52 protein-coding genes and 2 tRNA genes (1 of these 54 running past the window's edge) are annotated in these 57,671 nt (G+C 63.9%); 33 read left to right on the forward strand and 21 right to left on the reverse strand.

The features are described 5' to 3' along the window. Nucleotides 1–54: 54 nt before the first annotated feature. Nucleotides 55–864, reverse strand: a complete 810-nt coding sequence (locus BJP05_RS02460; protein WP_070362025.1) for a hypothetical protein — start codon at nt 862–864, stop codon at nt 55–57. Nucleotides 865–1,016: 152 nt separating this feature from the next. On the opposite strand from BJP05_RS02460, the gene BJP05_RS02465 reads away from it, so the two are divergent. From BJP05_RS02465 to BJP05_RS02490, 6 genes are all read left to right on the forward strand, one after another. Continuing rightward, a tRNA-Gly gene (locus tag BJP05_RS02465) sits at nt 1,017–1,091 on the forward strand. A 150-nt stretch (nt 1,092–1,241) separates the two neighbouring features. Then, nucleotides 1,242–1,315: transfer RNA gene (locus BJP05_RS02470), tRNA-Pro, on the forward strand. Between the two features lie 77 nt (nt 1,316–1,392). Then, entirely contained in the window at nt 1,393–2,745 is a 1,353-nt protein-coding gene (tig, locus tag BJP05_RS02475; protein WP_070362026.1) for a trigger factor, read from the forward strand. Between the two features lie 191 nt (nt 2,746–2,936). Continuing rightward, nucleotides 2,937–3,518 carry an ATP-dependent Clp protease proteolytic subunit gene (locus BJP05_RS02480; protein ID WP_070362027.1) on the forward strand — a complete coding sequence of 194 codons (582 nt, stop codon included), beginning with the start codon at nt 2,937–2,939 and terminating at the stop codon, nt 3,516–3,518. 20 nt (nt 3,519–3,538) lie between these two features. Then, nucleotides 3,539–4,159, forward strand: a complete 621-nt coding sequence (locus BJP05_RS02485) for an ATP-dependent Clp protease proteolytic subunit (protein ID WP_070362028.1) — start codon at nt 3,539–3,541, stop codon at nt 4,157–4,159. A 157-nt stretch (nt 4,160–4,316) separates the two neighbouring features. Next, nucleotides 4,317–5,645 carry an MFS transporter gene (locus BJP05_RS02490; protein ID WP_070362029.1) on the forward strand — a complete coding sequence of 443 codons (1,329 nt, stop codon included), beginning with the start codon at nt 4,317–4,319 and terminating at the stop codon, nt 5,643–5,645. On the opposite strand, the gene BJP05_RS11375 is transcribed toward BJP05_RS02490, so the two are convergent. Both BJP05_RS11375 and BJP05_RS02500 read right to left on the reverse strand, forming a co-directional pair. Continuing rightward, nucleotides 5,642–6,229 carry a hypothetical protein gene (locus BJP05_RS11375; protein ID WP_176754779.1) on the reverse strand — a complete coding sequence of 196 codons (588 nt, stop codon included), beginning with the start codon at nt 6,227–6,229 and terminating at the stop codon, nt 5,642–5,644. The genes BJP05_RS02490 and BJP05_RS11375 overlap by 4 nt on opposite strands. A 49-nt stretch (nt 6,230–6,278) precedes the next feature. Next, a complete protein-coding gene (locus BJP05_RS02500) occupies nt 6,279–7,088 on the reverse strand; it encodes an alpha/beta fold hydrolase (RefSeq protein ID WP_240492790.1) in 810 nt (269 codons plus the stop codon). A gap of 87 nt (nt 7,089–7,175) precedes the next feature. On the opposite strand from BJP05_RS02500, the gene clpX reads away from it, so the two are divergent. Beyond that, nucleotides 7,176–8,453 (forward strand): ATP-dependent Clp protease ATP-binding subunit ClpX, encoded by a 1,278-nt coding sequence (gene clpX, locus BJP05_RS02505; RefSeq protein ID WP_070362031.1) that lies wholly within the window; start codon nt 7,176–7,178, stop codon nt 8,451–8,453. 16 nt (nt 8,454–8,469) lie between these two features. Here the strand turns inward: clpX and BJP05_RS02510 are convergent, their stop codons facing one another. Continuing rightward, complete coding sequence (locus BJP05_RS02510; protein ID WP_083290888.1) at nt 8,470–9,267, reverse strand: TetR/AcrR family transcriptional regulator; 798 nt, start codon at nt 9,265–9,267, stop codon at nt 8,470–8,472. 193 nt (nt 9,268–9,460) lie between these two features. Between BJP05_RS02510 and BJP05_RS02515 the strand changes: the two genes are divergently transcribed. From BJP05_RS02515 to BJP05_RS02530, 4 genes are read left to right on the forward strand one after another with little or no spacing between them, the layout of a single operon-like run. Next, entirely contained in the window at nt 9,461–10,447 is a 987-nt protein-coding gene (locus tag BJP05_RS02515) for a malate dehydrogenase (protein WP_070362033.1), read from the forward strand. Nucleotides 10,448–10,489: 42 nt separating this feature from the next. After that, the gene (locus BJP05_RS02520) at nt 10,490–13,198 is read left to right on the forward strand and encodes a valine--tRNA ligase (protein ID WP_070362034.1); all 2,709 of its coding nucleotides are present in this window, start codon (nt 10,490–10,492) and stop codon (nt 13,196–13,198) included. After that, on the forward strand, nt 13,199–14,695 hold the full coding sequence (locus tag BJP05_RS02525) for a folylpolyglutamate synthase/dihydrofolate synthase family protein (protein WP_070362035.1): 1,497 nt from the start codon (nt 13,199–13,201) through the stop codon (nt 14,693–14,695). It begins immediately after the preceding gene. Further along, complete coding sequence (locus tag BJP05_RS02530; protein WP_070362036.1) at nt 14,692–15,126, forward strand: DUF4233 domain-containing protein; 435 nt, start codon at nt 14,692–14,694, stop codon at nt 15,124–15,126. The genes BJP05_RS02525 and BJP05_RS02530 overlap by 4 nt, the downstream gene beginning before the upstream one ends. On the opposite strand, the gene BJP05_RS02535 is transcribed toward BJP05_RS02530, so the two are convergent. Next, entirely contained in the window at nt 15,123–16,589 is a 1,467-nt protein-coding gene (locus BJP05_RS02535; protein WP_070362037.1) for an AMP-binding protein, read from the reverse strand. The two genes, BJP05_RS02530 and BJP05_RS02535, sit on opposite strands and share 4 nt — an antisense overlap. A 72-nt stretch (nt 16,590–16,661) precedes the next feature. Here BJP05_RS02535 and ndk point away from each other — a divergent pair, with 72 nt between their 5' ends. The 19 genes from ndk to BJP05_RS02630 all read left to right on the forward strand — a co-directional run bounded on the left by ndk (nt 16,662) and on the right by BJP05_RS02630 (nt 34,481). Further along, complete coding sequence (gene ndk, locus BJP05_RS02540) at nt 16,662–17,072, forward strand: nucleoside-diphosphate kinase (RefSeq protein WP_070362038.1); 411 nt, start codon at nt 16,662–16,664, stop codon at nt 17,070–17,072. A gap of 328 nt (nt 17,073–17,400) precedes the next feature. After that, on the forward strand, nt 17,401–20,142 hold the full coding sequence (locus tag BJP05_RS02545) for a translation initiation factor IF-2 N-terminal domain-containing protein (protein ID WP_084028547.1): 2,742 nt from the start codon (nt 17,401–17,403) through the stop codon (nt 20,140–20,142). 200 nt (nt 20,143–20,342) lie between these two features. Next, complete coding sequence (gene rplU, locus BJP05_RS02550) at nt 20,343–20,648, forward strand: 50S ribosomal protein L21 (protein ID WP_070362040.1); 306 nt, start codon at nt 20,343–20,345, stop codon at nt 20,646–20,648. 25 nt (nt 20,649–20,673) lie between these two features. Further along, the gene (rpmA, locus tag BJP05_RS02555; protein ID WP_070362041.1) at nt 20,674–20,994 is read left to right on the forward strand and encodes a 50S ribosomal protein L27; all 321 of its coding nucleotides are present in this window, start codon (nt 20,674–20,676) and stop codon (nt 20,992–20,994) included. Between the two features lie 112 nt (nt 20,995–21,106). Continuing rightward, complete coding sequence (gene obgE / locus BJP05_RS02560; RefSeq protein WP_070362042.1) at nt 21,107–22,627, forward strand: GTPase ObgE; 1,521 nt, start codon at nt 21,107–21,109, stop codon at nt 22,625–22,627. A gap of 17 nt (nt 22,628–22,644) precedes the next feature. Then, on the forward strand, nt 22,645–23,781 hold the full coding sequence (gene proB / locus BJP05_RS02565) for a glutamate 5-kinase (protein ID WP_070362043.1): 1,137 nt from the start codon (nt 22,645–22,647) through the stop codon (nt 23,779–23,781). Nucleotides 23,782–23,802: 21 nt separating this feature from the next. Further along, complete coding sequence (locus tag BJP05_RS02570; RefSeq protein WP_070362044.1) at nt 23,803–24,711, forward strand: D-isomer specific 2-hydroxyacid dehydrogenase family protein; 909 nt, start codon at nt 23,803–23,805, stop codon at nt 24,709–24,711. After that, a complete protein-coding gene (locus tag BJP05_RS02575) occupies nt 24,711–25,976 on the forward strand; it encodes a glutamate-5-semialdehyde dehydrogenase (protein WP_070362045.1) in 1,266 nt (421 codons plus the stop codon). The genes BJP05_RS02570 and BJP05_RS02575 overlap by 1 nt, the downstream gene beginning before the upstream one ends. Nucleotides 25,977–26,074: 98 nt before the next feature. After that, nucleotides 26,075–27,004, forward strand: a complete 930-nt coding sequence (locus tag BJP05_RS02580; protein WP_070363449.1) for a cutinase family protein — start codon at nt 26,075–26,077, stop codon at nt 27,002–27,004. A gap of 28 nt (nt 27,005–27,032) precedes the next feature. Then, nucleotides 27,033–27,449, forward strand: a complete 417-nt coding sequence (locus BJP05_RS02585) for a hypothetical protein (RefSeq protein WP_070362046.1) — start codon at nt 27,033–27,035, stop codon at nt 27,447–27,449. 4 nt (nt 27,450–27,453) lie between these two features. Beyond that, nucleotides 27,454–28,095: a nicotinate-nucleotide adenylyltransferase gene (gene nadD, locus BJP05_RS02590; RefSeq protein WP_369822018.1), complete on the forward strand. Its 642-nt coding sequence runs from the start codon at nt 27,454–27,456 to the stop codon at nt 28,093–28,095. Between the two features lie 56 nt (nt 28,096–28,151). Then, a complete protein-coding gene (rsfS, locus tag BJP05_RS02595) occupies nt 28,152–28,622 on the forward strand; it encodes a ribosome silencing factor (RefSeq protein ID WP_070362048.1) in 471 nt (156 codons plus the stop codon). A 4-nt stretch (nt 28,623–28,626) separates the two neighbouring features. After that, complete coding sequence (locus BJP05_RS02600) at nt 28,627–29,265, forward strand: histidine phosphatase family protein (RefSeq protein WP_070478388.1); 639 nt, start codon at nt 28,627–28,629, stop codon at nt 29,263–29,265. Next, nucleotides 29,266–30,063 (forward strand): DegV family protein, encoded by a 798-nt coding sequence (locus BJP05_RS02605; protein ID WP_070362050.1) that lies wholly within the window; start codon nt 29,266–29,268, stop codon nt 30,061–30,063. Between the two features lie 127 nt (nt 30,064–30,190). Continuing rightward, nucleotides 30,191–30,847 (forward strand): ComEA family DNA-binding protein, encoded by a 657-nt coding sequence (locus BJP05_RS02610; RefSeq protein ID WP_070362051.1) that lies wholly within the window; start codon nt 30,191–30,193, stop codon nt 30,845–30,847. Between the two features lie 3 nt (nt 30,848–30,850). Continuing rightward, the gene (locus BJP05_RS02615) at nt 30,851–32,485 is read left to right on the forward strand and encodes a ComEC/Rec2 family competence protein (protein WP_070362052.1); all 1,635 of its coding nucleotides are present in this window, start codon (nt 30,851–30,853) and stop codon (nt 32,483–32,485) included. A 5-nt stretch (nt 32,486–32,490) separates the two neighbouring features. Continuing rightward, nucleotides 32,491–33,417 carry a DNA polymerase III subunit delta gene (gene holA, locus BJP05_RS02620; protein ID WP_070362053.1) on the forward strand — a complete coding sequence of 309 codons (927 nt, stop codon included), beginning with the start codon at nt 32,491–32,493 and terminating at the stop codon, nt 33,415–33,417. A gap of 15 nt (nt 33,418–33,432) precedes the next feature. Beyond that, entirely contained in the window at nt 33,433–33,837 is a 405-nt protein-coding gene (locus BJP05_RS02625) for an ankyrin repeat domain-containing protein (protein ID WP_070362054.1), read from the forward strand. Continuing rightward, on the forward strand, nt 33,837–34,481 hold the full coding sequence (locus BJP05_RS02630) for a LysE family translocator (RefSeq protein WP_070363450.1): 645 nt from the start codon (nt 33,837–33,839) through the stop codon (nt 34,479–34,481). Before BJP05_RS02625 ends, BJP05_RS02630 begins: the two co-directional genes overlap by 1 nt. Here the strand turns inward: BJP05_RS02630 and BJP05_RS02635 are convergent. The 3 genes from BJP05_RS02635 to BJP05_RS02645 form a co-directional block, all read right to left on the reverse strand. Continuing rightward, nucleotides 34,468–35,484, reverse strand: coding sequence for a PHB depolymerase family esterase (locus BJP05_RS02635; RefSeq protein ID WP_143110601.1), 1,017 nt, complete (start codon nt 35,482–35,484; stop codon nt 34,468–34,470). The genes BJP05_RS02630 and BJP05_RS02635 overlap by 14 nt on opposite strands. Nucleotides 35,485–35,582: 98 nt before the next feature. Then, nucleotides 35,583–35,846 (reverse strand): 30S ribosomal protein S20, encoded by a 264-nt coding sequence (gene rpsT / locus BJP05_RS02640; protein ID WP_070362056.1) that lies wholly within the window; start codon nt 35,844–35,846, stop codon nt 35,583–35,585. 190 nt (nt 35,847–36,036) lie between these two features. Further along, complete coding sequence (locus BJP05_RS02645) at nt 36,037–36,552, reverse strand: type II toxin-antitoxin system PemK/MazF family toxin (protein ID WP_070362057.1); 516 nt, start codon at nt 36,550–36,552, stop codon at nt 36,037–36,039. 81 nt (nt 36,553–36,633) lie between these two features. Between BJP05_RS02645 and lepA the strand changes: the two genes are divergently transcribed. Both lepA and BJP05_RS02655 read left to right on the forward strand, forming a co-directional pair. Further along, nucleotides 36,634–38,490, forward strand: coding sequence for a translation elongation factor 4 (gene lepA, locus BJP05_RS02650; RefSeq protein ID WP_070362058.1), 1,857 nt, complete (start codon nt 36,634–36,636; stop codon nt 38,488–38,490). 310 nt (nt 38,491–38,800) lie between these two features. After that, the gene (locus tag BJP05_RS02655) at nt 38,801–41,584 is read left to right on the forward strand and encodes a Rib/alpha-like domain-containing protein (RefSeq protein WP_070362059.1); all 2,784 of its coding nucleotides are present in this window, start codon (nt 38,801–38,803) and stop codon (nt 41,582–41,584) included. A gap of 148 nt (nt 41,585–41,732) precedes the next feature. Here the strand turns inward: BJP05_RS02655 and BJP05_RS02660 are convergent, their stop codons facing one another. The 3 genes from BJP05_RS02660 to BJP05_RS02670 are packed head-to-tail and all read right to left on the reverse strand — an operon-like array spanning nt 41,733 to nt 45,033. Next, nucleotides 41,733–43,589, reverse strand: a complete 1,857-nt coding sequence (locus BJP05_RS02660) for a BCCT family transporter (RefSeq protein ID WP_070362060.1) — start codon at nt 43,587–43,589, stop codon at nt 41,733–41,735. Between the two features lie 27 nt (nt 43,590–43,616). After that, on the reverse strand, nt 43,617–44,390 hold the full coding sequence (locus BJP05_RS02665) for a CPBP family intramembrane glutamic endopeptidase (RefSeq protein ID WP_070362061.1): 774 nt from the start codon (nt 44,388–44,390) through the stop codon (nt 43,617–43,619). Beyond that, nucleotides 44,374–45,033, reverse strand: a complete 660-nt coding sequence (locus tag BJP05_RS02670) for a hypothetical protein (RefSeq protein WP_168156167.1) — start codon at nt 45,031–45,033, stop codon at nt 44,374–44,376. The genes BJP05_RS02665 and BJP05_RS02670 overlap by 17 nt, the downstream gene beginning before the upstream one ends. Nucleotides 45,034–45,069: 36 nt before the next feature. On the opposite strand from BJP05_RS02670, the gene BJP05_RS02675 reads away from it, so the two are divergent. Further along, a complete protein-coding gene (locus BJP05_RS02675) occupies nt 45,070–46,284 on the forward strand; it encodes an alpha/beta fold hydrolase (RefSeq protein WP_145945236.1) in 1,215 nt (404 codons plus the stop codon). On the opposite strand, the gene BJP05_RS02680 is transcribed toward BJP05_RS02675, so the two are convergent. The 10 genes in view from BJP05_RS02680 to BJP05_RS11115 are tightly spaced (at most 59 nt apart) and all read right to left on the reverse strand, a layout consistent with a single transcriptional unit that may run on beyond the window. Further along, nucleotides 46,264–47,172, reverse strand: coding sequence for a ribokinase (locus BJP05_RS02680; RefSeq protein WP_070362064.1), 909 nt, complete (start codon nt 47,170–47,172; stop codon nt 46,264–46,266). The genes BJP05_RS02675 and BJP05_RS02680 overlap by 21 nt on opposite strands. Nucleotides 47,173–47,190: 18 nt before the next feature. Then, nucleotides 47,191–48,516 (reverse strand): ABC transporter ATP-binding protein, encoded by a 1,326-nt coding sequence (locus tag BJP05_RS02685; protein WP_070362065.1) that lies wholly within the window; start codon nt 48,514–48,516, stop codon nt 47,191–47,193. Continuing rightward, the gene (locus BJP05_RS02690) at nt 48,500–49,285 is read right to left on the reverse strand and encodes an ABC transporter permease (protein ID WP_070362066.1); all 786 of its coding nucleotides are present in this window, start codon (nt 49,283–49,285) and stop codon (nt 48,500–48,502) included. Before BJP05_RS02690 ends, BJP05_RS02685 begins: the two co-directional genes overlap by 17 nt. Further along, nucleotides 49,282–50,190 (reverse strand): ABC transporter permease, encoded by a 909-nt coding sequence (locus BJP05_RS02695; RefSeq protein WP_070362067.1) that lies wholly within the window; start codon nt 50,188–50,190, stop codon nt 49,282–49,284. Before BJP05_RS02695 ends, BJP05_RS02690 begins: the two co-directional genes overlap by 4 nt. Continuing rightward, nucleotides 50,187–51,632 (reverse strand): ABC transporter substrate-binding protein, encoded by a 1,446-nt coding sequence (locus BJP05_RS02700; RefSeq protein ID WP_070362068.1) that lies wholly within the window; start codon nt 51,630–51,632, stop codon nt 50,187–50,189. The genes BJP05_RS02695 and BJP05_RS02700 overlap by 4 nt, the downstream gene beginning before the upstream one ends. Nucleotides 51,633–51,643: 11 nt before the next feature. Beyond that, the gene (locus BJP05_RS02705) at nt 51,644–52,630 is read right to left on the reverse strand and encodes an LLM class flavin-dependent oxidoreductase (RefSeq protein ID WP_070362069.1); all 987 of its coding nucleotides are present in this window, start codon (nt 52,628–52,630) and stop codon (nt 51,644–51,646) included. Nucleotides 52,631–52,639: 9 nt separating this feature from the next. Continuing rightward, nucleotides 52,640–54,004 (reverse strand): branched-chain amino acid transport system II carrier protein, encoded by a 1,365-nt coding sequence (gene brnQ / locus BJP05_RS02710; RefSeq protein WP_070363451.1) that lies wholly within the window; start codon nt 54,002–54,004, stop codon nt 52,640–52,642. A 59-nt stretch (nt 54,005–54,063) separates the two neighbouring features. After that, complete coding sequence (locus tag BJP05_RS02715) at nt 54,064–55,194, reverse strand: phosphotransferase (RefSeq protein WP_070362070.1); 1,131 nt, start codon at nt 55,192–55,194, stop codon at nt 54,064–54,066. Nucleotides 55,195–55,204: 10 nt separating this feature from the next. Further along, nucleotides 55,205–56,914 carry a maltose alpha-D-glucosyltransferase gene (gene treS / locus BJP05_RS11110; RefSeq protein WP_070362071.1) on the reverse strand — a complete coding sequence of 570 codons (1,710 nt, stop codon included), beginning with the start codon at nt 56,912–56,914 and terminating at the stop codon, nt 55,205–55,207. A gap of 6 nt (nt 56,915–56,920) precedes the next feature. Beyond that, a protein-coding gene (locus BJP05_RS11115) for a MalY/PatB family protein (protein WP_070362072.1) crosses the window boundary here: on the reverse strand, nt 56,921–57,671 show its 3' portion. The gene runs 371 nt beyond the window's last position; 751 of the gene's 1,122 nt are visible here — the last part of the coding sequence; the start codon falls outside the window, past its right edge; the stop codon is at nt 56,921–56,923.

Genomic DNA, 57,671 nt, shown 5'->3' on the forward strand with positions numbered 1-57,671 from the left:
GCTCCTTCAGCGGTGGGGTGCTAAACGGTAGGCATTCTAGCGCACTGGCCTGGACTAAAAGTCAAATCCCCCGAAGTCGAAGCCACCACCATCCCCAAAGAGGCCGCCGTCACCGAACAGGCCCTCGCCGCCGGCGTCGCCCATGTCGCCCATCTCCCCGGCATCGCCGATGTCTCCAGCATCTCCCATATCGCCGAAGTCGCCTGCGCCGGCGTCCCCGAAGTCACCCGCTGCGAAGGCCTCTGGCGATGGCGTGCCGGCCATACCTGCGAACATCGCGGAGTAGAACATCATCGAACTTGCAGCCCACATGCCAGTCATCATCGCTGGCGCCCACCAGGCGGTGGAGTACCAGCCGGCCGGTACTGGGCGGCCGGCGACAACGCCGCCAGGGTAGTAGTTCGGGGTGCGCTCAGAAGCGTACGGGGATGCGGTGACGGTGGTGCCGTCTTCCTGGCGGATCGTTCGCTCCTCGGTCACCCGGCCCGCGCTACGCTGGCCTTCCAGTTCCGGAAGCTCTGGGCCCGCGGGCATGCCCATGATTTCGCGTGCTGCGTTGACATAGTGCAGCCCCTCCAGGGCAGATTCGCGAGCGAGCATGGCCTGCTTCGGTGTGGTCGCCTGGCCCAGCGCGCCACTTGCTGCGTTGTAGCGTTCAGAGGCGTCGGCCATCGCCTGGGTCGAAGCAGCGTCGGTACCGGAGATAGTAAGGACTTGGGAGCCAAGTCGCTCTGTCCAGCGGCGTGCGTCCGCAATCGCGTCCTCGAGCTGGAGCTGTTCGCGCTGGTTGGTCGCGCCATTCTGGCGACTCTTTATCAGGTACACCGCGGCGCCAACGATAGCGAGGATCAAAATGAGGTTCATAGTGAGGGAAAGCTCCTTCGGGATCGGCCACAAATTATCAGTACTTACAACGTGCAACGCACGTGGTTGGGAGAAAGTTCCACGCTAAGCGGGTGGTTTTGTCTCAAAGTCGGCGGTGGGTTACACTTGCGCCCATCACCTTTTGGTGAAGTGGGAATGTCGTATAGTGGCTAATACCTCAGCCTTCCAAGCTGAAGACGCGGGTTCGATTCCCGTCATTCCCTCCAAATGATAAAAGCGGAAGACGCGGTTGCACGAGATGTGTAGCCGCGTTTTTGTTTCTGTGAATATAGCCCAAAAGTAGTGTTGAACTGTCGATTTGCGTATTGCTCTGGGGCATGGTTATAGTTGCCAACGTCGCAATGAGCAATCATTCGCGGGGCGTGGCGCAGTTTGGTAGCGCACCTGCTTTGGGAGCAGGGGGTCGCAGGTTCAAATCCTGTCGCCCCGACATCAACAAGCCCGCTAGAAATAGCGGGCTTGTTTACATATCCGTACAATTTACCCGATTAATTACAGGAGTAATCCGTGAAGACTTCCGTCGACAAGCTCAGTGAGACTCGTGTCAAGTTGGACGTCAGCGTTCCTTTCGATGAGCTCGGCAAGGAAATCGACCAGGCGTACAAGTCAATTGCGCAGCAGGTCAACATTCCTGGCTTCCGTCGCGGTAAGGCTCCTCGCCAGCTGATCGACGCCCGCTTCGGCCGTGGCCCGATCCTGGAGCAGGTTGTCAACGACATGCTGCCAACCCGCTACGAGAAGGCTGTCCTGGAAAATGGCCTGAACCCGATCGGTCAGCCAGAGATCAACATCACCAAGATCGAGGACAACGACGTCGTCGAGTTCACCGCTGAGGTCGACGTTCGCCCAGAGATTACTGTCCCTGACTTCTCCAAGATTGACGTCACTGTTCCGGCCCTCGAGGTCAGCGACGAGGACGTCGACAAGGAGATCGACCAGCTCCGCGAGCGCTTCGGCGAGCTCAAGGACACCAAGCGCAAGATGAAGACCGACGACTTCGCAGTCATCGACCTGCACGCTGAGGTTGACGGCGAGAAGGTCGAGGAGGCTTCCACTGAGGGCCTGACCTACCAGATCGGCTCGGACGACCTGATCAAGGGCCTCGACACCGCGCTGCGCGGCATGAAGACCGGCGAGGACAACGAGTTCACAGCGACGATCGAGTTCGGCGAGCACAAGGGCAAGGAAGCCACCATCAAGGTACACGTCCAGCAGTCGAAGGAGCGCAAGCTTCCTGACTTTGACGACGAGTTCGCTCAGATGGCCTCCGAGTTCGACACCGCTGAGGAGCTGCGTGAATCCACCAAGGAGCAGCTCGCTGAGGACAAGAAGACCCAGCAGGCAGCTGACATCCGCGACGAGGTACTGAAGGCAGCGCTCGAGGAGACCAAGTTCGAGCTTCCGAAGTCCATCGTCGAGGAGCAGGAGCACAACATGCTCCACCAGATGCTCGGCCAGCTGGCACACGACGAGGCTGCTGTCGCACAGTTCCTCGAGGCACAGGGCATGACCCGCGAGGAGTTCGACAAGAAGAACCACGAGCAGGCTGAGTCCGCTGTCCGTACCCAGCTGTTCCTGGACGCTGTTGCTGACCAGGAGGAGCCTGAGGTTTCCCAGCAGGAGATGACCGACCACATCCTGTTCACCGCGCAGTCCTACGGCATGGACCCGAACCAGTTCGTGGCGCAGCTGCAGCAGGCAGGCCAGATCGGTAACCTCTTCGCAGACGTCCGCCGTGGCAAGGCACTCGCTACCGCGATCTGCCGCGTGTCCGTGAAGGACGACAAGGGCGAGACCGTCGACCCGAACGATTACTTCGGTGAGGTTGAAGAGGAAGAAGCAGAGGCTTCCGAAGACTAAATCTTGAGTTGAAACGCCCCGGCGATGCGCACGCGTTGCGCCTACGCCGGGGCGTTTCGCCATTCACTACGGGTTCACAACGTACGTGTACGCCATCAGCGAACAACCCCGTGCAAAGTGGACTATCGGAGTAGGGTGGTGGCATTGTTGACGCTACATAAAAGAGTTTGAACCACGAAGGAGCCATTTTTATGACATCCCCATCGCAGGGCATGAACTTGGGTGATTCTGTCTATGAGCGCCTGCTGCGCGAGCGCATTATTTTCTTGGGCCAGCAGGTTGACGACGAAATTGCGAACAAGCTGTGCGCGCAGATCTTGCTGCTGTCCGCGGAGGATCCAACTCGCGACATTTCGCTGTACATTAACTCCCCGGGTGGTTCCGTGACTGCCGGCATGGCGATTTATGACACGATGAAGTACTCGCCGTGCGATATTGCTACGTACGGCATGGGCTTGGCGGCGTCGATGGGGCAGTTCCTGCTTTCCGGCGGCACGAAGGGCAAGCGTTACGCGCTTCCGCACGCTCGGATTATGATGCACCAGCCGTCCGCAGGCGTTGGCGGTACTGCTGCCGACATTGCTATTCAGGCTGAGCAGTTCGCAGCGACGAAGCGCGAGATGGCCCAGCTTATCGCTGAGCATACCGGCCAGACTTTCGAGCAGATTACGAAGGATTCCGACCGTGACCGTTGGTTCACGGCCCAAGAGGCGATGGAGTACGGCATCGTGGACCACGTTATCGAGAGCGCTCAGGGCTCGATCAGCAACTAAGTAGACAGGAGAATTTACGTATGTCTTTCCAAATGCCTTCCTCCCGCTACGTGCTGCCACAGTTCTTGGAGGAGACTTCCTTCGGCACGAAGCAGATCGACCCATACGGCAAGCTTTTCGAGGAGCGCATCGTCTTCCTGGGCACCCAGGTCGATGACACTTCCGCGAATGACATCATGGCGCAGCTGCTGGTGCTGGAGTCTCAGGACCCGGACCGCGACATCACGATGTACATCAACTCCCCGGGTGGCTCGTTTACCGCGCTGATGGCGATTTACGACACGATGCAGTACGTCCGCCCGGACGTGCAAACGGTGTGCCTCGGCCAGGCTGCGTCCGCTGCGGCGGTCATCCTTGCCGCTGGTGCGCCGGGGAAGCGCGCTGCGCTGCCGAACTCGCGGGTGCTGATCCACCAGCCCGCGACGCAGGGTACCCAGGGCCAGGTTTCTGACCTCGAGATCCAGGCCAATGAGATCGAACGCATGCGCCGCCTGATGGAGGACACACTCGCGCACCACACCGGTCGCACTGCGGAGCAGGTCCGCATCGATACGGATCGCGATAAGATCCTTACCGCGCAGGAAGCTGTCGAGTACGGCATCATCGACCAGGTCTTTGATTACCGCAAGCTGAACGGCTAACTTCTGATCGCTTTTCGACGCCACCAAGGGTAACCGGGTGGCGTCTTTTTGTGTGCTTGACCAAGCGTGAATAAAAGGGCGCGAATAGACAGACCGTGCGGTACATTCTTCACACATCTGCGAAAACACGACACGTGAAGATAAAGGAAAGAGCGCGGTGGATATCAGAACTTCCATTAACACTCGGCCGATGAGTCCGTACCAGTGGCTGATCATTGCCGTCATTACCTATTTGAACGCCCTTGACGGCTATGATCTCGTCGCAACCGCATTTGCGGCGCCGCACCTGGCGGAGGAGTTCGCGATCGGCTCGTCCCTGCTGGGTTGGGTGCTGTCGGCAGCGCTGCTCGGCGTTGGTGTCGGCGCGGCGGTCTTCGGGCCGGCGGGGGATCGATGGGGGCGTCGAAACGTGATTCTTGTGGCGCTGCTGATTGATACCGTGGGCCTGCTCCTGTCGGGCTTCGCGGGGAGTACCGCGGCGTTTATCGCGTGGCGCTTCGTCACTGGTGTGGGCGTGGGCGGCGTGCTCGCGTGCGTGACCGTGCTGGTCAGTGAGTATTCTAACGACCGGTTCCGTGGGCTGGCGATGGCGGTCTACGCGTCGGGGTACGGCGTTGGCGCGACGCTGTGCGGCGTGCTGGCGTCCAAGGTTGTGGAGAGCCACGGCTGGCACTCGATCTTCTTCGTGGGCGCGGCTCTGTCTGCCGTGGCGCTGGTGCTTGCAACGGCGTTGCTGCCGGAGTCGGTGGACGTGCTCGCGAGTCGCGGGGATGCTGCGCGCGTTGAGCGTATCGCACGCCGCATTGGGCACGGGGGAGCAGTGGTTCCGGCCCAGACGAGCGCCCCGGCTTCCGCCTCGGGCGCACTGCGCGCAATCGTCTCCCCAGTATGGCTGTCGACGACTGTACGGATCTGGATTGCATTCTCGCTGATCAGCTTTGGTTTTGCCTTTGCTAATTCCTGGACGCCCAAGTTGCTCAACGAACTGGGACTGTCCGCGCAGCAGGGTATTTTCGGCGGCATCATGATCGCGTTCGGCGGCACGATCGGCTCGCTGATCTTCGGAGTGATTACCACGCGTGTTGACGCCCGCGTGCTGCTCATCGCCTTCGCCATCGGTGGCGCGGGCGCGTTGGTGGCCTTCATCTTCTCCGCGGGCGCGTCGTTCGTGGCGTTCCCGCTGGGCGTACTGGTTGGTATGTTGCTGAACGCGTGCGTTACTGGCATGTACACCGTGACTCCGGCGTCCTACCCGACGCACTTGCGGGCGACCGGCGTTGGAGTGGCGTTGGCTGTAGGGCGAGTTGGTTCGGTCTGCGGACCACTGCTCATCGGCTACCTCGCCGAGGCCGGGCTGGGGCCACGTGGACTCTACATCGTTGCAGCAGGCGTGTTCGTGTTGAGCGCGGTCGCCCTGGTAGGACTGCGTGCGCCGTCCGCGAAGCCGGTCGTCGTCAAGAAGCCAGCGGAGGTGCTGCAGGCTTAAGGGCAGTACGGGACCGCGTCGCGCACCGCGGCCGGTGCGGAGGTGAAGTCCTTACGGTCCCAGCAGGCGTTGCCTTCGTGCTCGCCGACGGGGTCAACGGATGCCCAAGAGTTGCCGTTGGAAGCCCAGAAGTACTCCTGGCCGTTCGGCATCACGGTGCGGGCCCAGTCGCCGTCGCAGAAGGTGCTGTATTCGTCGCTCGCTGACTGCTGGCCCTGCTTCGGCCACGCGCACGTCGCGCCGTTCTGTGGGGCGGGCTCGGCAGGCTGTACCGGCGCGGGCTCGTCGCTGTCATCATCGCTAGAGGAGGCAGAAGAGCTCGACTTTTTCGAAGAACTCGAGGAGCTAGACGAGCTTGAGCTCTTCTTCGACGTGCTCGTCGATGTCTTCGTCGAGGTGGACGTCTCGGTCTCGGTCGCGTCCTCGTCATCATCGTCGGGCGCCGGGCTTGTCGACGTCTCCTTCGCCGGGAACGAGATCTCAGGCTCCGCCAAACGATCCTCCGGCGACGAGTTACACCCGGCCAACAGCGTCGTGCACGTCAAGAGTGCGGCAAGCACAAGTTTGGGCCGGGTGTTCATCACTAGGGGATCCTTTCTGACAGACTTCTGCGTCTAGCGTAGCCGACAAATCTTAGCCCAAAAACTTCAGCAGCGCTTCATTGAACGGAGCAGGGTTCTCGATGGGCACCTGGTGCGAGCCCGGCTCAATGACCACAGACTCCACGGGGCCTGCGACGCCGTCGGCGATTTCGGCCAGTTTGTCCGGGCCGGTACCGGCGTCGCCGGTGGCCGCGATGGTCAGCACTGGGCAGGTGATCTGATCCAGGTGGGAAGCGAAGTCCCACTTTGCCAAGGCATCGCCGTTTTGGGCGTAACCCTCGGGGTCGATGGCGCTGACCATGTCGTGGATGCGCTCGACTTCCCCTGGGTGGGCGTCGATAAATGCTGGGGTGAACCAGTTAGGAATGAGCATGTCGGCGATGGGGCCCATGCCTTCCTCCCGTGCGATGCGCGTGCGCTCGTCCCACTGCTCATTGCCACCGAGGTAAGTCGCGGTGCAAGCGAAGACAGCCTTCTCCACGCGCCCGCTGTACGCCGCAAGATACTGCGCAATGGCGCCGCCGAGGGAGAGGCCGACAACGCTGAAGCGGTCGACCCCCTCGCGGTTGAGTGCGCTCAAGATATCCTGCGCAAGCAGCTTCACGGTTGCGGAGCTGGGAGCCACCTGGGCGACGTCGGAGCCGCCGTGCCCGCGATGATCGACCGCGATGACACGGTGGTGCTTCGCCAGTTCAGGAATCTGCTTCGACCAGGATTCGTGCGTCGTCGCGATGGAGGAGAGGAGCACCACGGTGCTGGTGTTGTCTTTATTGCCGTATTCCACAGTATGTATATGCGTCATGCGCTCCATTGTGCCCTTGATCGCCACGATGCGCGACAACGTGCGAGAGTGTGTGAGTTTGACGTACCCGCTAAGCTCTAAGGTCAACCCTTAGGCGAGACGAAGAAGCTGGAGTCCAACGCATCTATGGCAACATCCCAAAACACCTCAAACCTGTTGAAGTGCTCCTTTTGCGGCAAGACGCAGAAGCAGGTTCGCAAGCTTATTGCCGGTGGCGGAGTCTACATTTGTGATGAGTGCATCGAGCTGTGCAACGAAATCATCGAGGAAGAACTCGGCGGGGCGCAGGCTGAGCAGGATGAGGCTGCGGATCGGCTGCCGAAGCCAAGTGAGATCACCAAGTTTTTGGACCAGTACGTCATCGGGCAGGACTCGGCGAAGCGCACGCTCGCGGTGGCGGTGTACAACCACTACAAACGCATCCGGGCGGAGTCGGAGAATGTAACGAACCGCAAGCGTGATGAGGAAGTGGAAATCGCGAAGTCGAATATTTTGCTGCTGGGGCCGACGGGCTCCGGCAAGACGTACCTCGCGCAGTCGCTTGCCAGGATGCTCAACGTGCCATTCGCAATTGCCGACGCCACCAGTCTCACCGAGGCGGGGTACGTCGGAGAGGACGTCGAAAACATCTTGCTGAAGTTGCTGCAGGCCGCGGACTTCGACGTTAACCGGGCGCAGCACGGCATCATCTACGTCGACGAGGTAGACAAGATCTCCCGCAAGTCCGAGAATCCCTCGATTACCCGCGACGTGTCCGGCGAAGGCGTGCAGCAGGCACTGCTGAAAATCCTGGAGGGCACGGTCGCGTCCGTGCCGCCGCAGGGCGGGCGCAAGCACCCGAACCAGGAGTTCATCCAGATTGATACGACGAACATCCTGTTCATCGTCGCCGGTGCGTTCGCGGGCTTGGACAAGGTGATTGCGGAGCGCGTGGGCAAGAAGGGCATCGGCTTCGGGGCGGAGATTGACTCGAAGCAGGAGCGCGACGAAGCCAACATGCTGGCGCAGGTGCAGCCGGGTGACCTGGTGAAGTTCGGCCTCATCCCTGAGTTCATTGGGCGCCTGCCGATCATTGCGAACGTGGAGAACCTCGACCGCGACGCCATGGTGCGCGTACTCACCGAGCCTAAGAACTCACTGGTGAAGCAGTACAGCCGCCTCTTTTCGATGGACGGCGCCCAGCTCACGCTCACCGAGGACGCCCTCGAGGAGATCGCGGACCGCGCTGCCGAGCGCAACACTGGCGCCCGTGGCCTGCGCGCCATCATGGAGGAAGTGCTCGTGCCCATCATGTACGACCTGCCCGACCGCGAGAACGTCAGCGAAGTCGTCATCAACGGCGACGTGGTGCGGGGCGCTGCAGAGCCGCAGTTCGTGGAAGCGGAAGGGCAGCGCTCGGCGTAAGGCTGCCGAGTCGCAGCTAGTAGATGTCGTAGAGGTCGTCGCTGGCGCCGGTGCCTTCGCTGTCCGGCAGGGGAGTGGCCTCGAGGTAGCTTTCGTAGCCCGAAGGCGCGATGTTGGATGTCAAAAACGCCAGCACGGTATCAATAACCATGCGCCGCATCCCTTCGACGTTTCGCGGCTCGTCGAGGTCGAGGTGGCTCGTAATTATCGACGCCGCGTTGCCCGATACCCGCAGCGTGCTCAGCGCCGTGAGCAGCGCGAGTACGTCATCGGCGGAGATCCCCGGCCGGAAGGCGCCGGCGTCCTGGCCCACGAGCAGGAGGCGCTCGACGTGCAGCGTGATCTCGCTGCGGCCGTGCACAATGTCCGCTGAGGCGTCCTCGAGGACCGGCTCGAGCCGCTCACGAATGAGCAGCTGAACTGCCTCGGGGTTTTCCTGGAAGGAGTGGAACATGCTGTCTACGAAGCGGCGCATGCCGTCAACCGGGACTGCGTAGGAGCGCTGCAGGATCTCTTCGGGTGGAGCCAGGCGGTCGAGCGCGCGCCTGATCGTTTTTGCGTAGAGGCCCTTTTTGTCGCTGAAGTGGTAATGGATCATCCTTTTCGACATGCCGGTTTCCTTCGCGATGGCACCCAGCTTTGTTTGGGAGAAGCCACCGCGGGCGAACATGTCGAGGGCGATGTCAACAACACTGTCGATTTCTGCGTTGATATCTGGTTCAGGTGCTTTGATACTCGCCGAGGTGGGGTCGGTGGGGAAATCCATCGTTGTATCCGCTCCTGAATTACTACGCATGCGTGAATGTTGGCTCATTGGTGACATCTACTTTTCTCTATGATGCCCCCATTTGAGAATTTGCACCGTGCAAAACGGGAATTTGTCTGCCTTACTATGCCTTTTAGGCCTAAAGGGGGGAGGGTATGCACGATTTCGGGGGTAGTGCGTCGGTTGTACTACCTATACTTTGAATGTCAGGTACCGCACACTATTGACCCGAGGTTTTTCTATGTCACACCATTCTTCCACTCCCGTTAAAGTCGTTGTCACCGGCGCAGCAGGCAACATTGCGTACTCCCTGCTGTGGCGTATTGCCTCCGGCGACGTCTTCGGTGCGGATCAGCCGGTCGAGCTGACGCTGCTCGAGATCCCGGCAGCTGTCCGCGCGGCGGAGGGTACTGCGATGGAGCTGCACGACTCTGCCTTCCCACTGGTGACTGGCATCAACGTTTCCGATGACCAGTTCAAGGCATTCGAGGGCGCAAACGCCGCGTTCCTGGTTGGCGCGAAGCCACGCGGTAAGGGTGAGTCCCGCGCGGACATGCTCACCGCGAACGGCAAGATCTTCGTCGAGCAGGGTAAGGCCATCAACGCTGGCGCTGCGGACGATATCCGGGTGCTTGTCGTGGGCAACCCGGCGAACACCAACGCGCGCATCGCTGCGAAGGCCGCGGCGGATGTCCCTGCCGAGCGCTTCAATGCCTTGATGCGACTGGACCAGAATCGCGCACTGTCCATGCTGGGCCAGAAGCTGGAGGTGCCGTCGTCGACAATTGAAAAGATGGTGGTGTGGGGCAACCACTCGGATACTCAGTTCCCGGATGTGACCTTCGCTGAGGTCGGCGGCGAGAAGATTGCCGACAAGCTGGACCGCGATTGGTACGTCGACGAGTTCATCCCGCGCGTTGCCAAGCGCGGTGGTGAAATCATCGAGGTTCGCGGTAAGTCCTCGGCGGCGTCCGCTGCTTCCGCGGCGGTTGACCACATGCGTGACTGGGTCAATGGCACCGACGGCAAGTGGACGACGGCAGCGCTGCCTTCCACCGGCCAGTACGGCGTCGAGGAGGGGCTGCTCTTCGGTTTCCCGGTGATTGGCCGTGATGGCAAGTGGGAGGTCGTCGAGGGGCTGGAGATCAGCGACTTCCAGCGCGAGCGCATCGACAAGAACGTCGAAGCGATGCGCGGCGAGTGGGAGATTGCGTCCAAGCTTTTCTAACCGGTCGCGCCTACCGGAGGTTGATGGCTAAGATAGTCAACCGTGACTGACGCGACTGAACATTTGGTAGGCAAGAACCGAGCCGATGCGCTCCCGAAGTCTTGGGAGCCCGGCGAACACGAGCAGGCTTTGTACGAGGGCTGGGTGGAGAAGGGATACTTCACCGCCGACGCTTCCTCGGACAAGCCTGCTTATTCTGTGGTGCTGCCCCCGCCGAATGTGACGGGCCAGCTGCACATGGGCCACGCCCTGGACCACACGCTCATTGATGTTATGGTGCGCCGCAAGCGCATGCAGGGCTACGAGGTGTTGTGGTTGCCGGGCATGGACCACGCGGGCATCGCTACGCAGACGAAGGTCGAGGCGAAGCTGAAGGCCGAGGAGGGCAAGGACCGCTACGACTATGGCCGCGAAGAGTTCGTGGACAAGGTATGGGAGTGGAAGCACCAGTACGGCGGCACCATCACCACGCAGATGCGGGCTATCGGTGACTCCGTGGATTGGTCGCGCGAGCGCTTCACGCTTGACGACGGCCTCTCGCGCGCAGTGCAGACGATCTTTAAGCAGCTGTACGACGCCGGAATGATCTACCGCGACTACCGCCTGGTGAACTGGTCGCCGGTGCTGGAGACCGCGGTGTCCGACATTGAGGTCGTTTATAAGGACGTTGAGGGCGAGTTCGTCTCCATCCGTTACGGCTCGCTCAACGACGACGAGCCACACCTGGTCGTTGCCACGACCCGTGTTGAGACCATGCTGGGCGACGTCGCCATTGCCGTCCACCCAGACGACGAGCGCTACACGGACCTGGTTGGCCAGGAGTTCGACCACCCGTTCCGCGATGACCTGAAGATTCAGGTGATCGCCGACGATTACGTCGATATGGAACTGGGCACCGGCGCGGTGAAGATCACGCCTGCACACGACCCGAACGACTACGAGATGGGCCTGCGCCACAACCTGGACATGCCGATCATCATGGACGAGACCGGCCACATCGCCGACACCGGCACCAAGTTCGATGGCATGAGCCGCGAAGAGGCTCGCGTCGCGGTGCGTGAGGCGCTGGCGGAGCAAGGGCGCATCGTCAAGGAGGTGCGCCCGTACGTGCACTCGGTGGGCCACTCGGAGCGCTCCGGTGAACCGATTGAGCCACGCCTGAGCCTGCAGTGGTTCGTCAAGGTTGAAGAGCTGGCGAAGATGTCCGGCGATGCGATCCGCAACGGCGATACGAAGATTCACCCGGCATCGATGGAGAAGCGCTACTTCGACTGGGTGGACAACATGCATGACTGGACGATTTCGCGCCAGCTGTGGTGGGGCCACCGCATCCCGATCTGGTACGGACCGAATGACGAAGTGGTCTGCGTCGGCCCTGACGAGGAGCCGCCGGCTGGCTACACCCAGGACCCGGACGTGTTGGATACCTGGTTCTCCTCTGCGCTGTGGCCGTTCTCGACGCTCGGCTGGCCTGAGAAGACGCCGGATCTGGAGAAGTTCTACCCGACGTCCGTGTTGGTCACCGCGTATGACATTTTGTTCTTCTGGGTTGCCCGCATGATGATGTTCGGCACCTTTGCTGGAAAGAACACCCCTGAGATCCTCGGCGAGGGGGTTGACGGCCGCCCGATCATCCCGTTCACGGACCTGTACCTGCACGGCCTGGTGCGCGACGAGAAGGGGCGCAAGATGTCGAAGTCCCTGGGCAACGGCATCGACCCAATGGATTGGGTCGAGCGCTACGGCGCTGACGCGCTGCGCTTCGCCCTTGCGCGCGGCGCGAACCCGGGCGTGGACTTGCCGATCGGTGAGGACAACGCCACGTCCGCGCGTAACTTTGCCACCAAGCTGTACAACGCGACCCGCTTCGCTCTGATGAACGGCGCAGCGGTTGGTCCGCTGCCGGCCCGCGAGGAGCTGACGGACGCCGACCGTTGGAGCCTGGACCGTGCCGAGGAAGTCCGCGCGAAGGTCGACGCCTACTTGGACGACTACCAGTTCGCGAAGGCGAACGAGGATCTCTACCACTTCGCGTGGGATGAGCTGTGTGACTGGTACCTGGAGATCGCAAAGACCCAGATCCCGCGTGAGGGCGAGACCGCGCAGGGCCGTAACACGCAGATCGTGCTCGGCCGCGTGCTCGACGTGGTGCTGCGCCTGCTGCACCCGACGATGCCGTTCATCACCGAGGCCCTGTGGACCGCGTTGACGCAGCAGCCTTCGGTGACGCAGGCGCCGTGGCCGACTGCGGAGGACACCAATGGTGGCGTCGAAACGGATGATGTAGCGCGCCGCAGGATCCAGGATGCGATCAAGCTGATTACCGAGCTGCGTCGCTTCCGCGCTGACCAGGGTGTGAAGCCGAACCAGAAGGTGCCGGCGAAGCTTGACTTTGCCAAGGCGGACCTGGCTGGGCTGGAAAACGTTATCCGCGATATCGCGCGGGTGGAGACGCCTGCTGAGGGCTTTGCGGCGTCGGCAAGCATTGAGATGCGCCTGAGCCAGGCGACGCTCGACGTGGCGCTGGACACCTCCGGCACCGTCGACGTTGCGGCCGAGCGCAAGCGCCTGGAGAAGGAACTCGCGGCGGCGGAGAAGGAGCTCGATACCACTGGCCGTCAGCTTGGCAACGAGCAGTTCCTGGCGAACGCGCCGGAGCAGGTCGTTGAGAAGATCAAGGTGCGCCAGCAGGTTGCGAAGGAAGAGTTCGCACGTGTGACCGCGCGCCTGGCGCAGCTGCCGGAGGCGTAGATGGCCGACAATGCTGACCTGCCGGAACTTCCGGAGCTACCCGAGCAGTTCGATATCTCCGTCGAGGAGTCCGGGCTACGCCTGAACCTCGGTGCGCCGCAGGCGGAGGAGGCGGAAGACGTCGTCGCGCGCGAGGTCACGCCTGAAGACCTTGCAGCGTTGCGCGAAGTCCAGCAGCAGCTCGAGGAGCGCTGGGGCGAAACGCAGATCGATCCGACGCTCGAGCGCGTCGAGTACGTCATGGATCTGCTGGGTTCCCCGCAGCGTTCGTTCAAAGCGATTCACGTCGCGGGGACGAACGGGAAGACGTCGACAACCCGGATGATCGAGTCGCTGCTGCGTAGCCTCGGGCACCGGGTGGGGCGCACGACGAGCCCGCATCTGCAGTTGATCACCGAGCGCATCGGGATCGACGGCCAACCAATCCACCCCGCGGACTTTGTGCGCATTTACGAGGAAATTCAGCCGTACCTCGCGATGGCTGACGACCACTTCGGCCAGCCGCTGAGCTTCTTCGAAGCCATGGTGTGCATCGCCTACGCCGCGTTTGCCGACGCCCCGGTGGACATCGCCGTGGTGGAAGTCGGCATGGGTGGCCGCTGGGACGCAACCAACGTGATCGACGCGGACGTCAACGTGATCATGCCGATCGGCATCGACCACACGCAGTACCTCGGCGACACCATCGAGCAGATCGCGGGCGAGAAGGCCGGCATCATCACGAATCCGGACTCCGTCACGGTCATCGCCGACCAGCAGCCGGAGGCCATGCGCGTAGTGCTGGAGCAGACCGTCCAGGTCGGTAGCGCCGTCGCGCGCCTCGGCTCCGAGTTCGGCGTTGAGGAAGCCGGGGTGGCCGTCGGAGGCCAGCAGCTACGGCTGCGCGGGCTCGCCGGCAGCTACGACGACATCTTCCTGCCGCTGTCCGGCCCACACCAGGCCCGCAACGCGGCCGTCGCGCTCGCGGCGGTCGAGGCATTCCACGGTGCACACGCCGAGCACCCGCTCAACATCGAGGCGGTGCGGGAAGGCTTTGCGGCGGTCCGCTCTCCGGGCAGGCTCGAGCGAGTGCGCGCCACACCCACCACGTTTATCGACGCCACCCACAACCCACACGGCGCAACCGCCCTCGCGGAGGCGCTGCAGCACGACTTCGACTTCACCCGACTCATTGGCGTGCTGGGCATCCTCGGTGACAAGGACGCCGCTGGCATTTTCCAGGCGCTAGAGCCGGCGCTCACGGAAGTCGTGATTACGCAGAACTCCTCGCCACGCGCGATGGAGGCCGAAGACCTTGCCGAGATCGCCCGCTCCATCTTCGGCGATGAGCGCGTGCACGTGCAGCCGCACCTGCCGTCCGCCTACGAGCTGGCCGTTGAGCTTGCCGAGGACGCCCTTGCGGAAGTCGGCGTGCAGTCCGGCTCCGGTGTGATCATCACCGGCTCTGTCGTGACCGCGGGGGAGGCCCGCACCATGTTTGGAAAGGACCCAGAGTGAGCAGAGAAAAACGCCAACCGCCGATCAGCCCGCTCGGGCTCGGGCACGAGCCGGTCAAGGACCCAATCGCAGGACTGCGCGGAGTGCTCTCCGGCACGCTGATCATGGAATCGATCACCGTGCTGCTCATCCTGCTCGTGATTCTTAAAGTCGACGGTGGCGCCTACTGGACCACGTTCAACTGGGTGTACATCGTGGTCATCGGCGTCGCCCACGCGGTGATGGCGTTCGCGCAGAAGATTCCGGGCGCGATGTGGATTAACTTGGCCCTGCAGGTGCCGCTCATCTTTGGGTTCTTCGTGCACTGGTCGGTCACGGTGGTTGGCCTGATGTTCGGCCTGGTGTGGTTCTTCATCGTGAAGCTGCGCTCCGACATTGTGCAGCGCATGCGTGGCGGCTACCTGACCACGCAGCACCTGGACGCCGACTAGAGTTCGCGCCGCAGAATTTTCCCCGCCGCGTTGCGGGGGATGTGATCCGTGAAGGTGACTTCACGGATCTTTTTGTATCCGGCCACGCGCTCGGCAACCCACTCCATGATTTCCTCGCGGCTCAACGTAGCGCCGTCGGCGACGACGATGCAGGCGCGCGGGACCTCGCAATCGACACCGTGGGTGCGCACGATATGGCGGACGACGGCGGCGTCGGCAACCGCGGGGTGGGTGCGCAGCAGTGCCTCGAGCTCAGCGGGGGCGACGTGGAAGCCCTTGTACTTAATCACTTCTTTTGCCCGGTCGACGATGTAGACGGTGCCGTCCTCAGCCAGCGTGACGATATCCCCGGTGTGCAGCCACCCACCAGTGATCGTTGCCTGGGTTGCCTCAGGGTCGTTGCGGTAGCCCCGCATCACCTGCGGGCCCCGGATGAGCATCTCACCGGGTTCGCCGGGGGCGACGTCGTGGCCGTCGCGAAGGTCGATGATGCGGAACTGCGTGTTCGGCACCGCGAACCCAATCGAGCCCGGCTTCGACCTCCCAGCGATGCCCACGTGGGTCACCGGGGACGTCTCCGTGGTGCCGTAGCCCTGCAGGATCACCGTGCCGAGCCGCTGCTCAACGCTGTCCGCCAACGCAGCATCCAGCGGGGCGGCACCGCACACCATGAACCGGGAGTCCGCGAACGCCTCCGCGGTCGCCTCCGGGTGTCGTGAGAGCGCAAGCGCGATGGGTGGCGCAATAAAGCCCAACTCAATACGGTGCTTGCGCTGCGCCTCAATAAACGCTCCCAGGTCGAAGCCTGCCATCGTGTGAATATGGTGGTGCGCGTAGAGCGACGACAGCAGCAGTGTGTTCAGTCCGTAGATGTGGGCGAACGGCAGCGGCGCCAGTGTCGGGGTGCCCGCGCCGATACCGCTTGCGCGCAGCGCGGCCGAAAACTGCAGCATGTTCGCGCACAGGTTGCGGTGGGTCAGCTCGACGGCCTTCGGCAAACCGGTGGTACCGGAGGAAAAGGCAACCGCGGCGATATCTTCCGGCCCGGCTGGGGAGGCGCTGCGCTCGGGTGGTTCGGTGGGGGCGATGGGGGCGTCGAGAAGAACTTTGGCCTCGGCGAGCGCGCAGAGGTGGTCACGTTCGGTCGCGGTGAGACTCGTCCCCAACAAGCTTGCCGACGCCCCCACCTGCACCAACGCGAGGAAAGTGACGGCGAAGTCGATGCCGTTGGGCAGCTGCACTGCGACGCAATCCCCGGGACCGATGCCGCGGCTGCGCAACGTGGCGGCGAGCGCCAGCACCTCCTGGTGAAGCTGCGCATAGGTCACGCTTCGCCCCGTCTCGACCTCCGTGAGCGCCGGCGCCGACGCGTGCTCGCCGAGGTTGCCGAAGAGCAGATCGGTGATGGAGCGCGCTCGCGTGCCGACGTCCGGAATTGGCGGCAGGGGACTCTCATATGTCATGGAGCAAACTTTAATCACCCCCACATCAAGATGTTCGCACCCGGTGGTTGTTGTTTAGTAGGGTAGGGAGACATGACTGAACGTACACTGATTTTGATTAAGCCAGACGGCGTTGCAAACGGCCACGTCGGAGAGATCATCTCCCGCATTGAGCGTAAGGGTCTCAAGCTGGTCGAGATGGACCTGCGCACCGCAGACCGTGAGACCGCTGAGAAGCACTACGCAGAGCACAAGGACAAGCCGTTCTTCGGTGAACTCGTTAACTTCATCACCTCTGCTCCGCTGGTAGCGGGCATCGTTGAGGGCGAGCGCGCTATCGAGGCTTGGCGCCAGCTCGCCGGCGGCACCGACCCGGTTGCCAAGGCAACCCCTGGCACCATCCGCGGCGACTTCGCCCTGACCGTTGGCGAGAACGTCGTCCACGGTTCCGACTCCCCAGAGTCCGCCGAGCGCGAGATCGCAATCTGGTTCCCGAATAAGTAAGAACCACGCTTCAACCGCCCATCCTGCTGTACATGGCAGGGTGGGCGGTTTTGTTGTGTTGGCGGCGGTTTCAGCTTTGAGCATATTGCTCGTGTGGAGGTATTAAAAGAGTGCGATGCTGGTCGTTGGAAACAGATCAGGGTAGGTCAAAAGACGCGACCTGCATCGCACGCTTCTAATCGCACGCTTTGAGTGGTGGCGTTGGAATAGGCGCAGTCGGCGTCGTGTGCCACAATGGGGGCAAGCTTTTTACAACTTTCTGTAGGAACGTGTGTCAGCCGTGTGGCAGCGGGCAGAATGCTTCGCGCCCGGTTGACGCAGCTTGCAGATGCAAAAATATAGGAGCACGTACGTGGCGAAAAAATCTCATACCGAAATTCAGGACTTTGATCGATCAACCCTGAAAGACAAAATGCGGGTGTTCCAGCTCGCGAAGGCGTTGGGGGTGGCGTCGAAAGACGTTGTGGTGGCGCTGACCGAGTTGGGAATTACAAAGGTTGCGCAGTCCTCGATTACTCGGGAGGAAGCCGAGAAGGTCATCGATGCGCTGCAGCAGCCCGCGGACAAGGCTGAGGCGAAGAAGTCGAAGGATAGCAGCGACGAAAAGATCCGCGAGCGGGTGCGCAAGGACGTAGAAAACGAAATCCACCAGATCGAGGAGAAGGTGGATGCCACCTTCGAGGTCGCCGACGAGCCGGAGCAGGAACCAACACCAGAGCCTGAACCGGAGTCTGCACAAGAGCCGGAGCCCGAACCTGAAGAGGAAGCAACGGTCGAATACGCGCCGATCTTCAAGGCGCCGACGCGTCCAAAGCGCCGCCGAGCAGTGCGCACCTCCGAACCGAAGGAAGCGGATGAGGATGCCGCACCGAAGGGTGAAGTTGAGGAGCCCAAGGAGGAAGAACCTAAGGTCGAGGTTATTGACGAGCCGAAGGGGATCAGCGGTTCCGCCCGTCTGGAGGCGCAGCGTCGTCGGCGGAGTGAGCGTCGAGAAGCGGAGCGCCAGCGCTCCCGTATTGTTTCTGAGGCGGAATTCCTTGCGCGGCGCGAGTCGGTGCACCGCACGATGGTGGTGCGCGAGCGCGACCGCAACGACGGCCCAGGCCGCATCACGCAGGTAGCGGTCCTGGAAGACGGGCTGCTTGCGGAGCACTTTGTGTCCATGGACGATAACGCGTCGATCATCGGCAATATTTACATGGGCCGTGTCCAGAACGTGCTGCCGGGCATGGAAGCGGCGTTCATCGACATCGGAACCGGGCGCAACGCGGTGCTCTACGCCAGCGAGGTTGACTGGAAGGCTGCGAAGCTTGGCGGAAAGAAGCGCAGGATTGAGCACGCACTGAAGTCCGGCGACCAGGTGATGGTGCAGGTCTCGAAGGATATTAACGGGCACAAGGGTGCTCGCCTGACAACGCACATTTCGCTGGCCGGACGTTTCCTCGTGTACGTGCCGGGTGGCCGTAACGCTGGGATCTCCCGCAAGCTGCCCGTCACCGAACGCAAGCGCCTCAAGGGCATCCTCAACGAGGTTGTGCCTGGCAAGGGTGGGGCGATTATTCGTACGGCTGCCGAGGGCATGTCGAAGGAAGCGATTGCTGAGGACGTCCAGCGCCTGCACAAACAGTGGGAAATGGTGCAGGAAAAGGCAGAAGCCGCGAAGAACGGGAAGGGCTCGCGCCCGGTGCTGCTCTACGAAGAGCCGCGCCTGATCGTCCGCGTCGTCCGCGACGTCTTCAACGAGGACTTCTCTGAGTTGATCATCGACGGCAAGAAGTCCTACAACATTGCGCACGCTTACCTGCAGTCCGTCGCGCCTGACCTGTTGGACCGCGTGACCAAGTTTGACCGCTCCGAACACGACGGTGCCGACGCCTTTGCGGAGCATCGCATCGACGAGCAGGTCCAGAAGGCGCTTGCCCGCGTGGTGTGGCTGCCGTCGGGCGGCACGCTCGTTATTGAGCGCACCGAGGCCATGACGGTGATTGACGTCAACACCGGCAAATTCACTGGCTCCGGCGGCAACCTCGAGGAGACGGTCACCGCGAACAATTTGGAGGCCGCGGAGGAAGTCGTCCGCCAGCTGCGCCTGCGCGACATCGGCGGCATGGTGGTCATCGACTTCATTGACATGATCCTGGATGAAAACAAGGAGCTGGTGCTGCGTCGCCTGAAGGAAACGCTGGGCCGTGATCGCTCCCGCCACCAGGTCTCCGAGGTCACCTCGCTCGGCCTGGTGCAGCTGACCCGCAAGAAGCTCGGCGATGGTCTGCTTGAGACCTACTCCAAGCCGTGCGAGTGCTGTGGTGGCCGCGGTGTGATCATCACCGAGGAGCCTGTAGAGCACGCGACGTACAACCCGGAGGAAGACGACCTGCAGCACCGCGGTGGCCGCGGCAAGCGTCGCGGGAAGTCGAACGGCGAGCGTTCCAACAAGAAAGCGGAGGAGAAGCGCCGCAGCAAGCTGGACGAAAAGGCTATCGACGAGCTGGTCGGCTCGGTTGTGTCCGAAGACAATGAAGCACACGAGGACAACGACGAGCCGAAGCCGCCTACAGTAGGTGAATCCTCCAAGCGCGAGTCCGGTTCGCGCCGCCGTGGACGTCGAGGCACGAGCCGCGGGCGTGGGCGCGCGCAGGAACAGGACAAGCCACAGGACAAACCGCAGGAGCAGGCTCAGGAGAAAGGCAAGTCCGAGCAGACGTACGAGGAGGCCGTCGACGCCTTCGAGCGCTCCCCGCGCCGGAAGCGAGCGACCCGCGGTAACTCCCGTTCGGACCACAAGCCAAAGCGCGAAGATTTCGAACGCCAGGAGCACGTTAAGGAACCTGTGAAGGAAGCTCCACGCGAGGAAGCGCAAGAGCAGCCGAAGGCGAAGGTGACGGAGTCTCCTCGCCGGCGCGGGCGTCGGCGCGCAGTGCGCAAGACGTCCCAGCCGCAGCAGCAGGAGCAGCCGAAGGCGAAGGAAACGAAGCAGAAGGCAACCAAGCCTGCGACGAAGAAACAGGAGTCGAAGGCGAGTGCGCGGCGCAGGCGGCGACGCGCGACACGCCGAACCTCTTCCAAATAGAGGAGCAGTGGGGTGCGGTTTGATAATCGCACCCGCTTCTGTGTAGTATTTGACAGTCGCTGTTTTGGGCTGTGAAGCCGCGCCGTTTACGCATGCAGGCACGGTGGAACGCGAAAGGCCACAAAGCGCTAGAGAACTGTACCAACTGTCTTCTGTGCATGCGGGGAGACACAACGAGTTTAGATAAGGGGTAACCCTCTATGTACGCGATCGTCAAGACTGGCGGCAAGCAGTACAAGGTTGCCGAAGGCGACCTAGTCAAGGTCGAGAAGATCGAGGGTGAAGCGGGCGACAAGGTTGCCCTCACCCCGGTTCTGCTCGTCGATGGCGCGGATGTCACCGCAGGCCCTGATGCTTTGTCCAAGGTTTCTGTTGAGGCTGAGATTGTCGAGCACGGCAAAGGCAAGAAGGTCGACATTCTGAAGTACAAGAACAAGACCGGCTACAAGGTCCGCCAGGGCCACCGTCAGCCACAGACAACCATCAAGATCACTGGTATCAAGTAAGACTTCCATCTAAGGAGATTCAGACATGGCACACAAGAAGGGTGCATCCAGCTCCACGAACGGTCGTGACTCAGAGTCGAAGCGCCTCGGTGTGAAGCGTTTCGGTGGTCAGCAGGTAAAGGCGGGCGAGATCCTCGTTCGTCAGCGCGGCACCAAGTTCCACCCAGGCGACAACGTCGGCCGCGGTGGCGACGACACGCTGTTCGCACTGGCAGCTGGCGCAGTCCAGTTCGGCATTAAGCGCAACCGTCGCATCGTCAACATCGTCCCAGCGGACGGCGAAGGCGTTTCGGCAGAGGTGCTCGAGGCTGCAGAGGCAGCTGGCGTCGCACAGGAAACTGCGTAACCCGTAGCAATACTTGAAACACCGCACACCCCGACCGGGTGCGCGGTGTTTTTCTTTCCCACAACCCGGTACCCTCCACTACTAGAACTCTTTTGCAAGGAAGGCGGAACTAATGGCCCAATTTGTTGACCGCGCGGTGCTGCACCTCCAGGCCGGTGACGGCGGACATGGCTGTGTCTCTGTCCACCGCGAAAAATTCAAACCCCTCGGCGGGCCGGATGGTGGCAACGGCGGCCACGGCGGCGATATCGTGCTGGAGGTATCCAACCAGGTGCACACGCTGTTGGACTTCCAGTACCGCCCGCACGTTAAGGCGAAGCGCGGCGGCAATGGCGAGGGTGATCACCGAAACGGCGCCCGCGGAGAGGACCTTATCTTGGAGGTCCCAGTTGGAACCGTTGTGCGTAGTGAGGACGGGGAAATCCTCGCCGACCTGACGGTGCCGGGTACTCGTTTCCTTGCGGCTGAAGGCGGCTTCGGTGGGTTGGGCAACGCGGCTCTTGCCACCGCGAAGCGGAAGGCCCCGGGCTTCGCGCTCAAGGGTGAGCCTGGCGAAGCACACGACTTGATCCTCGAGCTGAAGTCCATGGCGGATGTGGGGCTAGTGGGGTTCCCGTCGGCGGGGAAGTCCTCGCTGATTTCGGTGCTTTCGGCCGCGAAGCCGAAGATCGCGGATTACCCCTTTACGACGCTCGCTCCGAACCTTGGCGTGGTCAACGTCGGCGACGATACGTACACTATCGCGGACGTGCCCGGCCTGATCCCTGGCGCGAGCCAGGGCAAGGGCCTGGGTCTGGACTTCCTGCGCCACATCGAGCGCACCGCGGTGCTCGCGCACATCGTGGACGTGGCCACGATGGAGCCGGGGCGCGATCCGATCTCTGACATTGAGGCGCTCGAGCACGAGCTTGACTCCTACGCCGACCAGCTTGACCTGGACTCTGGTCTCGGTGACCTGCGTGAGCGCCCTCGCATCGTTGTGCTGAACAAGATGGACGTGCCGGAGGCCCGGGAGCTCGCGGAGTTCTTGGAGGACGACATCAAGGAAAAGTTCGGCTGGGATGTATACATGATCTCCACCGCGACCCGCGAGGGCCTTGACCCGCTGAAGTGGGCGCTGTGGAACATCGTGGAGCGTGCCAGGAAGCGTCGCGTGAAAGCCGAGAAGGCAACTCCTACGGAGGTGCTGCGACCGAAGGCGGTTGCGCCAAGGCGCCGTGGGCACGCGCAGGAGGGCGGCATCGAAGTTGTTCCTGACCCGATGTGGCCGGGCGGCTGGCTGGTCACTGGCGAGAAGGCGGAGCGCTGGATTCGCCAGACCGACTTCGAAAACGACGAGGCGGTCGGCTACCTCTCGGACCGCCTGAACAAGGCCGGCGTGGAGGACCAGTTGCGCAAGATCGGCGCGAAGGAGGGTGACACCGTCACCATCGGCGAGATCTCGTTTGATTGGGAGCCATCGCGAGCGGGTGACCCAACCATGGCGGGACGTGGCCAGGACGCCCGACTCTACGACACCACGCGCGCGTCCGCATCGGAGCGCAAGCGCGCGTCCCAGGCGCGCCGCGGCCTTATCGACGAGTTCGATTTCGGCGACGGGGAGACAGCCGACCGGGAACGTTGGCAGGGTTAGCGCTACACTGAGCTGCTATGAACGCAGCAACAACTATGGAGGCGCAGCTTCGCGAGCACATTGCTGGTGCGAAGCGGGTCGTCGTCAAGCTTGGTACCTCCTCACTGGTCAATGAGGATTCCTCGGTGAGCAGGGTCAAGATTGACCGCCTCGTTGATGCGCTGGTGGACCGCATGGATGCGGGCACCGACGTCGTGGTGGTGTCCTCCGGCGCGATCGCGGCGGGCATGAGCCCTCTGGGGCTGCGAACGCGCCCGCGCGACCTTGCGACGAAGCAGGCCGCCGCGGCCGTGGGGCAGGTGCACCTCGCGCAGGAGTGGGGTGCTTCCTTTGCTCGGCATGGCCGCACGGTGGGCCAGGTGCTGCTGACGCAGGCCGATGCCGGCGTGCGGGAGCGCGCGCGGAACGCCCAGCGCACGATCGACAGGCTGCGGCAGCTGGGCACTGTGCCGATCGTGAACGAGAACGACACGGTGGCGACCTCCGAGATGCGCTTCGGCGATAACGACAGGCTCTCGGCGATTGTGGCGACGCTCATCGGAGCCGATGCGCTCGTGTTGCTTTCAGACGTCGACGGCCTCTACGACCGCAACCCGGCCGACCCGAGCGCGCGCTTTGTCTCTGAGGTCCGCACCGGCGCTGACCTCGAGGGCGTCGTGGCCGGTGACGGTGGTGCGCTCGGGACCGGGGGGATGGCGGCGAAGGTGTCGGCGGCGCGGCTCGCAGCCCGCGGCGGAGTGCCAGTGCTGCTGACCAGCGCGACCAAAATCTCGCAGGCGCTGCAGGACGCAAGCTGCGGAACCGTATTCCACACCCGTGAGCAGTCAACGCTTAGGGCATGGAAATTCTGGGCGCTCTACGCCGCGGACGCTGAAGGCGTGCTGCGCCTGGATAAAGGCGCCGTGCAGGCCGTCACCAGTGGGGGCACGAGCTTACTCGCGGTGGGTATCACCGACATCGAGGGGGACTTCCACGCCGGTGACATCGTGGAGATCCTGGGGCCCGATTCGGAAGCCGTCGGGCGCGGCGAGGTTGCGTATGATGCCGCGGAGCTTGCCGGCATGCTGGGCAAGCACACGGATGAGCTGCCGGAAGGGCAGCGCAAACCCGTCGTGCACGCCGACTATTTATCAAATTTCGCCACCCGTCTGTAAATACACGCTAGGTTGGGGTGCATGAAATTTGCATTCTTACCGAAACCTTGGGACGCAGTCGTCGATGACCTGACAGATCACGGCCACACGTTTGTGGACCTCGACGAGTCTCCAGACGTGTTGGTGTTTCGCGGGAATCCGGAAGATTTCCCAGAGGAATTACCGCCGAGCGTGAAGCTTGTGCAGGTGGCGTATGCGGGCGTCGAAAAGCTGGTAGAGGCAGGGGTGCTCGATGTCGATGTGCCGGTGGCTAATGCCGCCGGGATATACGACGACACTGTGGCCGAGGCGGCACTGGCGCTGCTGTTGGGGGTGCTGCACCGGCACAAGGCGGTGACGCCGCAGTGGAACGACAGGCAGCTCAACGAGGAGACGGACTACCTGTTCGACAACAAGAAGGTCGCGGTGATTGGGGCGGGTGGCATCGGTAAGATGCTGATCCGCTTCCTCGAGCCGTTCGGGCCGGAGATTATTGCGGTGAACCGCTCCGGCAACCCGGTGCCGGGGGCCAAACGCACCGTGGCGATGTCCGAGGCGCAGGATGTGTGGTCGGAGGCGGACTACTTCGTGCTCATCGCGCCACTGACGAAGCAGACGCACCACCTCGTCAACGCGGAGGTGCTGCGCGCGATGAAGCCGAACGCGGTGGTGGTCAACGTTGGCCGTGGCCCACTGATTGATACGGAGGCGCTGACCACGGCCCTGCAGGATGGCACGATTGCTGGCGCTGGCCTGGACGTGACGGACCCTGAGCCGCTGCCGGAGGATCACCCGCTGTGGCAGATGGACCGCTGCCTGATTACCCCGCACACCGCGAACATCCCGCGCTACATGCAAGCGCGCGTGGGTGAACTGACACGCCGAAACTGGGAGGCACTGCAAGAGGGCCGCCCGTTGCCGACGCAGATTGATGTGGAGGAAGGATACTAATGACGACTATCGAAGCTCAGGTACTGCAGTTGACGAAGGCTGCGAAGCAGGTGGCGCCGGTGATCGCGACGCTACCGACCGTCCGCAAAAACGCTGTGCTGCAGCACGCGGCGCGGGCGCTGGAAGCACGTACTGCGGAGATTCTGCAGGCCAATGCCCGCGACATCGAGGAAGGCCGCGCGGCTGGCATGGACGAAGCGTTGGTAGACAGGCTCGCGCTGGATGAGCAACGCATCGCGGGCATCGCGGACGGACTGCGTCAGGTCGCGAGCCTCCACGACCCAGTTGGGGATGTGGTGCGCGGCGGCACGATGTACAACGGGATCCGGATGCGCCAGGTTCGCGTGCCGCTCGGCGTGATGGGCATGGTCTACGAGGCCCGCCCGAACGTCACGGTCGATGCGTTTGGCCTGGCGCTGAAGTCAGGCAACGTGGCACTGCTGCGTGGTTCGAAGTCGGCGGCGCATTCGAACGCGGCGCTGGTCGCGGTGCTGCAGGACGTGCTGGCGAAGGAGGGGCTGCCAACCGAGGCGGTCCAGCTGCTGCCGAGCGACTCGCACGACTCCGTCACCGCGCTCATCACGGCACGCGGCCTCGTCGATGTGGTCATTCCGCGCGGCAGCGCCCGGCTTATCGACGCCGTCGTTACCCAAGCAACCGTGCCAACCATCGAGACCGGCACCGGCAACTGCCACGTATACGTGGATGCTTCAGCGGACATTCAGCAGGCGATCGACATTGTCGTCAATGGCAAGACGCGCCGGGTGTCGGTGTGCAACGCGACCGAAACGGTGCTGCTTGACGCGGCGTTGCCGGATGCGGACAAGCTGGCCGTCGTAAAGGCACTGCAGGACGCCGACGTGACCGTCCACGGGGACCCGACAGCACTTAGTGCGTTCGGGGCTTGCGACGTAGTCGAGGCCGACGAGCACGATTGGGCGGAGGAGTACCTTTCGATGGACGTTGCCGTCGGTGTCGTCGACGGCGTTGAGGGGGCCGCGAAGCACATCGCACGCTACTCCTCGGGGCACACGGAAGCCGTGGTCGCCACTGATGCGCGCGTGCTGCAGTACTTCGCGGACCACGTGGATTCGGCAGCCATCATGCTCAATGCCTCGACCGCGTTTACGGATGGCGAGCAATACGGCATGGGTGCAGAGATCGGGATCTCTACCCAGAAACTGCACGCACGTGGACCAATGGCGCTGCCTGAACTGACAAGCACGAAGTGGATCCTGGAGGGCAGCGGGCAGACTCGAAGTTAGGAAAATGGTGTGGGCGGGCTACACTAATGCGCAGTTTCTTCACACCCGGAGTCCAAGGTGTGACTCATCCATAGAGAAGGTGCATAGTGTTCCGCAAAATGCGTACGTTTTTCCGTCGTCGGCTACCCGTGACTGCAGTTGCGTTCGTCGCAGCAGCAGCTGCGGTGGTTACCCCCGTGCTGCCGACGGAGGAAGCGACCGCCCAGCAGCGGTGCCCTTCGGTCGCGGTAATCGCTGCACGCGGCTCCGGTCAGAATAACCAGATTTACCGAACACGCTATGCCGGGGAAGCCCCGTGGACCTCGAATGGTTGGGAGGGGGAGACCATTCGCGCTTTCCTTCGCTATTCGGAGTCGCGCTACCGTGCCACTCACGGCGGGAACTCCCTGATGAAGGACGTGGAAGTCCTCGGTATGGAGCCGCGCTACTACCCAGCGATTTACCCGGATTATGATGTCCCTTCCGTCGCAGCACCCGCGACGCTGCTGCAGGCGCTGGGTTTGGCTATCCAGTACGCGGTGCCGTTGTTTACGATGGCGCGACAGGCTGGCACGGACTTTATGGACTCCGTCAACATTGGGCGCACTGGCGTGATGGCGCTGGTGAACGACTACGAACGCGCGAGCGGGTGCCACCCGAAGTACGTGCTGTCCGGTTACTCACAGGGCGCGATGATCCTGCTGGAGCACGAGCGTGAGCTGGCACGCCGCGGCAAGCTAGCGGGCGTTGTCTACTTTGGCAACCCGATGACTGCCGCGCGTGATGCTGGCACGGTGGGCGTGGCAAACGGCGGTGCAGGCGGCATGCTTGGTTTCCTGCCGTTTAACACCCGCACCGCGGGTGCGACCCGCAACAAGGTCAACTACTGCTTGCCGCTGGATGCAGTGTGCGATCTTTCCGTCCAGGTCCTGCGGGCCGCTGCCCCGACGGGCGGTACCCACGGCCAGTACTTCCTGCGGTGGAACCGTTGGGATGACCAGGTGGCAGACTCTTTTGGTCGCTTTGTTGATCAGGTTCGGTACCGCTAAGAGTTGACGGAAGGACAAGGATACAGTCATGGTTTCGTGGAAGCGGGCAGCGTGTAGCGCTCTTGTAACAGCGACGCTGTTGACCAGTGGGGTGTCGGTTGCGCAGGCTCAGGAGACTGAAGCAGGCGTGGCGGTGCCGACGCCCTCACGCGGGGTATACATCCAGTCGCAGAAGTGCCAGTTCCGGACGGATGGCAAGGGCAACGTACTTGTCGATGCCAACGGGCAGCGCATCCCAGTGCTTGACGAGCATGGCAAGCCGGTGTGTGAAGACCTCAACGCCAGCTCGATGTCATCGAAGAAGCAGCGCCCAGATTCATCCGCAGAAGGCAAGGAGAAGTTGCCGTGGTGGGGCATCCTGCTCATTGTGCTTGGCTCAATTGTTGGCGTGGGGCTTACAGCGTTCTGGCTCGCTTTCGAGCAGGCGAACGTCTGGATCGGGTAAGCACGTGGCAGAGGCCGTAGCAGCATCATTGCGCGACGCCCGACGAGTGGGCGTCATGGGTGGTACTTTCGACCCGATCCACAACGGCCACCTCGTGGCCGCGAGCGAGGTCGCCGACCGTTTTGACCTTGACGAGGTCGTGTTTGTGCCGACGGGTCAGCCCTGGCAGAAGGCGGATCGGCAGATCACCGACTCTGAAGATCGCTACCTCATGACGGTCATCGCGACTGCCTCGAATCCGAGGTTCTCGGTCTCTCGGGTAGACATTGACAGAGAGGGGCCGACCTACACCCTGGACACGCTGCGGGATTTGCGCGCCCTGTTGCCGCAGGCGGAACTGTTCTTTATCACGGGTGCGGATGCGTTGGCGTCGATAATGTCGTGGCGCGACTGGGACCTGATGTTTGACCTGGCGCAGTTTGTCGGCGTGACGCGCCCCGGCTACGAGCTGAGCGAATCCTTCCTGCCCGAAGACGTGCAGGAGCAGGTGCATTTGATTGAGATTCCTGCGATGGCGATCTCGTCCACGGGGTGCCGCGAGCGCGCCAAAGAAGGCCGCCCGGTGTGGTACCTGGTGCCAGATGGCGTGGTGCAGTACATTGCGAAAAACGACCTATATCGTTCAAGTGGCGAACAGCGCCCTTAGCGTGGGACAATAGGCGCGTTACTGCTATTTTTCATTACTGACGAAGGACTGAGTACTTGACTGCTCTGCAGATCTCTCTTGATCAGGCCGCGATCGCCGCGAAGGCCGCCGACGAAAAGCTCGGCGAGAACATCGGCGTCATCGATGTGTCGAACGTGATCGGCATTACCGATATTTTTGTGATTGTCTCCGCGGACAACGAACGCAAGGTAAACGCGATCGTCCAGGAGATTGAGGACGACATGACCGACGCCGGCTTCGAGCCGAAGCGCCGCGAGGGCGTTCGCGAAAACCGCTGGGTGCTGCTGGACTACGGCAACATCGTGGTGCACGTGCAGCGCAGCCCGGAGCGGGATTTCTACGGCCTGGACCGCCTGTACGCAGACTGCCCGGCAATTAGCGTGGAGGGCCTACCAGCCTACGAACGCCCGGGTGCGTTTGCGGACGGCGAGAGTGTGCGTTCGGTGCAGCAGATTGAAGACCTTCCGTTGGCGGGCGATGCCCCTGAGGACGAGGACGAGTTCTAACACCATGGCGCGACGACTCATCTTGCTGCGACACGGCCAAACCACGTATAACGCCACGTCGAGGATGCAGGGGCAACTCGACACGGAGTTGTCGGAAGAGGGGAGGCAGCAGGCGCGAAACATTGCGCCGGTGTTGACGGAAATGGGCGTCGCCAAGATTGTGGCTTCGGACCTGAGCAGGGCTGCAGTCACGGCACAGATCGTCGCGGAGCACCTCGAGCTGCCGGTGACGTATGATGCGCGCCTGCGCGAGACGCACCTCGGGCAGTGGCAGGGCAAGACACACGCCGAGGTTGATGGTGCCGACGGCAGCGTTCGCGCCCACTGGCGCAATACCCCAACGTGGGCGCCGCCCGAAGGTGAGAGCCGGATTGACGTCGCGCAACGGGCGCGCCCGGTTGTTGACGAGTTGATGGAGCACTTCGACGAGTGGGATGACGCGGCGGTGCTGCTTGTCGCCCACGGAGGTACGATCGCGGCGCTGACGTCGAGCCTGCTGGACCTGGAGATTTCGCAGTACCCGATGATGAAGAGCCTGCGTAACGCGAACTTTGCGCAGCTGCAGGCGTTGCCGCGCTACGGCGAGCCGGACACTGGCGTGCAGTGGTACCTCGAGGCGTGGAACCAGGGGTTGACGGTCTAGATGGCGGTACGGGTTGTTGTTGATTCCTCGGCGGGTTTGCCAGCTGATATTGCCAGTGAGCTCGACATTACGGTGCTCCCGCTGCACGTCATGGAACAGTCTGAGGACGACGAGGTGTCGACGAGCGGGCTGTCCGCAGTCGAGCTCGCCGCCGCGTACGGGCGCCAGATCGAGCGCTCTGGGGACGATGGCGTGGTAGCCCTACACCTGTCGAAGCACTTTTCTTCCACCTGGTCCGCGGCGGTTTCTGCTTCGGGGGTGTTTCCGGGGAACGTGCGGGTGCTCGACACCAGTACCGTTGGTATGGCGGTCGGGGCGGCAGCGATGGCGGCGGCCACCGTGGCGCGTGAGGGCGCGAGCCTCTGCGAGGTAGAAGCGATGGCCTCGTCCACGTTGAAGCGCTCGGAGACATGGTGCTACCTGCACCAGCTGGACTGGCTACGCAAGTCTGGCAGGATTTCCACGGGGACTGCGGTGTTGTCGGCGGCGTTGCTGGCAACGAAGCCGATTCTGCGGATGCACAACGGAAAGCTCGAGTTAGCAGGTAAGACTCGCACCCAAACGAAGGCGTTTTCCAAGCTCACGGAGCTTGTTTTGGAGCGTGCGGATTCCCAGCCGGTGTTTGCTGCGGTGCAGCATGCGGACGCGGAAGAGTCCGCGCAGCAGCTGGCGGGCATGCTTGATGAGGTGCTGCCGCGGCACTCACGAGTGCTGGTGGAGCCAATGGTCGATGTGCTTGCCGCGCACACCGGGCCTGGCGCGATCGGGCTGTCGGTGGTGTTTGGTTCACGCACGTAGCGGCGCTGTCAAGGGGGTTGGCTGCGGCTGTGGAGAAGTAGCCTGCACGGGGTGTGCGGTTTGGGGGTTGTCCACAGCGGGTTTGCTTGGTCTGTTGGGGCGAGGACGCCGGTTTTAGCCTGTGGTTATGCAGGTCAGTGAACGGATTCAAGAGCTTACGCGCCCGACTGGTGAGGAGGCGCTGCTGCAGGTGAAGTACCCGACTCCTCGCGTGCACGTTCCGGTGAAACCGGCGGCCGCGGTGATGGGGGTTGTGATGAGCCTACTGGTGCTGTGGGCGGTGGTGCAGGTCCGCGGCCCGGACGTTGCGGAGGAGGACGCACCTGTTTGGGAAAACGTTGCTACTGCAACCGATGTGCCGGAGCGCGTGGTGGTTGCGGTGGTGGGGGAGGTGGCAAATCCTGGGCTGGTGACGCTGAACCAGGGTTCCCGCGTGGCGGATGCGCTGGATATTGCGCAGCCGCTCGACCACGCGGACTTGCTGCAGTTGAACCTCGCTCAAGTGCTTGTCGACGGCCAACAGCTCCACGTCGTCGCAATCGGTGAAGGGCCCGCCGCACCGACTGGGGATGGCGCACCTGCGGGGGCGAGCGGCCAGCTTTCACTCAACGGGGCGTCGGCCGCGGAGCTGGTCACGCTGCCCGGGGTGGGGGAGGCGACGGCGGCGGCGATTATCGCGCACAGGGAGGCGAACGGTCCGTTCCAGAAGGTCGAGGACCTGATGCAGGTCAAGGGGATCGGCCCTGCGAAGTTTGAGGCGATTGCGCCGTTGGTGGGGCTGTAAGCGGTGCAGGAGCTTCGGCTGGTGCCCACGGCGCTGTGCGTCTGGATAGCGACGATCGTGGCTGTTGCGCTCGCGCCGTGGGCCGGGTTCGCGGTAGTTGCCGTAGCGGTGGTGCTGTGCGGTTGTGCGCGTGCGGTGGGCCAGGCGGTGCTGGCCGGTTCCGGTGGTGTGGCGGCCGTCGTGGTGGCCTGGGTCCGCATCACGGTGGCGCGGGCGGGGACGCTGCGCCTGCCGGTGGAGGCCACCGTGACCGCTGCCCCAAAGGAGCTTGCCGCTGGCGGGATGCTGGTACGCGTGCGCGCCGGGAGCGGTGGCGCCGAGCTGCCGGTGTTCGTCCGTGGCGGCGTCCCCGATGGGGTGGTCAGTGGTGCGACGGTGCGGGTGGACGGCACCGTGTCGGAGTCTTCGCGGGCGGGCGTGAACCCGTGGGCGGTAAATGGCACGGTCGAGCCGTTGGCCGGGCCGACGGGTGCATCCGGGTGGGCGCAGCACGTGCGGGCAACGTTCGCCGATGCGGTGCGCGAGCACGTCGGGGAACACTCGCAGGGCCTCATCCCGGGCATGGTGCTGGGCGACACCTCGATGCAGGGGGCGTCGGAGCAGCAGGCGTACATCGCTACCGGGCTGTCGCACCTCTCGGCGGTATCGGGTTCGAACGTTGCCATTGTGACGACGTTCGCCGTGGTAGTAGCTGCAGCGCTGCGCATCGGGCTCTATGGCAGGCTCGTTGCAGCGGGTGCTGCGTTGGCGGTGTTCGCCTTGCTCGTTGGGCCGGAGCCGAGCGTGCTGCGGGCATCGGTGATGGGGTTGGTGGGGCTCGTTGCGGTGGTGGCGTCGAGTCAAACGGAGGTCATTCACGCGTTGTGTCTGGCGGTGATCGCGCTCATCTTCTTCGATACCGACCTGGCGCTGCACTACGGGTTTGCGCTGTCGGTGGCTGCGACCGTCGGCATCGTGGTGCTCTTCCCGCTGTTCTACAGGGCGCTCGCACCGACGGCGTTGCCGGACATCCTCGTACGCGCCGTAGCGGTCGCCATCGCCGCAGACGTTGCGACGATGCCGCTCGTGGCCGCGATGGCGGGCCAGGTCTCGCTGGTCTCTGTTGGCGCGAACGTGCTGGTGGCTCCCGTCACGCCCCTGGTGACGGTGCTCGGGCTGTGCGCGGTGGTGCTGGCGGTGCTGCCGGGAGGTCTTGAGGCGATCGTGCTGTGGTTGATCTCCCCGCTGACCTGGTGGGTCCACACTGTGGCTGAACATGGAGCGGCGCTGCCCGCCGCGACAGTCGCTGCGAACCCGGTGACGGTGCTTATCGGCTACGGGTGGGTGGTCGCCGTGCTGTTGCTTGTGCCGTGGCGCCGCCGGACATTGGCGCTGTGCCTGACCTGCGCGGTGGTAGCAAGCGTTTGTATCGCGTGGCCACGAGGCACCGTTGTGGATCCCGCGACGCTCCGCAGCCACGTCGTGGCCACCAAAGACGACATCCTTCCCATCCCGTCAGGCACCGAGCTCGTCGTGGTACTCGAGGAAGGCAGCGCACCCAAGCGCCCGGCAGCAACCCCGGACGGCATCCCCGTCATCTTCCCCAACCGGGGAGCGGTGCCCGTCCTCTACGCAGATGGGAGGCAACAGCTACGCTAAGAAGCATGCTCAACCCAGTGCACCTGGTCCTCGGGGAAGACGAGTTCCTCGCCGAACGCGCCACCAAAGCCATCATTGCTCAGCTCAGCCCAGCTGCGGAGCGCACCACCCTGCGCGCAGGCGACGTCACCGAAGGCGAACTTGCCATGGCGACCAGCCCGTCACTGTTCGCCGAGGAACGCATCGTACTGATCAAAAACACCGAGCTGGCAGGCAAGGAACCGCTCGAGATCCTGCTGCGCGCCTGCGTGGACCCGGCGCCAGGTATGACGCTGATCATCGAGCACTCCGGAGGTGGGCGTCAAAAAGCCTATGTGAAGAAGTTCGAAAAGATCGCCGAGGTCCACCGCGCGAACCCGCTGCGCGACCGCGACCGGCACTCGTGGCTCACCCAGGAGTTTAGGCGCTACGGGCAGCGCCCAACCCCGGACACTGTCGCTGCGCTGCTCGAATCCGTCGGCTCTGACCTGCGGGAACTCGCCAGTGCGGTGAGCCAGCTCGTGGCGGACACCGACGGGGAAGTCGACGTAAACGCTGTGCGCAACTACTACACGGGCGTGGCGGAAGTCGCGGGCTTCGACATCGCGGAGCAGGCCATCGCCGGGCGCGCCGACCGCGCGCTCGCCTCCACACGCCGGGCACTGCAGCTCGGCACGAGTCCGGTGGCGATCGCGGCGGCGCTCGCGCACAAGGTCGGGGACATCGCCAAGCTGTACGGGGTGCGCGGTAACCCGGACCAGCTCGCGCGAACGGTCGGGATGCACCCCTTTGTGGTGAAGAAGACCATGAACGTTGCCCGTCAGTGGTCGGGTGATGCGGTGTCGCAGGCCGTCATCATTGTCGCTGAGCTGGAGTCTACGGTGAAGGGCAATGGCGGGGAGCCGGAGTACGCGGTGGAAGAAGCAGTCCGCAGGATTGCCCAACTCGCGTGATAGCGTAGGAAAACTATGACGCAGCAACCAAACGAGATCCCCGAAGACGTGCAAGCCTTCGCCACCCGCCTCTTCCAGATGGCGCGTGATGGCGAGGTAACCCTGCTCGATTACGTTGACCGGGGCGTCGACGTCAATCTGGCGAACCAGGACGGAAACTCGTTGTTGATGCTCGCCAGCTACTCCGGGCACCTCGCCCTGACCGAAGGGCTCATCGCGCGTGGCGCGGACGTCAACGCCCTGAACGCTCGCGGGCAAAGCCCGCTGGCTGGGGCGATCTTCAAGAAGGAAGACGATATCGCCCGAGTGCTCATCAGCGCGGGTGCCGACGCCACCATCGGTACTCCAAACGCCATCGACACGGCGAGCATGTTCGGCCGTGAGGACCTCATCGACCTGCTCAAGGGCACGCAGCGGTGATCGCGCCGGCAGATCTCGCGGTCATTGTCGGTCTGAACTTGGTTGGTGCGGCCGCCCCGGGGCCCGACGTCATCCTGGTGACCCGTACCGCGACGCGCTCGCGGCCGCACGCGTGGGCAACGACGTGCGGAATCCAGCTGGGTGTGCTGTGGTGGTGCTCGCTGACCGTGTTCGGTGCGGCGGCGCTATTGACCGCCATGCCGCGCGCGCTGCAGGTAGTGCAGGTGATCGGTGGAGCGTACCTGGTATGGATGGGCATCAATGCGGTGCGCCAGGGTTGGCGCGACCGGCGCAACCCACCGCTTTCCCTCGAGGAAGCAGAGCAGAGGCTCGGTAGCCTGCGAGCCAGCTTTGTTCGGGGACTTTCGACGAACCTGGCGAACCCGAAAATCGTGCTGGCGTTGTCCGCCATGATTGCGCCACTGCTGCCAGCCAGTCCGTCGTGGGCAACGCAGATTGTGGTGATCCTGTCGCTGTGGGCCAGCTCGTTCATCCTGTTCGGCGTGCTCACGCAGGTGGTGTCTACGAACCGGGTGCGGCGCAAATTACTAGCCGCCGGGCCCGCAATCGATATGGGCTCCGGCGGCTTCTTCTGCGTTGTTGGCGCGCTCCTCGTGGTGCGTGGTCTGCTTAGCGCAGGCTGAGCAGGAAGTCCACGGTGGCGGTACTTGCAGATGGATCCGTGAACCACGTGTGGCCACCACCTTCGACGCGCTGCAGCTCAGTTCGGGCGCCACAGGCAGGGCTCAACGTGGTGACGTTGCCCAGGCGGGTCTCGGTGGCGGAGCCCGCGATGCAGCCGTTCTTGTCCATGAACAGGTTGAACACGTCGTTGACGGAACGGAACGGCTTGCCGTGGCGGGTGCCGCCGTCGTAGCCGACGACGTTGTCGTTGGTGCCGTGCATGATGAGCGTCGGCACGGAACCGCTCTTGCAGCCCTCGACGGTCGGGTTGTAATAGGCGCCCGCCACAGAGGCGATACCGTTGACAAGCTCAGGGGCGTGGCAGGCAAGCGAGGCCACCATGCCACCGCCGTTGGAAAGTCCGACGGCGCTCACGCGGTTGCGGTCGGCACCGAAGTTCTCGACGAGGTCGTCGATAATCGCGCGGGTGTATGCAATGTCCTCGCGCGTCGACGTACGTGCGTACGGTGCACCCGCCCAAGCCTGGGACTCGCCCTCGGCGTAGACGACGATGGCGCGGCCCGCAGCAGCGGACTCGAGGTGGGCGTAGCCCTGCATCTGGTCGGCGGTGTGCTGCCACCCGCCGTAGCCGATGATGACGGGGTAGGACTTTCCTTCCTCATAGCCCGAAGGCAACACCACATTGTAGGAGCGCGACAGGCCATCAGCGTTGACGGTGCGGCGCTCCTGGGAACCGCGGCGGCCCGGCTCGTGCGAGGAGCCGATCGTGCCGGTGACCGGGCCCAAAATCACAATGGCCGCGACAAGGCCGACGAGCAGCGCCAGCCGGTCCAACCGAATGTTTTGCGGGTTCAACATCTTCTGGAGCTGACGTAGGTCAGGCATCTGCTGTGCCTGCGCTGTAGGGGTGACGGCGGACTGCTCAGGGGCCACCGCTACGGCGCCCAACGTCAGAGTTGTAGCTGTTACTGCTGCGCAAAGCGCACGACGATAGTTCTTCACAAATTCAGTATCGTAGAGCAGATCCAGCAATGTTACGAATGCAAAAAATCCTGCGCACCGGACGGAGCCGGGGCACAGGATTGCTCTGCGCGAAAAACTTAAGCCATCTTGTTCAGAGCGCGAGCCATGTTCGACTTCTTGTTCGCCGCGTTGTTGCGGTGGAACACGCCCTTGGACACAGCCTTGTCCAGCTTGCGGGAAGCGAAACGCAGCTGCTTCTCAGCGGCAGCCTTGTCGCCGGACTCAACAGCCTCACGGAACTTACGGATCTCCGTGCGGACAGCGGAACGGACGGACTTGTTGCGAACGCGACGCTTCTCGTTGGTGAGAACGCGCTTCTTCTGCTGCTTGATGTTAGCCATAATGTGCACCTCTTAAATAAGTTGGTATCGATTGCAATGTCGAAGATTCGGCAACGGGCTGTTGCTGCGTAATGCTTTGAACTTGACGCGAACCCAAGGTCCTGCCCGCGTAGATCACGCACCCGAAACCGGATACAAACAACTCGACTAAGATACCCCACCACGAGAAACGGGGCAAGTGGCAGGCTTACTAGGTCCAGTGGTAGGTGTCGCGCAGCCGGTTCGCCACGCGATCGAAGCGCCGAGCGGGGAGGGTGGCGCCTCGCCGGTGGATACTTGCCTCCGGCACGACAAGCAGCAGGTCCAGGCGCAGCCAGCCGGGTTGGCCGGAGGCGTCCCAGTCCCCGGTGCCGATGCCGAGCCACTCCTCAGTGGCAGACGCAGGGTCCGACACCGGCTCCTCGCCGCAGTGGATGAGCAGGGCAAGAACATCGTGGTGGTCGCGTCCGACGACGAGCATCGCGCGTTCCTCCGGGGGAGTCGACGGCACGAGCGCCCACACGACCTCGCCGGGCTCGGCGTTGCCGTCCATGTCCGGACCGTAATACAGGTTCCGGGCGTGCTGTTCCGTAGGTTGGACGTCTATACGCGTGGCGGTGGTGCGGGTCTTGGTGCCGGGGGTGAGCCCGAGGCGCTCGTTGAGCAGCGCGAGCCCCTCCTCGAGGGAGGCACGTCGTTGCTGTTGAAGCTTGCGCCAGAAAACCATGGTGCAAACTTTAAGTGTTTTGCCTGGCCTGGGCAAGGTTGTGTTTCGAAATGGGGCACTGCGAGGTAGAGTGGCACAATTATGGCTGCCCAAAAACGAAATTTCGCGGAAACCACGTTCACGGACCCGGAGCGGATCCGTAACTTCTGCATTATTGCCCACATTGACCACGGAAAATCCACGCTCGCGGACCGCATTTTGCAGCTGTCTGATGTCGTCGAGGCCCGTGAGATGCGTGATCAGTACCTGGACAATATGGATATTGAGCGCGAGCGCGGCATTACTATTAAGGCCCAGAACGTGCGCCTGCCATGGACGCCACGCTCCGGCGAGTACGAGGGCCAGGAGATGGTCCTGCAGATGATTGACACGCCGGGCCACGTCGACTTCTCCTACGAGGTCTCGCGCGCTCTCGAGGCGTGTGAGGGCGCAATCTTGCTTGTCGACGCCGCCCAGGGCATCGAAGCCCAGACCCTGGCGAATCTATACATGGCCATGGACAACGACCTGGAAATCATCCCGGTCCTCAACAAAATCGACCTGCCGGCAGCCGACCCGGAGAAGTACGCGCTGGAGATCGCCAACATTATCGGCTGCGAGCCGGAGGACGTGCTGCGCGTGTCCGGCAAGACAGGTGAGGGCGTCCCGGAGCTTCTGGATAAGGTCGTCGAACTAATCCCGGCACCGTCGTCAGAGTTCGACGCCGACGCGCCGGCCCGCGCCTTGATCTTCGACTCCGTCTACGACACCTACCGCGGCGTCGTTACCTACATCCGCATGATGGACGGCAAGCTGCTGCCGAACCAGCAGGTGCAGATGATGAACACCGGCGTGCGCCACGAGATCCTCGAGATCGGCGTGGTCTCTCCAACCATGAAGAAGACCAAGGGGCTCGGCCCCGGCGAGGTCGGCTACCTGATTACCGGCGTGAAGGATGTGCGCGAAACCCGCGTCGGCGACACCGTGACCTGGGCTAACAAGGGTGCAGAGGAACCACTCGACGGCTTCGAAGAGGTCAAGCCGATGGTGTACTCGGGCCTGTTCCCGGTCTCGCAGGAGGACTTCCCGGCGCTGCGCGAGTCGCTGGAGAAGCTGCAGCTTAACGACGCCTCCCTGACCTGGGAGCCAGAGACCTCCGTGGCGCTGGGCTTCGGTTTCCGCTGCGGCTTCCTGGGGCTGCTCCACATGGAGATCACCCGCGACCGCCTCGAGCGCGAGTTCGACCTGGACCTGATTTCCACCGCGCCGTCGGTCACCTACCGCGTGATCGCCGAGGACGGCTCAGAGCAGATGGTGCACAACCCATCCGACTGGCCGGGAGGCAAGCTGCAGGCGGTGTACGAGCCGATCGTCAACATGACGATCATCGTCCCGCAGGAATTCGTCGGCACCACGATGGAGCTGTGCCAGTCGAAGCGCGGCACCATGAAGAACATGGAGTACCTCTCGGAGGACCGCGTCGAGCTGCGCTACTACATGCCACTCGGCGAGATTATCTTCGACTTCTTCGATATGTTGAAGTCCCGCACCAAGGGCTACGCCTCCCTGAACTACGAGGACGCCGGCGAGCAGGAAGCGGACCTGGTCAAGGTGGACATCCTGCTGCAGGGCGACCCTGTGGACGCGTTCTCCGCGATCGTGCACAAGGACTCCGCGCAGTGGTACGGCAACAAGATGACCAAGAAGCTTAAGGAGCTCATCCCACGCCAGCAGTTCGAGGTCCCCGTGCAGGCGGCGATTGGCTCGAAGATCATCTCGCGCGAAAACATCCGTGCGCTGCGTAAGGACGTGTTGTCCAAGTGCTACGGCGGCGATATTTCGCGTAAGCGCAAGTTGCTGGAGAAGCAGAAGGCCGGCAAGAAGCGTATGAAGGCGATCGGCTCGGTCACCGTGCCGCAGGAGGCATTCGTGGCAGCGCTGTCGACCGACGAGGCGTAGCCCCTCAGCGCCGAGTGTGGTGGAAATCACCACGCCATTTACGGTCTATATTCTTTGTGGGGCATCCACCGCGTGAGGGTGCGATGGATGCTTTTGTGACCTTGAAGTTTCGTTAGTGTGCGGCGCCTGTTTGTGGCCAGGTGCTGAAAATGTACTGAATGGGCTACGGTGTGACAGCTCGTAAACATGCAGGCAGGGGAATTGTCTACCGTGTTTCATATGTTTTTGTCGGGCTAATTAGGATGCGTGTTTTCGGGAAACTTTGAAGTAGCATCAGGGCGATTTTATTGCCTCCGAAAGGACACCCCTCATGCGAAACTTTGGAGCGTCCCGCGCCGCCCGCCGACGTGCGCTGATCGCCGGAACCATCATCTGCTCACTCGCGCTTAACGACGTGCCCGTTCTCGCGGCGGACCCGCACCCCGCTGTCGAGCAGGCACAATCTGCAAATGACGCCATTGCCGCCGGCCGCGTCACCTCGCTGGAGCAGATCGAGCAGCAGCAGGTGCAGGGAGTCGTGCAGGGCCGCGCAGTGCTGGCCACGGACGCCTACTCGCTGAATGCGCAACAGCAGGGACTCGGAAACGGCTACACCGTCTACCTGCAGTGGATGGACAACACGTCCCCGGCGTCACCAGTGTTTACTGCGAGCACCCACACACTTGCCGACGGCACCCCTCCGGGAGAAGGCTACTTCGTCTTCGACAACCTCGACTGGGTTGACTCCGAAGGCACCCTGCACCGCTTCGCCCCGGAATCTGGAGGCAAGCGGACCCGCTACAAGCTGTGGCTGCGCCCCAACCAACAAGGCCCCGCCGGCAACACCCTGGTCACGCTGCGTCAAGGACCAGGCTCCGGTGTCGGATTCATGAGCCCCGACACCGACGAATTACTCGGCGCCAAAGTCATCGAAGGCTCCGCACTGACGCACGCCCACATCTACGCCGCCGAACAACCCGCCACCGCCGACGCCCCCTTCGCATTCGCCCGCCCGCGCGCTGAGTGGAAACTCGACGAGCACGGCCCCGCCGCAGATCGGCCACAGTACTCAGCCTCCGGCGCGGTGTACTGGTCCAGCATCAACCAGGAAGACGGATTCCCACGCAAAACCGAAGGCCAAGACGGCGACGGCCACTACGTGGTGATGAGCCGGTTGAGCGAAGAGGGCGTCGAAAAGCTGAGGGAGGCCACCGGCGACGTCGCAGACCCTGCCGAGCTTTCCCGCGCACAAGCCGCATACCTGCGCGAACACCCCGAAGCGATCGCTGAAACCGTGATGGCCAAGGTCGAGCACGGCCACTACACCGTGCGATTCAGCGGCCGCGTAACCGAAGACTCGCTGTACGGCTTCGTCGTCGCAGGCTCGAAGCACTCCGGGCCAACGCAGCAGGTGCTCCCGGCGTACTCGGGATGGTCCGTGCCGATGTTTGGCCCCGCCGGCGAACACTCCGTACTCCCCGCAGCCCAGTACCGCGCGGAAGGCTTCTTCGCCGCCGACGGCGTCCACTTCGCCCTCGTCCCCGACGCCTCCGACCCCCGCCTCCACCTCAGCGCCACCGGCCTGCACCGCGCCGCGCCTGGGGCCGACGTGCACCCCTTCGTAGAAATGGTTTCCGCACTTGGCCAGTCCGCCGACATCGAGTGGACCAACGCGCGAGGCGAAATCGTCGGCGCCTGCAACGACGACAACCTCAACACCTGCACCTTCACCGTCCCCGATGACACCCCCGACGGCGCCACCTTCCAGGGGCGCTTGATGCTCGAGTCCCAAATTGTGGACTCCGCACAATTCGCAGTCAGCGCCAAACCAATCGCCGAGGACTATCAGCCGGAATGGCAACCAATCACCGTCGAAGCAGGGAAGCGCACCACGGCGCCTGCACCCACACTCGCCCCCACAGGTCGTCCCGCGCCTGACGACATCAGCTTCGCCCGCGACGCCCACACACAAGATTGGGTCACCGTATCCTCCGACGGTTCCCTCACTGTCGCACCGCCCGCCGGGACAAAGGCCGGGCGCCACGACGTCCCGGTTTTGGTGACCTACCCGGACCAGTCCACCGAGACGGTTACTGTCGCTGTGACAGTGTCCGCGCCTGAGGCCACGCCGTCGAGTTCGGCGCCGAGTGTGGTGCCAAGCGTGGTACCGCCGAAGCCAACGACGTCCGCGCCGTGGACAACCACTCCCACGAAGCAGTCCGCGCCGCGGACAACTACGTCTGTTACGTCTGTTCAGCCGAGCATTGAAAGTTCCACGCCGCGGACAACTACGTCCACGACGTCCACGAAACCGTCCGCCCCGCGGACAACCACGACCACGAAACCGTCGGCTACGAGGCCGGCACCGAAGTCCACGCCGCGGACAACTAGGCCTGCTTCGTCGAGTGCTGAAAGTTCCGCGCCGCGGACAACCACGACCACCAAGCCGTCCGTCCCGCGGACAACCACGACCACGAAACCGTCGGCTACGAGGCCGGCACCGAAGTCCACGCCGCGGACAACCGCAACGACCAAACCGTCCGTCCCGCGGACAACCACGACCACGAAACCGTCGGCTACGAGGCCGTCGGCTACGAGGCCGGCTCCGAAGTCCACGCCGTGGACAACCGCAACGACCAAACCGTCCGCCCCGCGGACAACTAGGCCTGCTCCGTCGAGCGCTGAAAGTTCCGCCCCGCGGACAACCGCGACCACGAAACCGTCCGCCCCGCGGACAACGAAGGCACCGACTTTGGATGCCCTCGTTGAGGGGGTGACAGAGCTCCGAGGTGGCGCTGACCATGCGGGGCAGAGGCTAACAGTGTCGGTAACAGGTCAGGGCGAGTCGGCTGTGCAGGCGAACAACAAAAAGAGGTGGAGTCTCCGGTTGTCGCGGCCGTTGCGTGCGGGGGACGTCGTGAAGGTTCGTGATGCTGCCGGCAACGAAACGAAAATGACTGTTCAAGCGAAACCGACGGCAGCACCTACGCCAGGCTCCTCGACGGGCAGCATCGTTGGTATCGTGCTCGGAATCTTGGCGGTGCTGATCGGTGGCGCTGTCGCGTTCGGGCTGCACACGGGTATGTTGAAGCTGCCCGGGGTGCTGCATCGATGAGGTGAGGCTCGGCCGTAAAACCTAAAAGGTAGTAACAGGAATGTAGTAATCCGCTCCCTGGCTCCCGATTTCGGGGATTACTACAATCCTGTTACTCCCATTTGCGCAAAGGGCGCTGATGAGCCGAGCTGGTCGGCGCCCTGCCGAGCTAGTCCTTCTTGGACCCAGACCCAGACTCAGAATCGGAGTCTTCGGCTTCGTAGCCGTCGGCCCAGGTGCCGGTTTCGTAGTCGTAGCCGACGTTTTCGCCGTCCTCATTGGTGCGCTGGTACCAGTCGGTGACGTGGGCGGCGGTGGAGTCGAAGTCGGCGCCGGCGCCCTTGCCTTCGTCGGCTTGGTTGACGGTGAGCTCGAAGTCGTCGCCGTATTCTTCGAGGCCCTTGATCACAGCGGCGCGCATCGCGGAGCGCGCGTAGGTGTTGCGGATCGCGAGTGGGTCGGTGGAGAGATCCCGCAGGAATGCGACGCCGATGAAGATCAGGATGACGGAGAAGGGCAGCGCGGAGAGAATAGTCAGGGACTGCAGGCCGGACAGCGCGTCTTCGCCGCCGGTGAGCAGCATGACGACGGCGATGCCCATCATGCACGCGCCCCAGAACAACACGATCAGTTTCTTCGGTGCCGGGTCGCCCTTGGAAGACATGGTGCCCATGACGACGGAGGCGGAGTCGGCTGAGGTGATGAAGAAGATGGACAGGATGACGATCAGGAGCACCGAGGTGATGCTGTACAGCGGTAGCTGCTCAAACATGGCGTAGAGGACGCTTTCGGTGGAGCTGGTGCCGTCAAAACCTGGGATGTTATCCCGGTTGAAGGAGATGGTGGTGCCACCGAAGATGGTGAACGCGAGGATGAGCACGGTCGTCGGTACGACGATGGTGACGATGACGAACTGGCGCAGCGTGCGGCCGCGGGAGATGCGGGCGATGAACATGCCGACGAATGGGGTCCAGGCGATCCACCATGCCCAGTAGAAGGCGGTCCACGCTGCCTGGAAGTCGAGGGTTTCTGGGCCCCAGGTCAGTGAGCGGGACGCCATGTCCATGTACTTATCGACGTACGCGATGGTGCCGGACGGGATCAGGTTCGTGAGGAACAGGGTCGGGCCGGTGACGAACACGAAGAAGATCGCGCCGAGTGTCAGGGTGATGTTGATGTTGGAGAGGATGCGCACGCCCTTGGACACGCCGGAGACGGCGGAGATCATGAAGCCGGTTGACAGCAGCATGATGATGGCGATGAGCACGCCGGTGGACACCTCGATGCCGCCGACGATGGAGACGCCCTCGGTGATCTGCAGGGACGCAACGCCGAGGGAGGCCGCGGTGCCGAAGAGGGTGGCGACGATCGCGAGGATGTCGACGATCTTTCCGGTCCACGCGGCACCACCCTTGGTCAGCGGGGTGAAGATGGAGGACATGAGGGAGACGCGGCCGCGGCGGTACGTCGAGTAGGCGAGGGCACCGCCGACGAGTGCGTAGGCTGACCACGGTGAAACGCCCCAGTGGAAGTGGGACTGCGCCATGGCTTGGTGCAGGGCTTCGGGGGTTTCGGCGTCGACAGTCAGCGGTGGTGGGGTGATGTAGTGGGTGAGCGGTTCGGAGGGGCCGAAGAAGAAGATGCCGACGCCAATACCTGCCGCGAACATCATGGCGATCCAGGAGAAGAAGGAGTACTCCGGCTCCTCGTCGTCCTTGCCGAGCTTGATGGTGCCGAAGCGTGAGAACGCGATGACGAGCATCAGGACAACGCAGCCGGACATGATGATGTTAAACAGCCAGCCGAAGTTGTACATGCCCCAGTTCAATGCGTTGCCGGCGACCTCGCCGACGGTGTCCGGGGCGCTGATGCCCCAAATGATGAACGCTACGATGAGCACCGCTGTGACACCGAAGACGAGTTTGTCCACCCCGAATCGGTTGCGTTGTTCTTCTACGCTGATCCCGGGGACGAGTCCGGGGTGCATGTCGTCGGGATAGGCGGGTGCAGCATTGGTGCTGGACATGAGGTTCTCCTTGAGATTGTGAGTCTCTTAGTTAACCGCATCCGGGACGATATGGCTAGTTGGGTCCGGACGTTTTCGGCGGTTGATAGCCAGGAGGAGCAGGGTCGTGCCGATGGTGAACGCGGAGGAAAACGCGAGGTCAACCCACCCAAGTTCGGTGGGGCTGGCGTCGGGTTCGATGAAGAAAACAGAGATATTATTAAACGCGTGCATCACCACCGCAGCTTCGAGCCCACCGGTGTACCAGACCAGGACTGAGACGCAGAGGGTGAACACGAGGATGTCGGTGAGCCCGATCCAGTTGTACTCATGTAAAGCGACGAAGGGGATGACGGGTACCGCGTACGCCACCCACGGCGAGCGCACCCACGTGCCGACGATCTGGGGGATAGCGCCGCGGAACACGAACTCTTCCGACGCCGCCTGAAACGGCGTGATGAGCACGTACATCAGCAGGATTGGCGTGAAGTCGATGTCCTCCCACGGCGTGGTCAGACCGAACAGCAACAACATGACCAGGCTGCTGCGAAGCACGATTGGCCAGCGCACGCGGCCCGCCACGCTGACGAGCACCGCCGGATCGCGCCCGGCCGCTCGAGCTGCGAGAAACGCCGCCGGTAGTGTCAGCGCGAGGCTGAGCACGATGGCCAGCTGGGAGTCCATGTCGCCGGTTACGTCCAGAAACGCGACGGCTGCAAGGGTGAACGCGAGGAAGAACGCGACGAGTAGCAGCGCCTCCACGAGCCCGCGCCACCATGGTCGGTCAGCGGCGAGGAGGTGGTAGTCAGGGGAGGGCTGCAACGGCGACCTCCAGCGCGATACTGGCGGAAGCGCCAGGTAGCAGGGTCACGCCACGGCGGTCTTCGCCGAGTAGAGCGGGTTCCACGCAGACGAAGTGGGCCCAGTCGTCGTCGCCGAGGTCGTCGGCCTCGCGGCAGACGTCGGGGCCAGGGTTCCACGCCACGAGGTGGTCGGTGCCGGTGCAGGTAAACGTGAGTTCGCGTGTGGTGTCGCGGAGGACGGCGCTGGTGGCCCCGGCGATCACGGCGTCGGTTTCCTTGCCGAAGCGCAGTGGACCCTCCACCGTCTTCAACTCGCCGTCGGTTTTGTCGAGGAAGCGGGAGCCGTCGACACCCGAGAGTTCCGCTGTCGCCGCGTCGCAGGCCCAGTAGGGATGCAATGCAATCTGGACGGGCCGCGGGGTAGTTGCCCCGTTGGTGATGGTCAGTTCGAAGCGCGAGCGGGCGTCGTCAAGCTGGGTGCGGAAGACGAGGTGGAAGTTGTCGTGGCTCACGCGCATCGTGTCGCCGTCGTGTTGCCACTCGAGGCTGGTCGCCCAGCCGTGCATCTGCTCGCCGAGGGTCTGTGCGAACCACGGGGCGACAACTGGGATACCTCCGTGGGCCGGATTGTGTTGGGAATGAAAAAACAGTGGTTGCGTCACGGCTCCCAATGCTAGTGGGGGTATAGCATGAGGGCCATGTCTCTGTTTGCTTCCCCTCTCCACTGCGTTGATGTCCCCTTCGAGCGCGAAGGCATGCAGCTGTTCGCGCGAATCGTACGCGGCGCCACGACCGCGAAGGACGCGCCGGCGCTGCTCTTCCTGCAGGGCGGCCCGGGCTTCCCGAGCCCGCGCGAGCGCTTCGAGTGGATCGAGTACGCCACGAAGCGCGGCTACCAGGTCGTACTATTGGATCAGCGCGGCACGGGCCGCTCCTCCCGCATCGATCGCGCCATGCTTGGCGACGCCACCATCGACTTCACCCGTCTTCGCGCCGACACCATCGTGGACGACGCGGAAGCGCTGCGCCGCGCACTGGGCCTGGCGCAGTGGGACGCGCTGGGCCAGTCCTTCGGAGGGTTCTGCCTGGTGCACTACATGCTGCGCTACCCGGAGTCGCTGCGTGCGGCGCTGTTTACGGGTGGGTTGCCCTCGATCAGCAGGGGAGTGGACGAGGTGTACGAGGCGACGTTCGCCACCGTGCGGGCCCGCCACCAGGAGCTCTTCGAGGCGGTGCCGTGGGCGCAGGAGCGCATCGCGGAGGTGTGCGAGCACCTCGAGCAGCGCGAGGAGTGCCTGCCAACCGGGGAGCGGCTGAGCGCGCGGCGTTTCCGGACCATCGGCACGCTACTGGGGCAGGAGGGCGGCGCGGGCACGATCGCGACGCTGCTCGAGGCCCCCTTCCACCCGAACGGTGCGATGCGCACGGACGTGCTTGCACAGATCGGCGCGCTGGTCAGCTACGAGTCCGGCCCGCTCTACGGGGTGATCCACGAATCCATCTACGGCGGTACCGTACCGGGCGCGACCGCATGGTCGGCGCAGCGCGTCGCCGAGCGCACTCCCGGCTTCGGCGCCGACGAAGGGCTGCTCACCGGTGAGCACGTCTTCCCGTTCCAATTCGACGAGGACCCGGCATTGCGCCCCTTCAAGGAGGCAGCGCACGAGCTGGCGGCCAAGGACGATTGGCCCAACCTCTACGCCGGGGCTGCAGGGTTCAACGCAGCCGACCACGGGATTCGGACCGCGGCGGCCGTCTATACGCAGGATATGTATGTGCCGCGGCAGTTCTCCCTGGAGACCGCCGAGGCGCTCGGCATCAACGTGTGGGAAAACGAGCACATGCAGCACGACGGTCTGCGCAAACACGGCGAGGCCGTGCTGGGCAAGTTGCTAGAAATCGTAGGCGTCTAGCTCAGCGGCGCTCGGGTAGGAGGGCTGCGCGCCGGGCTTCGTCACCGCGATCGCGCCAACCTTCGCCGCGACCTTCGCGGCCTGGTCCAGGGTGTCGCCCTCAACCAGGCGGTGGCACAGCGCGCCCGCGAACGCATCACCAGCGCCAACCGTGTCGACGGCCTCCACCCGAGGCGTGGCCACCGGGCGCAACCCATCCGCGTCGGCGATGAGTGCCCCGGCCGCGCCGAGGGTGAGCACGACGGAGGCGAAGCCGGCGTCGAGAAGCTGCTGGGCCAGCTGCTCCGGGGTCTCTTGCGGGGTGGTGCCGAGCTGCTCGAGGATGAGACCGGCCTCGTGTTCGTTGGCGAGCAGAGGGTCGGCGGCGAGTAGTGCCTCGCGGTCCACCTTCACGACGGGGGCAAGGTTGATCACGACGCGCGCGCCGTGGGCCTGCGCCAACTCGACCGCCTTGGCAAAGCCGTCCGCGGGGATCTCGCCCTGCAGCAGCACGAGCGAGGCGTCCTCGATGGCAGCGACGTGGCGCTCAACGTGGTTCGCGTCCACCTCGGCGTTCGCGCCGGGCACGACCAGGACGGTGTTCTCGCCGTCGGCCGCCACGGTGATCACGGCCAGGCCGGTGACCTTCTCTTTCTGCTCGACGTGGGTGAGGTCCACGCCCGCGACCTCTAGGAGTGCGAGCGCCGGCGCCGCGTTCGAGTCCTTACCAACCGCGCCGACCAGCGCCACATGCGCGCCCAGCTTCGCGGCTGCGCACGCCTGGTTGGCGCCCTTGCCTCCGGCGGTGAGCCCGCCGCCTTCGCCCAGTAGGGTTTCGCCCGGGTTAGGGTGGCGGGCAACGTTGACGGTGAGGTCTGCGTTAATGGAACCAACTACTACGATCTTCATACCCACCCACAGTAGCGCCTAAAACATGCTGTCGATGAGGCGCCGCGTGTATTCGTGCTGCGGATTACGCAGGACGTCCTGCGTGCGGCCCTCCTCCACGATTTCGCCCTCGTGCATCACGATCGTGCGCGGGCACAGCGCGCGCACCACGCCGAGGTCGTGGGAGACGAACACGAGGGTGGAGGCGAGCTCGTCGAGCAGGGTGAGCACCTGGTTACGCAGGGTGGCGTCGAGGGCGGAGACGGGCTCGTCCGCAAGCAGGATATCGGGGGTGGCGGCGGTCGCGCGCGCGATAGAGATGCGCTGGCGCTGCCCGCCGGAGAACTCGCGGGGCAAGCGTCGCTCGGTGCCCTCGAGGCCCACCGCGGCAAGCACCTCGCGGGCCCGCCGCGTATCGACGCCCGCCTCCTCCACCGACGCCCCGACCCGCATCCGCGGGTCCAGGGAAGAGTAGGGGTCCTGGAACACCATCTGGCAGCCGCCGTTGATGCGGACCTCCCCGGAGTCGACGCCGCGCAAGCCCGCGATGACGTGCAGGAGGGTGGTCTTGCCGGAGCCAGAACCGCCCACGATGCCGATGCGCTCGCCCCGGCGGACCTCCAGGTTCACGTTGCGTAGTGCTTTGGTGGTGCCGCGGGTGACGGAGACATCACGAAGGGTGACCACGGGCCCGCCAACCTTGCGCGACGCAGTCGCGAGCGTGGGCAGCGTCGGGTTGAGCAGCTTGCGCGAGTAGGCGCTGTCCGCTGGCTCGATCGACCCAGCGCGAAACACCAGGACTTCCTGCGTCATGTGGTTGACCACGGGCATGTCGTGGGAGATGAACAGCAGCCCCATGCCGCGGCGGCGGACCACGGCGTCGATGAGGTCCAGGATCTGGCGTTGGACGGTGACGTCAAGGGCGGTGGTGGGCTCGTCGCAAAGCAAGAAATCGGGGTCGCCGGCGAGGGCAAGCGCGATGAGCACGCGCTGGCGCTGCCCGCCGGAGAGCTCGTGCGGGTAAGCCTCGGGGCGGTCGACGCCGACTTCCTGCAGCAGGTGCCGCGGCACGACCTTGCCGATCTTCTTGAGCGGGTCGAGTGCTGTCATGGGTTCTTGGAAGACCATCGCGACGCGGGAACCGCGCACGCGGCGGCGGGTCCGCTCGGAGGTGCCGACCATTTCGACGCCGTCGACGGTGATGGAACCTTCGGCCGGGAGGTCCGTGAGCCCCATGATGGACAGCGCCGTGAGTGACTTGCCGGAGCCGGACTCGCCGATGATGCCGAGGCGCTGGCCGCGCTCGAGCGTGAAACTGATGCCGTGCAGCAGGCCCTCGATGCGGAGGTTAGAAACGTTGATCACGGTGGCCTCCTGCTACGTTGCACGCGAGAATCGTCAGCGCGATGGCCAGCGCCGGCCACAGCGCAAGGTGCGGGGCTGTGGCCAGGTAGGGCTGGCTGGCCTGCAGCATCCGGCCCCAGGACGCGTAGGGCGCCTGCACGCCGAAGCCGAGGAAGGATAGGCCCGACTCGGCCAGCACCGCCATGGAAAACGCCACCGCGATTTGGGTGATGACCACCGGCAGGATGTTCGGCAACACGTGGCGCCACGCCACCATAATCCCAGGCACCTTGTTCAGGCGCGCGGCCAGGATGTAGTCCTGGGACATCACGCGAAGCGTGGCCACCCGCGAGACCCGGACGAACCCGGGGATGCCCGCGATGCCAAGGGCGAGCACCACGATCCACATGCTGGCGCCGAACGCAGCGGTCAACGCGATGGCCAGCAGCAGCGCCGGAAACGCCATGAGCACGTCGCTGCCGCCCATGACGGTGCGCTCCGTCCAGGAGCGGCGCATGCCCGCGAGCACCCCGAGCGGCACCCCCACGAGCAGGGAGAGCGCCGAGGCACCGGCGCTCGCAGCAACGGTGTAGCGCGCGCCCATCATGATGCGCGAGAGTAGGTCGCGACCCAGCTCGTCGGTGCCGAGCAGGTGCGTGGCGCTCGGCGCGGCGAGGCGCTGCGCCGGCATCGCCTGCAGTGGGTCGTAGGGCGTCCACACCAGGGAGAGCACCGCCACGAACACGATCGCCCCCAGCGTTACCCACCCAGCAACTCGTTTCGGATTCACTTCGCCCTCCTGACACGCGGGTCAACGACCCCGTAGGCGATGTCCACGAGCGCGTTGACCAGTAGCGTAAACGCCACCAGCAGCATCATCGTGGACTGCACCGCCGTGATATCACGGTTGCGCACCGAATCCAGCAGAAAAGAGCCAAGGCCGGGGATGGCGAAGACCTGCTCCACAACCACGGCGCTGACCACCAGCGCGGACAGCTGGATCCCCACCACCGTGAGCACCGGCAGGGCGGCGTTGCGAAGCACGTGCTCGCGCACCACCTGCGCCATGCTTGCGCCGGTAGAACGCGCGGTGCGTACGTAGTCGCGCTCGAGCTCCTCGGACACCGCGGTGCGGATATACCTCGCCAGGATCGCCGTCTGCACGGCGGTCAGCGACAGCACCGGCAACACCGCGTGCGCCGCCGTGCCCCACCCGTTGGCAGGCAACCAGCCCAAACGTACCGAGAACACCGCCACGGCCACAATGCCGACAACGAAGCTCGGCACCGCCATGCCCAGCTGCGTCAGCCCGGACAGCACCGCACTGTTTCGCCGCGCCAGCCAGATCCCGACAAGAAGCGCGATGGCCAGCGACAACACCATCGCAGCCACCGCCAACACCAGCGAGACCCCCGCGCGCTGCCAGATCACCGGGCCCAGGTCCGCGCCGCTGGCCAGCGACACCCCGAAGTCACCGCGCAGCATCGCCGCGATCCAGCCCACATACTGAGCCACCAGCGGTCGGTCTGTGCCCAACGAGTGGGACAGCTCCGCCACCGCCTCATCCGAGGCGTTGAGCCCAAGCGCGATGCGCGCCGGGTCGCCCGGGATGGCGCGCAGCAGAAGGAAGATCACCACGCTGGCCGCGGCGAGCAGCGCGAGCAGCCGCAGCAGCGTTGATACAACGTGTTTCATCGGCGCACCTCGTTCAGTGGCAGGGAATCGGTGACCACGTTCGGGTCAAGCCCGTGCACGCCCGGCGCGTAGAGCACGATGTTCGGCGCGTTGACCAGGGTGAGCGCCCCGGCGTCGGCCATGATGGTGTCCACCGCGGCCCGCAGGTCGCCCTGCGCCATGAGCTCGCGGGCGTGCGCGGAGTCGTAGCCGAAGTAGTAGTCCGGGTTGCCGAACATGTGCACCATGTCGCGCGGCTCCACGTGCGAAATAATCGACGCCTGATAGTCGTGCTGCTTGTGCACCTTGTTCAGCCACACCGCCGGGAACTCGACGGTGTGCAGCGTGACGCGGAAGCCGACGCTGCGAAGCTGGGAGTAGATGAGCTCGCTGGCGGTCTGCGCGTACGGCAGGCTGGGCACCTCGATGGTGACCTCAGGGGTGCGTCCGGCGAGCAATTCGCGTGCCTTGTCCGGGTCGAAGGGGTAGTAGTTGGTGCCGGTAAACCACGGGTCGGTCGGTGGGACGGGCGCGCCGCCAGTGTCGGTGGCGAGCCCGTTGTAGACCACCGCGTTGAGCGCGTCACGGTCGATGGCGTAGGCGGCGGCCTGCCGCACGGTGACGTCGTCGAAGGGTGCGGCCTTGTTGTTCATGCTGAAGACCACCTCGCCGTTGGTGGTACCGACGGCGGTGGTGATGTCTTCAGGCAAAGCGTCGAGTAGCTGCGGCGCCTGCATCGCCCACACGACGTCCACATCGCCGACGCGCAGCGCGTTCACCGCAGCGATGGCGTCGCCGAAGTAGCGGATCATGGCCCCGCTTTGCGGCTTTGTGCCCCAGTAATCGGGCCGCGGGTCGAAGGCAATCGAGTGGCCGGGCTCAAACGAGCGCAGCGTGTACGGCCCGGTGCCCAACGGGTTTCGAGCGAGCCTTCCCACGGAGTCGGGCGTCATCATCGCACCCGTCATCGTTCCCATGGACCACAGCCACTGCTCGCTCGGTGCCTTCAGCGTTACCTCGAGCGTGCGCGGGTCCACCGCGCGCGCGGATGCGACCGGGTCCATGTTCTCCTTGATGCCGTTGACCCAGGAGTCCTTCACATAGTTGATGGAGAAGACGGCGTCGCTGGCGTCGAAGGGGGAGCCGTCGGAAAAGGTCACGCCCTCGCGCAGGTCGAAGGTGTAGACGGTGCCGTCGTCGCTTACACGCCACGAGGTCGCCAACCACGGCTGCGGTTCGCCGTTGGCGTCGATACGCACGAGCGTCTCGTAGATGTTGCCCATCAGCGCCTGGGGTGCCGCGGCACCACCGATGGAGGTGAAGTCGAGGCCCGCAGGGGGCCCTTGCGTTGCGACGACCACATCCTTCCTGGGCGTCGCGGGACCACATGCAGCGAGGCTCAGTCCGAGCGTGGCGCCGAGCGCGGACGCCACCAGCCCGCGCGACAGGGTGCTGAAATGCATGAGTGTAGAGTCTAGCGGTCCCAGACTCCTGCGAGAATTTCCATCGAACGCAGCGCCTCTTCATGCGTTGGGGCCTGCAGCGAAATCATCAACTCGTCCGCGTGCGCGGTGGCGGCGAAGTCGGTGAGGTAGTCGCGGACCTGATCACCGGTACCGGCCGCGGTGTAGCGCAGCATGCCAATAATCTGTTGGCCCTGTGGGGAGCGCACAACCTCGTCGAGCTGCTCGTCGTTGAGCATGGTGCCGCGGCGGCCGATCATGGCGCGCACCCGGTTGCGGTGCACCAGGTGGGTCTGGCGCTCGGCGTCCTCGGCGGTGTCCGCGGCGGTGACGTTTACGGCCGCGATGCAGTAGGGCTCCGGGTAGCGCTCGGACGGCTCGTAGTTCTCCTTGTAATACACCGTGGCCTGCTCCAGCATGTTGGGTGCGAAGTGGGAGGCAAACGAGTACGGAAGGCCGAGCTTCGCTGCGAGCGACGCCCCGAACATGGAGGAGCCGAGGATATACAGCGGCACGTTGGTGCCTGCGCCCGGCACGGCGGTCACCCCGGCCAGCGGGGAGTTGTCGCTCAACCACGCCTGTAGCTCGAGCACGTCTTCCGGGAAGTGCTCGGCCGCCCGCGGGTCGCGCCGCAGCGCCCGGCCGAGCGTTTGCTGGTCGGTGCCCGGGGCGCGGCCAAGCCCGAGATCAATACGGTTCGGGTAGAGCTCCTCGAGCATCCCGAACTGCTCCGCAACCACGTACGGCGAGTGGTTCGGCAGCATCACGCCACCCGCGCCGAGCCGAATGCGCTCGGTTTTCGCCCCGATGTGGGCAATGAGCACCGCGGGCACCGAGGAGACAATGCTGTGCATGTTGTGGTGCTCGGAGTACCAAATACGCGAATACTCCAGCGATTCCGCCTTCTGCGCGAATGCAACGGAACGCTGCATTGCGTCGGCAACGGACTCGCCGGAGTATCTGGTGCAAAAATCAATCAGTGAGAGTGGGGTAGACATGGCCCCACACTACGCGTTGACGTCCTCCGCGTGTTGCTTCGGGCGGGCCAGGTCCACGACCAGGCCAATTACGAACGCGACGGCCACCGGCAGGACCCAGCCGAGGCCCGCGGAGTCGAGCGGAGCCCACGCCACCAGCGGACGCAAGGCGTCGGCGCCCCAGTCCAGGGAAATGAAGGTCTCGATTGCGGACCAGACCACAGCAACCCAGATCGGCAGGAAGAACGCCCAGCGGAAGGTCAGGCGGCGCTTGAACGCTGGCTCGACAAGGGTGACGAAGATCAAGGCAATGGCCGGCGGGTACAGGAAGCCGATGACCGGTGCGGCAATCGTCATCACGAAGTCCAGGCCCTGGGTCGCGATGACCATCGAGGCGATGGTGAAGATGACCGCCCACGTGCGGTAGGCGCCGCCAAACTCGGTGGAGAAGTACTCTGCGGTCGCGGTGATCAGGCCGACCGCGGTGGTCAGGCAGGCCAGCAGCACGATCAGTGAGAAGATGACCTGGCCCGCCTGGCCCATCGTCAGGTTGGAGGCTTCAGCCAGCAGGCCTGCGCCGTTATCGAACTGGTCGGAGTCCGGCATCACGCGACCGATCATGCCCAGCCCGACGTAGATGAGTGCCAGCAGCGCGCCCGCACCGACGCCAGCTGCGATGGTGCCGTTGACCAGCTTCTTGCCCTCAGGGAAGCCCTTCGAACGCAGCGTGGAAATCACAACAATGGAGAAGGCCAGCGCGGCGATGGAGTCCATCGTCAGGTAGCCCTCCAGCAGGCCGGTCGGGTACGGGCCGGACTGGTAGTGCTCCGAAGGGGCGGAAGGCTCTACGTCCCAGCGGAACAGCGAAACGGCGATCATCACGACCAGCAGGATGACCAGCGCCGGAGTGAGGAACTTACCGAGCTTTTCCATGATGGTGTTCGGGTTCCAGCTCAGCGCCAGGGCAATGCCGAAGAAGATGACGTTGAACACGCCCGAGGCGAACAGGCCGGACACACCGAACAGCGGGGTGATGGCCGTTTCCATCGACACCGCGCCGGTACGTGGCAGCGCGTAGAACGCGCCGATGGACAGGTAGGCGAGCACCGGGAAAACGACACCGAAGATGCTGCCTGCACGCTGCGCGAGGTCGCGCACGTTCGTGCCGGACAGCGCAATCGCGATGACCGCCAGCACCGGCAGCAGCGCGCCAGTGCTGAGGAAGCCGAGGATGGCAGGCCAGAAGTTATCGCCTGCCTGGACGGCCAGGATTGGTGGGAAAATCAGGTTGCCGGCACCGAAGAACATGGAAAACAGTGCCAGCGCGGTGACGACGACCGCCTGGGTGGAGTTCCCCTGTTTCGTGCCCGTTTGAGCGTTCTGTGTGTGGTCCATTGCCACACAGTACAACACACAGCGAAAAAATGGGAAATCTTTTCCATTCTGTGAGACGTTTATACGAGTGTTTCGATCGCCCTCAACGGAATCTCCACCCAATCTGGGCGGTTGTTCGCCTCGTACACCACCTCGTACGCAGCCTTATCCACCACGTACGCTGCAAGAACCGGGTCCTCGCTCGCGGGGGCAGTGCCGTAACCCTCCAACAGCTTTTCGACGTGCTCCCGCTCCCAGGCAGCGTCAAACCCGCCCACAGCCGCGGCGTACCCGTAGGAGCGGATCATCCCAGCTACGTCCCGCAGCGGGTGATCCGGCAGACGGCGCTCCTGCAGCGGACGGGCTGGCTCGCCCTCGAAGTCGATGAGGAACCACTGGGAATCCGTCTTCAGCGTCTGTCCAAGGTGGAGGTCGCCGTGGACGCGCTGCGTGGTCAGGGGTGTCGTGGCGGTGGCGGCGGAGCTGGCGTCGAGAAGCGAGTAGAGCTTCAGGATGCGCTCGCGGTACTGCTCGAGCACCGGCGCGCGTTGGATGTAGGAGTCGAGGTGCCGTGTCAGTCGCGTGCACAGCGCCGACGGGCTGGCGGTCTCGGTGGGGAAGGCCTCGGCGAGCGCGGTGTGTACCTGGCGGATCGCCGTGCCGAGCGCCTCGGTGTCGCTGGTGTCGAGCGTGCCGCCTGTGGCGAGCACGAAGCCGTCGGTGCCGCCCACAATGCAGTCCTGCTGCATCGCAAGGGTCTGGCCGTCGCGGGTGGCGTAGCCGCGCACCGCGGCGACCGCTGGGCAGTCCGCGATCTGGCTCAGCAGCTCCACGTCCGGGTTCAGCCCGTCCTCGAGGCGGCGGAACACCTTGACGATGTGCTGGCCGACCACCAGTGAAGTGTTGGACTGCTCGGCCCCGAGCGGGCGCGCGCCGACGGAGTCGATGGTGCCCTCCACCGCGCCAAACGTTGCGACGTTGGCCAGGTAGGCCTCGGCGCCTTCGGGGGTGTGCAGGACGTCGTGGGTGCCGGTGGCGTCGACAAACACTTGGTAGTGGTCGACCGTGCCGCCGTGGTGCACCGCGAGGATCTGCCAGGTGAAACGCTCACCGGTGGTTGGGGAGGTGACATCTTCCGCGGCGACGACGTCGATGGCGTCGACTGGCTCGGACTTCGCGCCGTAGAAGCGCTGCGCAGCAATATCAATCATGTGACCAATGTTAGGAGATATCGAACCAGAAGAAGCCATGAGGCGCGAGTGTGCTCAGCCACGGCAGCTCACCGATGGCCGGGAACTCCTCACCGCCGGTCAGTTCACGGGGCACCACGCCGTTGTAGTGCGACAGGTCCATCTCGACGGCCTGCGGGCGCGAAGACATGTTGTGCACGCACAGGATTCGCTCGCCCTCATACTCGCGGATAAACGCTAACACCTGCGGGTTTGCGTGATCCACCTCGATGTAGGAGCCTCGGCCGAACGCGCGGTACTGCTTGCGGATCATGATCATCTGGCGCACCCACTGCAGCAGCGAGTTCTCCAGCTTCATCTGGGATTCCACGTTGACAATGTCGTAGCCGTACTGGTCGTTGCGCACCGGCGGCAGGTAGAGCCGCTCCGGATCCGCCTTGGAAAAGCCACCGTTGCGGTCGTTCGACCACTGCATCGGGGTGCGCACACCGTCGCGGTCAGGCAGCCAGATGTTGTCGCCCATCCCGATCTCGTCGCCGTAGTACAAAAACGGCGAACCGGGCAGGGATAGCAGCAGCGCGTGCGCCAGCTGCAGGCGCCCGCGGTGCCCACCCAGCAGCGGGGCAAGGCGCCTGCGGATGCCCACGTTGGCGCGCATCCGCGGCTCGAACGCGTAGTTCTGGTACATGAACTCGCGCTCCTGGTCCGTCACCATCTCGAGCGTGAGCTCGTCGTGGTTGCGTAAGAACATACCCCACTGCGCGGATTCGGGAATCGGCGGCGTCTCGCGCAGGATATCGACGATCGGCTGCGCCAGCTCCTGGCGGATCCCCATGAAGATGCGCGGCATGACCGGGAAGTGGAACGCCATCTGGCACTCGTCACCCTCGCCCTCACCGAAGTAGGCGACGACCTCCTCCGGGAGCTGGTTCGCCTCCGCGAGCAGGAAGCGGCCCGGGTACTCCTCGTCGAACAACGCGCGGACCTTCTTAATGAACTCATGCGTCTCCGGCAGGTTCTCCGAGGAGGTGCCCTCGCGCTCGAAGAGGTACGGGATGGCATCGAGGCGGATGCCGTCCATCCCCAGATCCAGCCAGAAGCGGATGACGTCCAAAATCTCCTGCTGGACCGCCGGGTTGTCGTAGTTCAGGTCAGGCTGGTGGGAGAAGAAGCGGTGCCAGAAGTACTGCTTGCGCACCGGGTCGAACGTCCAGTTGGACTCCTCGGTGTCGATGAAGATGATGCGGGTGCCAGCGTACTTCTCCGGGTCATCCGACCACACGTAGTAGTCCCCGTAGGGGCCGGACGGGTCGCGGCGGGACTCCTGGAACCAGGGGTGCTGGTCGGAGGTGTGGTTGATCGGAAAGTCTGTGATGATGCGGATCCCGCGACGGTGGGCGGCGTCGATAAGGGAGACGAAGTCTTCCACCGTGCCGAACTCCGGCAGCACCTTGCGGAAATCCCGGATGTCGTAGCCGCCGTCCTTCAACGGCGAATCGTAGAACGGTGGGATCCAGAGGCAGTCGACGCCGAGCCACTGCAGGTAGTCCAGCTTGGACTCCAGGCCCTGGAGGGTGCCGGAGCCGGTGCCGTTCGGGTCGAAGAAAGCGCGGACCAGCACCTCGTAAAACACTGCGTCCTTGTACCACTCCGGGTCAGGGCGCTCCCACGGCTCGGCGGCCGGGGTGGGTGTGGAGAAGTCGGTGGCCTGCGGGGTAGGAAGTTTGTCGTTTTCGTTCATGCTTCCTCACAGTAGCTTGATTGCCTCAGCCATGCGCTGGACGGCTTCCTGCAGGATCTCGGGCGAGGTGGCGAAGTTGAGGCGCGCCTTGTGCGCGCCGCCGGGCCCGAAGCTGGTGCCCTCGTTGAGCGCCACGCCCGCGTGTTCCAAGAGCCATTCGGCCGGGGTCTCGGTGGTGAGCTTCGTGCCGGAAAAGTCCACCAACAGCAGGTAGGTCGCCTCCGGGACGGGGAAGGTGATGCCGGGGATCTGCTTCGGCAGCTCCTCGACGAGCCAGTCGCGGTTCGCCCGCAGCTGCTCTACCTGCTGGTCTAGGTACTCGGTGCCCTGCCCGTAGCAGGCCTCCGCAGCCACGATGCCCAGCGTGCCCGTGCCCTCCTTCGTGATGTCGGACAGCGCGTTCCAGGTGGCCACGTCCTCATCGTTGGAGAAGAGTATCTGCGCGCACTTCAGGCCTGCCACGTTCCAGGCCTTCGACGTCGCCGTAATCGTGATGCACACGTCCGGGTTATGCTCGGCGGCGCACACGTGGCTGCCCTCGTAGACGATCGGGGCGTGGATCTCGTCAACGATGACGCGGCCCCCGTAGCGGCGCGCGATGTCGCAGATCGCGTCGAGCTCTTCGCGGCTGAAGATGTAGCCCCACGGGTTCATCGGGTTGGTCACGATAATGGAACCGGCACCGTTGCGAAACGCCTCCTCGACCTCTGCCAGGTCCAGGCCGCCCTCGCTGCCGACGTCCACGCGATTGCGCCCC

Origin of the sequence: Corynebacterium sp. NML98-0116, from assembly GCF_001767255.1 — a bacterium.
In the GTDB taxonomy this organism is placed as follows: Bacteria; Actinomycetota; Actinomycetes; order Mycobacteriales; family Mycobacteriaceae; genus Corynebacterium; species Corynebacterium pseudogenitalium.

Excerpts from the sequence above, each read along its gene's own strand:
- clpX (WP_070362031.1), top strand. The coding sequence starts at position 7,176 with ATGGCAACATCCCAAAACACCTCAAACCTGTTGAAGTGCTCCTTTTGC.
- BJP05_RS02700 (WP_070362068.1), bottom strand. The coding sequence starts at position 51,632 with ATGCATTTCAGCACCCTGTCGCGCGGGCTGGTGGCGTCCGCGCTCGGC.
- rpmA (WP_070362041.1), top strand. The coding sequence starts at position 20,674 with ATGGCACACAAGAAGGGTGCATCCAGCTCCACGAACGGTCGTGACTCA.
- ndk (WP_070362038.1), top strand. The coding sequence starts at position 16,662 with ATGACTGAACGTACACTGATTTTGATTAAGCCAGACGGCGTTGCAAAC.
- BJP05_RS02515 (WP_070362033.1), top strand. The coding sequence starts at position 9,461 with ATGTCACACCATTCTTCCACTCCCGTTAAAGTCGTTGTCACCGGCGCA.
- BJP05_RS02695 (WP_070362067.1), bottom strand. The coding sequence starts at position 50,190 with ATGAAACACGTTGTATCAACGCTGCTGCGGCTGCTCGCGCTGCTCGCC.
- BJP05_RS02480 (WP_070362027.1), top strand. The coding sequence starts at position 2,937 with ATGACATCCCCATCGCAGGGCATGAACTTGGGTGATTCTGTCTATGAG.
- BJP05_RS02675 (WP_145945236.1), top strand. The coding sequence starts at position 45,070 with ATGTCTCTGTTTGCTTCCCCTCTCCACTGCGTTGATGTCCCCTTCGAG.
- BJP05_RS02575 (WP_070362045.1), top strand. The coding sequence starts at position 24,711 with ATGACGACTATCGAAGCTCAGGTACTGCAGTTGACGAAGGCTGCGAAG.
- BJP05_RS02605 (WP_070362050.1), top strand. The coding sequence starts at position 29,266 with ATGGCGGTACGGGTTGTTGTTGATTCCTCGGCGGGTTTGCCAGCTGAT.
- BJP05_RS02585 (WP_070362046.1), top strand. The coding sequence starts at position 27,033 with ATGGTTTCGTGGAAGCGGGCAGCGTGTAGCGCTCTTGTAACAGCGACG.
- BJP05_RS02485 (WP_070362028.1), top strand. The coding sequence starts at position 3,539 with ATGTCTTTCCAAATGCCTTCCTCCCGCTACGTGCTGCCACAGTTCTTG.
- BJP05_RS02680 (WP_070362064.1), bottom strand. The coding sequence starts at position 47,172 with ATGAAGATCGTAGTAGTTGGTTCCATTAACGCAGACCTCACCGTCAAC.
- BJP05_RS02460 (WP_070362025.1), bottom strand. The coding sequence starts at position 864 with ATGAACCTCATTTTGATCCTCGCTATCGTTGGCGCCGCGGTGTACCTG.
- BJP05_RS02660 (WP_070362060.1), bottom strand. The coding sequence starts at position 43,589 with ATGTCCAGCACCAATGCTGCACCCGCCTATCCCGACGACATGCACCCC.
- rpsT (WP_070362056.1), bottom strand. The coding sequence starts at position 35,846 with ATGGCTAACATCAAGCAGCAGAAGAAGCGCGTTCTCACCAACGAGAAG.
- BJP05_RS02715 (WP_070362070.1), bottom strand. The coding sequence starts at position 55,194 with ATGATTGATATTGCTGCGCAGCGCTTCTACGGCGCGAAGTCCGAGCCA.
- BJP05_RS02545 (WP_084028547.1), top strand. The coding sequence starts at position 17,401 with ATGCAAAAATATAGGAGCACGTACGTGGCGAAAAAATCTCATACCGAA.
- BJP05_RS02705 (WP_070362069.1), bottom strand. The coding sequence starts at position 52,630 with ATGTCTACCCCACTCTCACTGATTGATTTTTGCACCAGATACTCCGGC.
- BJP05_RS02625 (WP_070362054.1), top strand. The coding sequence starts at position 33,433 with ATGACGCAGCAACCAAACGAGATCCCCGAAGACGTGCAAGCCTTCGCC.
- obgE (WP_070362042.1), top strand. The coding sequence starts at position 21,107 with ATGGCCCAATTTGTTGACCGCGCGGTGCTGCACCTCCAGGCCGGTGAC.
- proB (WP_070362043.1), top strand. The coding sequence starts at position 22,645 with ATGAACGCAGCAACAACTATGGAGGCGCAGCTTCGCGAGCACATTGCT.
- BJP05_RS02655 (WP_070362059.1), top strand. The coding sequence starts at position 38,801 with ATGCGAAACTTTGGAGCGTCCCGCGCCGCCCGCCGACGTGCGCTGATC.
- brnQ (WP_070363451.1), bottom strand. The coding sequence starts at position 54,004 with ATGGACCACACACAGAACGCTCAAACGGGCACGAAACAGGGGAACTCC.
- BJP05_RS02580 (WP_070363449.1), top strand. The coding sequence starts at position 26,075 with ATGCGTACGTTTTTCCGTCGTCGGCTACCCGTGACTGCAGTTGCGTTC.
- BJP05_RS02600 (WP_070478388.1), top strand. The coding sequence starts at position 28,627 with ATGGCGCGACGACTCATCTTGCTGCGACACGGCCAAACCACGTATAAC.
- holA (WP_070362053.1), top strand. The coding sequence starts at position 32,491 with ATGCTCAACCCAGTGCACCTGGTCCTCGGGGAAGACGAGTTCCTCGCC.
- BJP05_RS02645 (WP_070362057.1), bottom strand. The coding sequence starts at position 36,552 with ATGGTTTTCTGGCGCAAGCTTCAACAGCAACGACGTGCCTCCCTCGAG.
- treS (WP_070362071.1), bottom strand. The coding sequence starts at position 56,914 with ATGAACGAAAACGACAAACTTCCTACCCCGCAGGCCACCGACTTCTCC.
- BJP05_RS02535 (WP_070362037.1), bottom strand. The coding sequence starts at position 16,589 with ATGACATATGAGAGTCCCCTGCCGCCAATTCCGGACGTCGGCACGCGA.
- rplU (WP_070362040.1), top strand. The coding sequence starts at position 20,343 with ATGTACGCGATCGTCAAGACTGGCGGCAAGCAGTACAAGGTTGCCGAA.
- lepA (WP_070362058.1), top strand. The coding sequence starts at position 36,634 with ATGGCTGCCCAAAAACGAAATTTCGCGGAAACCACGTTCACGGACCCG.
- BJP05_RS02610 (WP_070362051.1), top strand. The coding sequence starts at position 30,191 with ATGCAGGTCAGTGAACGGATTCAAGAGCTTACGCGCCCGACTGGTGAG.
- BJP05_RS02525 (WP_070362035.1), top strand. The coding sequence starts at position 13,199 with ATGGCCGACAATGCTGACCTGCCGGAACTTCCGGAGCTACCCGAGCAG.
- BJP05_RS02570 (WP_070362044.1), top strand. The coding sequence starts at position 23,803 with ATGAAATTTGCATTCTTACCGAAACCTTGGGACGCAGTCGTCGATGAC.
- BJP05_RS02510 (WP_083290888.1), bottom strand. The coding sequence starts at position 9,267 with ATGAGCCAACATTCACGCATGCGTAGTAATTCAGGAGCGGATACAACG.